The following is a 55372-nucleotide window of genomic DNA, read 5'->3' on the forward strand; positions in this document are numbered from 1 at the left end:
CCCCACCACCACCCGCTTCTCCGCGATGCTCCGCGACGCCGTGCACACCGTCGCCCTCGCGGTGCTGGCCGCGGGCGGCACCAGCGCGCGCGCCCCCCTGGAGACCGCCGTGGCCGCCGTCCGCGCGGCCGGCTTCGACGACTGCACCCAGGACCGGCTGGCGGCCCTCGTCGAGGCGCTGGCCGCCGACACCGGCCGCTTCACCGGCGAGCCCTGCGCGGCGGGCCTCGCCATCGAACTGCACGAGGCCCTGGACCCGCTGGCCCCGCACCTCGCCGCCGCGGGCCGCGAATCGATCTTCCTCCAGGGGGCCCGCATCGCCCTCGCCGACGGCCCCTACACCCCCGCCGAACGCGACACGCTGTCCACCATCGGCGCCGCCCTCACCATCTGCGCGACCGACGTGACCCGCCTGCTGACGGCGGCACGGACACCGTCCTGACTCCCCGGGAGTCCTGACCCCGGGAGTGCTTGCCCTCCCGGGGAGTCCTTGCCCTCCCGGGGGCCGGCCCGGCTCCCGGCTCAGTGGAATCCGGTGAGTCCGAGGTGCATGATCAGGCGGTCCTGACCGGGGCCGAAGTAGTCCCGGCGCAGCCCCGCCTCGGGCTGCTCCGGGCGAAAGCCCAGAGAACGGTAGAGCAGGATCGCCGCGCGGTTGGCGGGCTCCACCGTCAGGCGGACCTGTTCGATGCCGCTGTCACACAGCCGTGCCAGAACCTCCACCATCAGCTCCCGGCCCAGTCCGTGGCGGCGGCGCTCCTCGGCCACGCACAGGCCGAGGATCCAGCTCTCCCGGCTGAGCGCCGTGGTCGCGGCCAGGACGTAGCCGCGCAGGCGTCCCTCGCCGTCGTCGAGGACCAGGAGATGCTCGGCGTACATCTCGTAGAGCTGGCGCAACAGGAAGGCGGGGTACGCGACCTCCTGGAAGACCGCCTCGTCGAGCCGCCGAAGCTCGGGCAGGTCGGATTCCTGTGCCGTCCGCAGGACCAGGGACCGCGGGTCGGGGAACGGGTCCGGTTCCCTGAGATACCCACGGCGGTCCAGGGCGTGCTCCAGCGGCTCGGCGGTCATGCCACCCCCAGTCGGGACGTTCGGGATGCGCGGACGTCAACACGGCGGCCCAGGCGCGGTTCACCCTAAGGAAGTGGGATCCCGGTAGCGGCCGGCGGCTTCACCTCGCTACAGTGATCCTCCAACTCGCTGTGATCAAGGGCTAGTTCGGGTTTGTCGGCGAAGTGCTGACGTGCGCCTGTCGTGCGCCTGTTCGTTGGGGACTGGCTTGAATTCCATCTCTCTGCGTGTTTCGTGTCGGTATTACCGTGCGGATACCGGCAGATGTCGTTTCGCCTGCCGATGTCCGCGAGGACATGAGTACAGGGCACAGGGTCTTGTCCGACACTGATGGGAAACGACAGGGTGATGATGGATCGCAACGCCGACGCGCCGTGGGCGCAGTTCGATCCCGAGGTGTACGTCGACCTCAACTACCGCACCCCGCTCGAAGTCGACCTGCTGATCGTGCGATTGATGCGCGACTACTTCAGCAGGTGCTTCGCCGCGGGCGTCCCGGACCCGATGCGAGGTGTCGACGTCGGCGCGGGCGCGAACCTGTACCCGGGCCTGGCCATGCTCCCGTGGTGCGAGAAGATCGTCCTGCTCGAGTACGCGCAGCCGAACGTCGAGTACCTGGAGCGGCAGACGCTGCCCAAGGGCTACGACGCGGCCTGGGACGCGTTCTGGAACGAGCTGAGCGAAGCCCCCGCCTACGCCGCCGTCGAACCGAAGGCCCGGTTCGGCGAGATCGTCCGCGTGGAGCGGGCCAACCTGCTCGACCTCGACGGACAGCGGCGCTGGGACATCGGGACGATGTTCTTCGTCGCGGACTCGATGTCCGAGTGCCCCGACGAATTCCTGCGGGGCGTACGGTGCTTCATGGACGCGCTGACCGAAGGGGCTCCTTTCGCCGCCGCGTTCATGAAGGAGTCGGTCGGCTACCAGGTCGGCGAACACCGCTATCCGGCCTACCGGGTGAACGAGGGCCGGGTCCGCGAGAGCCTGGAGCCCTTCACCTCCGAGCTGGAGATCCACGATCTGCACCACATGGTGCGGCCGGGTCACGAGGGAATCATCCTTGCCCTGGGACGGCGCAATTCGGAGATTGCGGTCCCCTAGGAACGGGGACCATGTCTGAACACAGGGCAACCAGATCTGTACGAGGGGTGCGGGGATGCAGATCAAGCCACGGCAGCATCTGCTGGACATCTGGCAGGCCGCGGCCCGCCATTCGTTCGACGACGGAAAGCTCGTCTGGGGAGACACCGACGGGCTGAGCGCCGTCGCGGACGCGGAGCGGCTGCTCTGCCTGCTGTACCCCGCCACCGAGGTTCCCGCGTTCCGGCTCGACCAACCGGACACCACCGAGCGGGACGTCCTGCGCGCGCTGGAGCGGGTCGGCAGCCGGCTCGAGATCCCGCCCAATCTGATCACCGTCCTGTCCCAGTTCATGCGCACCCACACCGGGCCGGACGACAGCCCCACCTTCTCCGGCGGGCACTACTTCAGGCCGGCCGATCCGAAGCAGAAACTCACCCACGAACAAACCCAGTTGGGCGTCGTCGACGCCTACTCGATGTCCGTCACGCTGTGCCTGGCCACCCTGGGATTCCTCAAGGTCTACGAGGAGAACACCACCCGGCCCGAGGTGCGCAGGACGCTCGGTGAACTGAGAGACGCGACCAACGCCAGACTGACCGCCGCGATGGTCAGCCTGTTGCGCTCCTTCACCGTCAACGTCTTCGACGCCGAGTCCGAGCAGGGCCGGCGGCTGATCCAGGTCATCGGGCAGAACAAGCAGTCCGACCGGGCCGTGCTCCAGCAGTTCTCCCGCAGGTTCCGCCCGCTGCGCGCCACGATCATCGAAAGCCTCAGCCGCGGCATCGAGGTCGACGAGAGCATCCGGGACGAGAGCCAGCTCTTCGAGTGCGGCTGGGCCTGGGGCGTGGTGAAGGACGCGCCGACCGTCGTCGACCTGGACGTCCAGGTCAACGGCCAGCCCGACGGCATCGCCGACCGGCTGCCCTACGTGTACTTCACCGTCGTCGCCCTGGACGGCATCCAGGACCTGTTCTCCGAGCGCACCCTCACCCTGGGGCTGCTCGACGAGGACCAGCAGAAGCTCGCCGAGGCGTTACGCCTGCGCTGGGAACTCAGCCAGCAGTACTGGTCGGCCATCGCCCGCTTCGGCACCGAGCGCTGGCCCCTGGAGGACCTTCCCTGGCAGACCACCGGTCTGCGGCTGGAGTCGGAGTACTTCTCCCTCACCGTGGCGGCCATCCTCGTCCACGACCTGATCCGCCGGAAGGCGACCGACGACGACCTCACCCGCACCGTCGCCATCATGGAACGCCTCGCCGACAGAGGCCGCGTCACCAGCCGGATGACCAGGGACGACCCCACCGTCCGGCTGCACCACCCGGGGGTCACCATGCCGCTCGCCGGGTCCGAGCGGTCCGGCGCGCCGTTGGAGTGGCGGATGACCGACTTCTCCGCCCAGCTGCTCAAGCGGATCATCCAGCTCGCGGCACTCTCCCGGAACATCGAGGCGCAGGACCGCCTGATCCGCCTGGGCGAGCAGACCTTCGAGCACCTGTGGGACCGGCGGATCGAGGAGGGTGACGGAGCCGGCCTCTGGGACAACGCGGCAGCCGTCTTCCCGGACGCGGCCCTCGGCCTGCGCCTCTCCTGGAGCATCACCGAGCGCATCACCGAGTGCCTGGTCGCCGCCCGCGGCCTGTACGAGCAGCGGCCCATCCGCAGCCCCGAACTCGCCGAACTGGCCCGCGAACTGCTCAGCGAGGCCGCCCACCTGTTCGGCAAGGAACAGCTGGAGGCCTCCGTCACCGCCGACGGCAGCCGGGGACGGGCCATGCGGAGCATCGAGAACCGCCTGGACCACGCACGCGACCTGGTCGACGAGCAGCCCGCCACCGCGTTCGCACTCGCCCTGCCCGTGCTCCGGGAGCTCGACACCCTGGCCCAGGCCCGCGGTGCCGCCGCAGAGGAGATGTGAGCCGTGCTCGTCTTCGCCGCCTCCGACAAGGGAGGCACGGGCCGTTCGGTCACCAGCGCCAACCTGGCCTATCAACGCGCCCTCACCGGTGACCACGTGGCGTACGTGGACTTCGACTTCGGCTCGCCCACGGCCGCCGCCGTCTTCGACGTACCGGGCGCGATGCGCGGCATCGCGGAACGGGGCCTGCACTCCTACCTGGAGGGCGAGGTCCCCGAACCGGCCAGGATCGACGTCTGGCGCCAGACCGAGCACCCCCAGCTGCACACCCGGCCCAACCAGTCCGGCCGCCTGACCCTGTTACCCGGCGACGCCGGCGGCGGTGAGTTCGTCATCGGCGAGGAGACCCTCGACCGGTGCGTCGACCTCCTGCTCAGGCTGAACGGCGAGTTCGACCTGACCGTGGTGGACCTCAGCGCCGGACGCAGCTACGCCGTGGACATGGTCCTGGCGGCGACCGCCCACCCCCGGATGCGCTACGTCCCCTTCCGCTGGCTCGTCTTCCACCGCTGGACCCGGCAGCACGTGATCGCCGCCGCCGGACTGGTCCACAAGGAACACGGCATCATCAGGGGCGGCGTCGACCGCGGGCACGACGAGGAGGCCCTGCGCGGCGCCATCCGGTTCGTACGGGCCGCCGTGCCCGACCCCGACTCACCGCTGTGGGCGCAGGGTTCGCCCGCCCAGGCGGCCTGGATGCAGTCCTGCGACGACGCCCTGCGCCGGCTCGCCTCGGAGCACCGCATCGGCGACAGCGTGGTGCTCGGCGCCGTACCGCTGGAACCCGTCCTGCAGTGGCGCGAGCAGCTGATCACCGAAGAGGACGTGCTCTCCACCCAGATCGCCAACAAGGAGACGCTCGAGGCGCTGGAGGAGATCGCACGACGCCTGACCGACGACTCCTGCTGGGGGCGGCCATGACGGACGCAGTGTTCCGCGAGACCACCGCCGAACCGCGCACCCAGGCGGTGCCGCTGTCCCACCTCTCCCTGGAGCTGGGCCACCTCTACATGGAGGACTTCGAGGCCGGTCCGCAGCACCTGCGGCGGCACTTCGCGCAGGTACGGCCCTGGGCGGACGCGGCGCGGGCCGCGGCGGCCGCCCAGACGGGCGGCAAACGCCCCCGGATCAGCACCTGCTTCCTCATCGACGACTACTTCACCCAGTTCTCCAGCCCCGCCGAACTCGTCCCGCTGCTGCTGGCGGAGGCGAACCGGGCCGGGCTGGCCGTCGACTACCTGGCCCGCGAGTCCGGCTGCGCGGTCGCCGGCAAGGTGCCCGTCGCGGAGGCGGTGGCCGGCCGGCTCGTCGAGGAACCACCGCCCGGCAGCTACGGCCTGCGCCCGCCGGCCGCGCAGACCGGCTGGCTGGCCAACGGTGAGCGCAGCCCCGTCGCGCGTGCCCCGCAGGCGATGAAGAAGGCCGCCGTCTGGCAGCCGCCCAAGGAGACCGCGTCCCGCCGGCACTCCGTCTTCCTGGACGTCGAACTCTGGAGCGACGCGCCCGACGGACAGCGCACCTGGTCCTGCCCCTTCCTCGCCGCGGTGTGGCAGCTCGCCCGCCTCGGCCTGCTGCGCACCGAGGGCGAGGCCGTCCTGACGCCCCAGCCGCACACCGCCGACGGCTTCCCCGACGACTGGGACGAACTGCCCCCGCTGATCCGGCTCAACCCGCGGGCCGACCCGTTCGCTGCCTACCGCACCTGCTCGGTGGTGCCCAACCGGTTCCTGCCGGTCGAGCACGCCGTCCGCGTCATCCTCGACCAGACCGAGGTGGACCCCGAAGCGCTGGGCCAGGCCGCCCGCCGGTCCGCCGGCGAGAAGGTGACCGTCCCCGACTCGGTCGCCGACCGCGTCTCCTACGTCTTCTACGCGGGGCCGTGACATGGGGCCGGCGAAGACCGCACCGCGTGTCGTGCTCGCCTGCGGCGAGGTCCGCACCTCGCTGCTGCCGGCCCTGCAGGCCCTCGACAGCCGGGCCGCCGCCCAGCTCCTCGGACTGCGCGCCGACGAACGCGTCCTCCTCTCCGAGCGCCCCAACCTCTACGGACGCTCGCCCGACACCCTCACCGGCGTCGACTGCCCCCTGCCCAGCGCCAACGGCGCCCGGGTCCGCGCCGTCGGCACGGTCGCCGCACGGGCCGTGCTCACCGAGGGACGCCTGCTCCAGTCCTCCGCGTACTTCAAGGTGCCCGCCACCGGTCCCGACCACCGGCGGCCGTGGGGCCACTACCTGGTACGGCCCGGCGTGGTCGAGCCGTTCGGGAAGCTGCCCCACGAGGCGGTGGCCGAGGGCGTGCTGAACGGCGGGCGGCACGGCGATCTCGACGTCGGCCTGATCGCGGACGGACTGCACACCAGGCTGCTGCGCCACCCCCTGCTCGACCACCGGCCGCCCCTCAGGTCCCGCCCCACCCGGCTCCGCTGGGTGGCCCTGCCCGCGGACCCGGGCGACGGCCCGTCGATCGAGCGGTTCACCCTCGCCGAGGACGAGTTGCGCACGGTACGGCTCCGGGTGCCCGAGGGCACCCCCAGCGAGGGGGTCGCCGGACTCTGCGACGACCTCGCCCTGCACGACTGGCTGCTCACCACCGTGGTCCGCATCCTCGACGGCATCCGGCTGGGGGCCGGAGCCGGGGCGGCCGGGACACCGCCGGCCCGGCAGCGGCCGAGGCAGCGCCCGGGAACGGGCGAGGAGCTTCCCGCCGTGGTCAGGGCGCTGCGGCCCGCCGTCGACCATCTGCTGCACCTGTGGATGCCGCGGGCCCGGGTGGCGCAGGACCTGGCGCCGCTCTGGGACGCGCTGGAGGAACGGCCCGGCTTCACCCGGCAGTGGCAGACCCTCGTGCAGCGCATCCGCGACCAGCTCACCCTGCACGCGATCCCGTTTCCCCACCGGGAGGCGGACATGGGTCCCTGACCGGACACCGGGCAACCGCCGGACCCGGCCCCAAGCACATTTCCGCACCCCGATCCGATGCGTATCCCAACGGGGGGAAGAGCGAGATGAGCACGGCACCATCATCTGAGTCCGAGGGCACCCAGCCCGAACCCGGCACGGCGATTCCCACGCAGGCGGGACCGCCGGGCGACCCGGGCGCCCCACTGTTACCCCCTTCGGCGGACGCGCCCGACGCGCCCGACGCGCCCGACGCGCCCGACGCGCCCGACGCACGCGATGCGCCCGACGAGCCGGGCAAGTGGCCGGGTCCGGCCGCGTTCGCGGGGAAGCGCCGGCTGCTGGTCGGCCCGGTCCTCGGCCTCCTCGCCTGGGGCGTCGCCGCGCTGCTGGCCCCGGACGCCGGTACGGGGCGGCAGCTCGCCGCCGCCGCGCTCTGCGCCGGTGCCGTCGTGGCCGTCCAGTACATCCTCGGCCCGGACCGCGAGGCGCGGGAGTGGCAGACGAGGGAGAGGCAGGACAGGTACAGGCGGGAACGGGAGAAGTGGGCCGAGCGCACCCTGACCGGGACCGCCGCCGAGGTGGAGAACACCGTGCGGGAGGGTCTCCAGCGGTACGACGACGCCCTGAGGACCGGTCTGAGCCGGCACACCGAGGAGATGCGGACCGGTCTGAGCCGGCACACCGAGGACATGAAGCAGCTGGTCGAGAACCGCTTCGCCCAGCTGGACCGGCCCCCGCAGCCCTACCCGCCGCTGGACCGGGTCCGCATGGAGGGCATCCCCGAACTGGCCCAGCGTTTCGCCGACGTCCTGGCGCCCGGATCCCCGCTCCTCTACTCCTTCATCCGGTCGGAGATGCAGCGGGTGATCGGGCACATGTCGGCGCTCACCCGGCTGAGCGTGGAGAGCCACGGGGAGAACCACGACTGGATGCTCAGCCTCACCCACGTCGCGGAGCAGTCGATCTGCGCCATCAGTACGTCCGTCGACCGGGAGTTCTGGAACAGCGAGCCCGCCGGCCGCTACCTCGACGCGCAGAAGCAGGCGATCGAGGAGCACGGGGTGCCCGTACGGCGGCTGTTCCTGCTGGAGAGCGCCCATGAACTCGACGACCGGCTGCTGCGGCTGTGCGACGAGCAGGAGGCGCTGCGCATCGAGGTGCGCGTGGCCGTGCTGCCCGAACTGCCGCCGCACATCCAGCGCGGCACCGCCAACGACTTCATCGTCTACGACGAGGAAGTGTCCTTCGAGATCGAGCAGGACCTGCGCGACGTCAACGTCAGAACCCGGCTCATCGCGGATCAGGACCACGTCCAGATGCAGATGAAGCGCTTCCGGAAGCTCTGGGAGGCGGGTATGAGCATCCGCGAACTGGAGGTGCGGGTCGACGACGAGGAGGACGGCACCTGGATGGTCGACCGCACCTGAGCCGCCGCCCCGCCCACGCCCCTGTTACTCCCTGAGGAGTAACAGGGGCGGGAGGCGTTCGCGCTGGTCGCGGGCGGGCTCAACAACACCGAGATCGCCGAGGCGTTGGGGCTGGGCCCGCTCACGGCGAAGACCCACGTCAGCCGGATCAAGGGCAAACTCGCGGCCCGCGACCGGGCCCAACTGGTGATGGTGGCCTACGAGTCGGGGCTGGTAGCACCGGGAACGCAGTGACGGAGGGAACGGATGCCACGCCCTCCCGTACGCCTCGTTTCGCCTGGCCTCGCCTCGCGTCAGAGGGCGTGCTGCAGCCAGCGCTGGATCGTGTCGTTGATGTTGCCGGGCAGGGCGCTGAGCCGGTCGATGGCCTCGCGGTCCTCGGGGAGCGGCGGGATACCGGCGGCGGTCAGGGCCGCGTGGAGTTCCAGCCTGCGCCGGTCCTGCGGATCGATCGCGATGCCCAGCCGCTCCGGCGGATGCGGCGGCGCGATCGGGAAGTCGCCGTAGGCGCTCCCGTCGAAGGCGTACGGGTCGACGTAGGTGTGGTGGGGGCCGTACTCGTACGAGGTGGCGGTCACGTCGGTCTCCAAAGAATCGCGGTTCTACCTCACAGGAGACCGCCTCGGAGCCTGCCACGGGAGTCGCCTCGCCGAAACGTCACGCCAACGGCGTCATAGCCAGGTCATCCTCCGGTCGGACCAACTGTCCAGCGGAAAAGCGGAAGTTGGGAGGAACGGAGCGGATGCGGGAGCGCCTCACGGCATGAATGGATGTGACATATGCGCACGCTTCCCTCGGTATACCCGCTAAGGCGTGAATCACTCTGTAACCGTATAACTGCGCAGCATCCTCACAGGTCGTACACGCGCACCACCCGCACCACGCGCACGACCCCGCCCCAGGGGTTTACTCCTGGGCGGAACGCCCTTCGGCGACGGCACCTACGAACTCCGTCCAGGCCGCCGCGTCGATCACCAGCACGGGGCCGGCGGTCACTTTGCTGTCCCGGACGGGGACGATGCCGGGGACTCCGTCCGCGACCGTGACGCAGGCCTCTCCGCCGTCGCCGCCGCTGTACGTGCTCTTGCGCCAGCAGGCGGCGCCGGGGAAGTCGTAGGCGACCTCGACGCAGCTGCCGCCCTCGCCGTTGCTGTGACTGCTCTTACGCCACTGCGCGTTGCTCAGGTCGTACTCGCGCATAGCCTGAAGTCCTCCGCCGCCGATTCGACCAGGGTCAGGGACGCCTCCGTCGACAGCGCGGCGACCCTGAGTAGATCGTATGCGCGCTGTGCCCGCTTCACCACGGCTGGGTCATCGACCAACGTTCCTGAAAACGAGGTCTCTGTATAGGCGATGGGCGGTGCGTCGTCGAAGTCCATGAGCGTCAGCATCCCGCCCATGGATGGGTGGGCCCCCTCCGTGCACGGCAGCACTGCCATCACCACGTGACGCTCACGCATCAGCCGCGCGATGTGTTTCAGCTGTTCGGCCATGGCTTCCCGGCCACCCACTGGCACGCGCAGGGCATTCTCGTGCAGAACGACCCAATACTCGGGGCGTGTTGCGTCATTGAGAATGCGTGCCCGTTCCAAGCGAGCCGTGACTGTTTCCGCGAGATACTCGTCGGTGACAAACGGGTTGGCCGCCACGGTTACGGCTTGGGCGTAAGCCGCTGTCTGGAGGAGCCCAGGCACCAGTGTGGGCGCGAACTCGCAGACCTTCGTCGCCAGCCTCTCCAGCTCCACGACCTCCGCGAAGTAATCCGCATACCGGCGGTCGTCGATCAGCTTCCTGCACAGCCGCTCGAAAATACCGTCGGTTTGCAGGGTCTCGTCGATCCGCTGGGCCACGTCCAATTGGGGCTTGCGGATAGCCTGTTCGAATTGGCCGATGTAGCCCCCCGACACGAACACCCGCGCCCCCAGCTCCACCTGTGTGAACCCCGACTCCTCCCGGCGTCGCTTCAGTTCCGTGCCGAAGAACTCCCATGCCGCTTGGCGTGAACCGTTGGCCATTGCTGATCCCTTTCTCAACCCCTTTGCGCAGCCCGTTACTTGTAGGGCGCAAACCTCTTCCGAGTGTAGGTTCCGAAGGGCACCTTAAGGACAAGAAGCATGAAAGCCGAAGAGAAGGGGACCAGGGTGAAGGAACGGCACTCGGCGCTCTGCGTCGAAGAAGCGGAGGACGTGGTGAAAGAATTGCGGGTATTACTCGCGAAGACCGGAATTGCTCTGCCGTCACTGGGGCTGGACCCGGTGAGTCTTGCGCGGGAGGCGCCCTGTCCGCTGGTCGACCTGGGGCGGTGTTCCGTGGAGACCGCACGGCGGCTCGCGGCCGCGATGGCCGTGGCAGCGCGATGAAGCCGCCGGTCGGTGTGTACGTCGTGGACACCCGGACCGAGAGAGTCGGCATCGTGATGGGACATGAGGGGCCCTACATTCAGCTGAGACCGTACGGCGGCGGCCGGGAGTGGGACGCCGAGCCGGTCGAGGTGCGGCAGGCGACGCCCGCCGAGCGGCTGCGCGCGGCGACCGCGTACGCCAACGCGCGCAGCCGGGGGGAGCTGCCGTGACGTAGGGCCTGCCGGCGTATGTCCGCCTGTGGGGTCCCGGGGTGCGTCGGGCCCCACGGGTTTGCGCCGGGCCGTGAAACGGATGAAACGCGATGAAAAGGTTTGCAGCTCTTCGGGGTTGGCCGGGCGGCGCCTATGAGACCTCGCTGACCTGGGGGAACTCCAGGAGCTTCAAAGCTGTATGAAATTTCTGCGGCACACATGTTGACCCGGCGCTACAAAGGATTTCAGGCTCCTCCCGCGCAGATCGGAGGGTCGAGTGCCAACAACGATCCGGGACGTGGCGAAGGCCGCAGGGGTCTCGCCGGCCACCGTGTCCCGTGCGCTGGGCGTGTCGGAGCTGGTCACCCTGTGCGCACCCCGGGCGGACGACGAGCAGGTGTCGCAACTGGCCGGTGAGACCGAATACGAGAACGCGGCGGGCGACGCCTACGCCTACGCCTACGCCTACGCCTACGCCTACGGCTTCGGCCTGAGCTACGAGTGATCGCCCGACGGGTTGCCGGAGTGCCACCGCTGCGGCAGCCCGTCTCCCCTGGCGTCCGGTCGGTGGCTCCCTCCTCCGCCGGCCGGCGGAGGAGGGAGCCAGGGCGCTACCCGGTGGTGGTCCGGTACTGCTCGACATCCGTCCAGGCGGTCGCCACGGAGGCGAGGCACCGGTCGAAGAGCTCGGCCTGGCGGAGGTAGACCGCGCGGTCGGGCCCGGGGCTGACGCAGAGGTCGTCGGTATCGTCCACCGACCACGGTGCGATGTCGTGGCCCACGGCGGCGGGCAGCAGGGAGGCGACGCCGCGGGCGCCCAGCTCGCTGGTCAGTTGGCGGCGGACCGGGTGGCCCAGCACATCGGCAAAGACCTGCGCCCAGAGTTCGGAGCGCGCGCCGCCTCCGGCGATACGCCACGGGCGGTGGCCGATCTCGGCGCCGCTCACCAGGACTCGTTCGACCTGGACGCGATGGTACTGGGCGATGCCCTCGATGACAGCGCGGCCGAGGTGGCCGCGGCGGTGCATGCCGGAGATGCCGAGGAAGGTGCCCGAGGCCGCGGGGTGCTCAGGCGCGCCGTTGACGAACGGCAGGAAGACCAGGCCGTCCGCGCCCGGCGGGACCGCGGCGGCTTCCCGCAGCAGCTCCGCCGGCGGTACTCCGCCAGACGCACCGTGGGGGACCGCGGCGGAGGCGAGCCAGTCCAGATTGGCGGCCGATGTCGGGGCGACCTCCATGGCGAGCATCCTGGTGGGATCCGGCATCAGGGCGCTGAGGGTCACCTTGGGTGCAGGGGTGCCCGCGGGGACGATGACGCCGTTGATCGCCCAGGTGCCCACGATGACGGTGACGTCGCCGAGGTCGCAGCCGCCGGCGCCCAGCGTCCCGGCCACGCAGTCCATGGCTCCCGCGATGACCGGCAGCCCCTCGGGCAGGCCGGTGCGGGCGGCGGCCTGCGGCGTCAGCCCGGCGACCACCTCGCCGGAGGGCCGCAACGGGGGGAAGCGTCGCAGGTCGTCGGCGGGCAGGCCGACCAGCTCCAGCGCGGTGGTGGTGTAACGACGGCTGTCGAGAGCGACCATGCCGAAGGCGCTCGCGTCGCTGTAGTCGGCGCTGGCGATGCCGGTGAGCTGGGAGGTCACCCAGTCCTTGCAGGACAGCACCCACCGGGTGGCCCGGTATGCCTCCGGCTCGTGATCGTGCAGCCAGCGGAGCAGAACGGCGGGTTGGGCGGCCCAGGGGATGGACCCGGTCTCCGCGGCCAGCCGGGCGGAGTCCTCGGGAGCGAGGGTGTCCACGATCCGCTGGGCTCTGCTGTCGGAGGAGGCGATGGCGGGGCCGACGGGCCGCAGGCCGGCGTCGACGGGGTAGAGACCGTTGCCGTGCGCGGCCACGCCGATACCGGCGGGGGTCCGACCGTCGGCTGCGAGCTTCGCCGCGAGCTCGCCCAGAAGTGAGAGCACAGTGTCCGCGAGGGCTTCCATGTCCACGTCGTGGCGGTGGGGGGTGACGCAGGTGCGTGGTGTCCTGGCGGTGACGACGTGGAGTTCGCGGCCCTCCGTGTCGAACGCGGCGGCCTTCGAGGCGGTGAGTCCGACGTCGACGCCTATGTAGCAGGTACTCACAACATGCTCCTCTCCTGGGACTCGGGGGCTGCCGGGGTCCGCAGGGAGCGGGGGCGGAAGGGCCGCAGCTCCTCGTCGTAGGCGGCGATCTCCTCCTGGACGCGGTGCTCGTCCCAGCCCAGGTGGGGGGCGGCGATGCGGGCGCAGCGGGGGGCCGCGCCACGTCCCATGTCGCTTCCCAGTCCGATGAGGGTACGCCGGAGCAGGATGTCGCCCAGGGTGGCGGCCCCCTCCTCGTTGACGGCGAGAACCACCTCGGCGGCGACAGCGCCGGACTCCTCGTCGACGACGTCGAGGAGGGCGGGGTCCTCCTCGGCGAGGGCGAGCACGCGCCGGGCCCGCACGCCGTAGATGTCGAGCAGCCGGCCGCGCTGCGCGGCGGAGAGGGGAGAGCCGTGCATGAACTCCTCGCGGAATGCCGCGTAGTCGGAGGTGTCGGCGCCGGGCAGCGGGCGGGTGCGGGTGGTGCAGCGGCGAGGCGCGCGGCCGAGGGCCTTCAGAGCGGCATCGGTGACATCCTCGGCAAGTGCCCGGTGGGTGGTGAGCTTCCCGCCGATGATGGAGAACAGGCCGGGGTGGGCGGGACCGTGGTCGAGGACGGTGTGGCCCCGGCTGATCTTGGCGTTGTCCGTGACGTCGGCGGCGTAGGGCAGCGGACGGACGCCGGCCACGGTGTAGACCACGTCGTCAGGGGTGAGGCCGGCGCCGGGGAAGATCCGGTTGGTCTCGGCGAGCAGGTAGTCGATCTCCGACTGATCGGTGACGACCTCGTCGAGGTCACCCTCGTAGGTCAGGTCCGTGCTGCCCAGCATGTAGCGGCCTTCCCAGGGGAGGACGAAGATCGGGCGCCGGTCGGCGGCGGCCTCGAAGAAGATGCAGGTGCTGGGGGCTCCGGGGAACGGGTCGACGATGAGATGGCTGCCCTTGGTGCCACCGTTGAGCCGCTTGGAGACGATCTGGCCGTCGAGGACGCGGTCGATCCACGGGCCGGCGGCGTTCACGGTGAGGTGGGCGCGGATCTCCCGCTCGTGGCCGGAGCGGTTCTCGCGGGTCCTGATGCCGGTGACGCGGTCCCCGGAGCGGAGGAGCCCGGTGACGGTGGTGTGGGTGAGGAGCCGGGCGCCGAGGTGGCGGGCATCGAGGAGTAGTTCGATACAGAGCCGCTCGGCCCAGGGAACCTGGGCGTCGTTGAAGAGTACGCCGCCGCGCAGGCCCTTCTGCTCCAGATGCGGCCAGCGCATGGCCATCCGGCGGTTGGAGACGCCGCGACCGCGACCACGGCCTCGGCCGGCGGCCAGGGCGTCGAAGACGGCGACACCGAGCCGGAGGAGGGGGCCCGGCCTGCTGTTCCCGGCGTAGAACGGGATGAGCATGGGGTAGTCACGGACGAGGTGCGGGGCGTTGCGGAAGAGCAGATGCCGTTCCCGGACGGATTCGTGGACCAGTGTGAAGTCGTAGCGTTCGAGGTACTTGAGGCCGCCGTGGATAAGCCTGCTGGAGGTGGCCGAGGTGCCGGATCCGGCGTCGGCACGGTCCACGACGACGACGCGCAGGCCGCGGGCGGCGGCGTCGCGGGCGATGGCCAGCCCGTTGATTCCGGCTCCGACGATGGCGAGGTCGACGACATCCTCGCCGGACTGGTGGTGCGACATGGGGGCTCCCGGAGGTGGGGGCGCCGGTCCCGGTAGGCGGAGCCGGGACCGGCGCTCGTGCAGGGTCAGGCGGACGCGGCGGCGCGGTCCCGGAACAGCTCGTAGGCCTCCTCGGGCTTGGCATCGTCGTGCACGACGGCCCGGACGGCGGCGAGCATGGCAGCAGGGTGCTCGCTCTGGAAGATGTTCCGGCCCATGTCGACGCCGGCGGCACCCTCCTGGATGGAGCGGTAGGCCATGGTGAGGGCGTCCAGTTCGGGCAGCTTCTTGCCGCCGGCCACGATGATCGGCACCGGGCAGCTGGCCGTGACGGTCTCGAAACCCTCCTCGACGTAGTAGGTCTTGACGACGTGCGCGCCCATCTCGGCGCTGATGCGAGTGGCGAGGCGGAAGTACCTGGCGTCCCGGACCATGTCCTTGCCGACCGCGGTGACACCGAGGACGGCGACGCCGTGACGCTGGCCGGCGTCCACCAGGGCGGCGAGGTTGCGCACCGAGCGGGACTCGTTCTCGGAGCCGATGAAGACCTGGATGGCGAGGGCGGCCGCGTTGAGCCGGACCGCGTCCTCGATGTCCAGGGCGATGTGCTCGTCGGAGAGGTCGCGCAGGACGCTGGGTCCGCCGCTGGCGCGCAGGACGATGCCCGCGTCGGTGTGCGGGGGGATGCTGGTGCGCAGCGCGCCGCGGGTCATCATGATCGCGTCCGCGTCGGGGACGAGCGGGGCGATGCCGGTGTCGAGGCGTTCCAGGCCGGCCATCGGGCCGAGGAAGTAGCCGTGGTCGAAGGCCAGCATCACGGTGCGGCCGGTGTCGCGGCGGAAGATGCGGGAGAGCCGGTTCTGCAAGCCCCAGTCCTGGGCCTGCGCGCCCTTGACGTGGAAGGCGCCGGCGGTGGCGGCGGGCCCGGTGAAGTCGCGGGCCTCGAGCAGGCCGTCGGTGTCAGCCATGGGTGGTTCCTCCTGTATTGGCGGGAGTGGGGAGTGCGGCCGTGGTGGACGGCCGACGTGTGGGGCGGGCGGGTGCGGCGCCGGGTCGGCGGCTTCCGCCGCCCGCGAGGAAAAGGACGAAGAGGACGAGGCAGCCCTTGAGGAGGTTCTGTGCGGCGGTGCTCCAGCCGACGAGGTTGACCAGGCCGTCCAGCAGGATGAAGAAGAGCGCTCCGCCCCAGACGCCGGCGGGTACCGCGCGGCCGCCGGAGATGAGCGTGCCGCCGATGACGACCACCGCGATCGAGTCGAGCAGGTAGCGGGTGCCGAGGTCGGGCGTGGGGGCGATGTAGGTGGCGAGCAGGGAGCCGGCCAGTCCGGCCAGGACGCCGCTCGCCAGGTAGGTGAGGGCGGTGATCCGGACGACGGGAAGGCCGGCACGCTCGGCGGCGCGCGTGTTCTGGCCGATCGCGGTGAGGGACCGACCGTAGGTGGTGCCGCGCAGAAGCAGGACCGCCAGGACGGTCAGGGCTGCGACAACGATGGCCAGCAGCGGGACACCCAGGGGGCGCAGGTTGAGCAGGTGGCGCAGGCCGGGGTCGGGCAGGGCGGTGAAGCCGTCGGCGATGACCAGGGTGGCGGAGGAGGCCACCAGCCCGGACGCCAGGGTGGCGATGATCGGGGGGACGGAGAGTCCGAGAATCGCGACCGAGCTGACGGCCGCGACGACGAGGCCGGTGGCGAGGCCGGCGAGAATGCCGAGGACGACCGAGCCGGTGGCGGAGGAGGTGCCGACGGAGACGAATCCGGCGAGCGAGATGACCGGTCCGACGGATACGTCTATGTTGCCGGGGCCGGCGGTGACGACGAGCATCTGGCCGAGGCCGACGAGGACGAGGTAGGGGGCGAGGGAGAGTGCCAGGGAGACCGTTTGGCCGCCGCCCTGGCCGGAGACCGCCATGATGACGGCCCAGACGAGCAGGGCTGCCACGAACCCCCAGATCCAGGGGCGCGAGAGCAGGTTACGGGGAGTGTTCATCGCAGCACCCTTCCGATCAGGGCCCGGCCGGCGAGGACGGCCAGGACGATGCCGCCCTGGACAGCCGACTGGAGGTTCGTCGCCACGTCGAGGAGGCTGAGGGTCACGCTGACCAGGCCGAGGGCCATCCCGCCGATGGCGACGCCCCACGGCACGACGCTGCCGCCGCGGAACGAACCGCCACCGAGGATCACCGCCGCGACGGTGATCAGGGTGTAGCTGGAGGCCGAGGAGACGTCTCCGCCGCCTGTCTGGGAAGAGAGGAGAAGGCCGGACAGCACGCCGAGGGCGCCGGCGGCCGTGTAGGCGGCGACCCGGGAGGACAGCGGGCTCAGCCCGGCGCGTTCGAGAGCCGTGGGGTTGCTGCCCAGGGCGCGGATGCGGACGCCCAGGGTGCTGCGGGCGCTCATGAGGTACACGAGCAGGGCGACGGCGAGGATCGGCAGCAGGGGGGCGGGGAAGCCCGTGGGCTGCCAGGCGCCGAAGGAGGCCAGCCACTCCGGGGTGGTGCCGCCGGGGGTGGGCAGGACGAACAGTCCGAGGCCCAGCCAGACGAAGGAAGCACCCAGTGTCGCGATGAGTGCGGGGACCCGGCGCAGGTGGATGAGCGCGCCCAGGACGGCGTAGCCGGCGATGAGGGCGAGCAGGATCAGCGTGCCGAGCAGCGGGGAGGAAACCAGTTCGGTCGCGGCGATGACGGTGACCAGGCCGACGAAGGAGCCTATGCCGAGGTCGATGTCCCCGATGGACATGAGGATCATCTGGGCCTGGGCCGCGAAGATCAGGGGGACGGCCACGGACAGGACGAGGGAGAAGCCGGGGACGGTCAGGACGTCCGGCTGGAGGGACGCGCAGAGGACGACCATGGCGGCCAGGGCGATGGTGCTGACCGCTGCCGGTGCGGTCCTGCGCACTCCGGCTCTGGTCGGCAGCGCCGACGTGAGGGCATCAGTCATGACGGTGTTCTCCAGCGGAGTTCCCGGCCGCTGCGGGGGCGGCCGCAGAGCGGGTGGAGGTCGGCTCGGTGGTCACGGACGCGAGGGCGGCGGCCGGGGGCGGCTGGTCTCCTTCGGCGAAGGAGACGCTGATGATCCGCTCCTCGGAAATCTCCGGGCCGACCAGTTCGGCGACGACCTTTCCGGCCCGGAAGACGTAGACCCGGTCGCAGTGCGCCATCTCCGCGTTCTCACTGGAGTACCAGACGACGCTGCGGCCCTGGGCCGCCTCGGCGCGGATGAGTCCGTACAGGTCGGTCTTGGTGTGGATGTCCACGCCCCTGAAGGGATCGTCGAGCAGCACCATGTCCGCCGCGGAGGCAAAGGCCCGGGCCACGATCACCTTCTGCTGGTTGCCGCCGCTGAGGTCGGTCATCGCGGCGTCGGCGCCGCCGCGGATCGACAGCCGCCGGACCCAGTCCCCGACCAAGGTGGTTTCGTGCACGGGGCGGCGGATTCCGTGACGGGCGATGGTGCGCATGGCCGAGATCGTGAGGTTCTCCGCCACCGTCCACAGGGGCAGGACCCCGGAACGCTGCCGGTCGCCCGGGACATAGGCCCGGGTTCCGTGGACCACGGTGTCCCGGCGTACCGGGCGCCACAGGCGTTCGAGTACCTGCTGCTGGCCCTGGCCCGCCAGGCCGGCCAGGCCGACGACCTCGCCCTTCCCGATCCGCAGGCCGACGCCGTTCAGTCCGGCGCCGGTGGCCCCGCGCAGTTCGGCCACTACGGGGGCGTCGGCGCGGGAAGCGTTCCGCGGCGCGGCCGGCGGGTTCGCCCCGGCCGCGCCGCGCACCGCGGTCTCGGCGCCCATGAGGAGCAGCACGTCGTCCTCGCCGAGGCCGTGCGCCGGGAGGTCCTCGACGACGGAGCCATCGCGCATCACGGCCACCCGGTCGGCTACGGAGAGGACCTCACGAATGCGGTGCGAGATGAGCAGGACCGAGCCACCCCGGGCGGTGACCGTGCGGACGTAGGCGTAGAGGGACTGGGCCGCGTCCGGGCCGAGGGACTCGGTGGGCTCGTCGAGGATGAGCAGGTTCAGCGGCGAGGCCAGGCTGGCGCGGGCGATCTCTGCCATCTGCCGCTGGGCGATCGAGAGATCCTCGACGCGGTCGCGGGGCGAGATGCCGTGGCCGGGGAAGATCTCGTCGAGCCGCAGCCGCACCGCCTCGGTGGCGGCCCGCCGCCACCGCAGCCGGGGGAGGCCGCGGCGCGAGGAGAGCCAGATGTTCTCCGCGACCGTGAGGTCGGGGCAGAGCGAGGTCTCCTGGTACGCCATGCGGACGCCGCGGAAGTCCTGCTCCCGGGGGCGTGTTCCGGCGGGGACCTCGCGGCCCAGCACGGTGACCGCGCCCTCGTCGCAGCCCTCGAGACCGGCGAGGACCCGCATGAGGGTGCTCTTGCCCGCGCCGTTGTGGCCGACCAGGCCGAGCACTTCGCCGGCGTGGACCGTGAGGTTCGTGCCGGCGAGGGCGTGGGTGCGGCCGTACGTCTTGCTCACGTTCGTGGCGACGATCACGGGCACTGCGGTGGAGGGGGATCGGCCCTCCCCCGGCGGGACCGCGTGCGGTCCCGCCGGCAACTTGTCGACGTCCATGCCTGCCTCGCTCCTGATGTGTCGTCCGGTCAGTCAGCAGCCGTCGGGACGGGCGGCTGGACCGGCTTGCCGCCGTTCTCGGCCGCTTCCACCTGCTGACGGAAGAGGTCGCGCGTCCACGGCCAGGCCGCGTACTGGTCGGGCTTGAGCACGGAGGCCCAGGCGTCGCGGTCCTTCTGCTCCACCAGGACGATGGGCAGGGTCATGTGCTCGGGGACCTTCTTGCCGTCGAGCAGGTCGAGTGCCGCCCACATGGCGGCCACCGACTGACCGGGGTCGGACATGACGGCGACCGACCCGTTGTCGATCTTCTTGTCCTTCCAGTAATTCAGCGCGCGGCCGTTGGTCTCGAAGGTGACGGCCGGGACGTCCTTGCCCGCAGAGGTGAAGGCCTGGGCGACGCCGTAACCGTCGCCGCAGCCGATGACGCCGTCGACCTTCGGCACGCTGGAGAGCACTCCGAGGACGGCCTTCTGCGCGGTGGCGCCGTCGCACATACCGGTGACCGTTGCGGCGGTCTTCACCGACGGGTAGTCGGAGAGGATCTTCTGTGTGGTCTTGTGCATCTCGGCCTCGGGCTGGGAACCCACCACGCCGCGGCTGACGATGACGTTGCCCTTGCCGCCGATGCCTTCGAGGAGAGGCTTGGCCGCGTGGGTGGCCCAGTCGGTGAAGCTGTTCTGGATGACGTGGGCGCAGGGCGCGTCGATCGCGGAATCGAAGACGACCACCTTGATGCCGGCGTTGCACGCCTGCTGGATGACCGGTTTGAGGGCAGTGGGCGAGGAGGGGTCGATGAGCAGCGCGTCGGGCTTCTGCAGCAGCAGGCTCTTGATCTGGGCGATCTGCTCCGTCGCCGAATTGTCGCCGGGGGCGTTGATGGCCTTGTACTTGCCGATCAGGCCGTCTGCCTGGGCCTGCTTCGCGGCGTCTTCGAACGCGGCGACCATGGTCTGGCGCCATCCGTTGCCGATGAAGCCGTTGCTCAGGGCGATGAACGGCTTGTCGCCGCTCTTGGCGGCGGACCCGGCAGCATCGCCGTTCGATCCGGTGCCTGTGCCGCACGCCGAGGTCAGGAAGGTCACCGTAGCGAGTGAGGCAGCGGCCGCGATGCGGCGCCACGAGGTCGAGGGGATGCGCATGATGCCTCCTGGGAGCGAGCCTGACGGTGAAGGTGAGGATGCGGCGGTTCGAGGGTCCGTCCCCGACCGCGGCTCGATGAGTGATGTCATTACAGGCCTGTGATGACAGGTTGGCCAGAGTGGAGTAGGTAATGTGATCTAGATCACTTATGAAGCGAGTGTCAGCAGGAGAGATGTGCGGCGAGGCATCATGTCGATTGCCCATCTGTCATGACAGGTTGATTTGTTGGCACGCTTGGAAAGACATGCCCTCACCACTGCCGAGGAGGCAGATCTGACGATGACGCACGAGACCTTGAGCCGCGACGCCGGCGAACCGCTGTGGATGCAACTGATGACGGTGCTGCGGGCCCAGATCGAGAGTGGGCAGCTCGGGCCGGACCAGCCGCTGCCCTCCGAGGCTGAGCTCACCGACCTCTACGGCGTCTCACGGACCGTGGTCAGGGAAGCGCTGCGTGAACTGGTGCAGCAGCGGCTGATCTACAAGGTCAAAGGACGCGGAGCCTTCGTGTCCCCCCGCAAGACCGAGCTGCGGTTCGTCGGGTCGGTCTCCGGATCCGCCGACGATCTGCGCGAGTCCGGGCGCCGTGTCACCACACAGACGCTCTGCCAGGAGCTGGGCGAGGCGGACGAGCGGGAGGCCTCGCTCCTGCGCATCCCCCTCGGGGAGCAGGTCGTGCGGGTGCGCAGGCTGAGGCGGGTCGACGGTCAGCCCTGGCTGCTCGTGGACGCTGCCATCCCCGCGCGCCTGGCACTCGGCCTGGAGAAGGCTGTCCTGGAGAACCAGTCGCTCTACGACGTACTGCGTCGGCGCTACGGTCTCGAACCCTCCGGCGCGGACCGGTGGATCGAGGCGGTCTTCCCCGACGAGCAGGACGCCGCTCTGTTGGAGGTCTCCACCTCCACCCCGCTCCTTGGTATCGAGTCCGTGGCATGGCTGTCCGACCGGACCCGCTTCGAGGCCTATCGTGCGCTGCACCGCAGCGACCAAACCCGTTTCTACGTCGGCATTCGCTGACCGCCCCAGGGTCGGTCGCGGAGGAGACAGCGTGCCTCCTCACGGTCGTGCGCGACCAGTACGGCATCGAGTCCACCGGTTCACGTCTCATGACGGACAGCCGACTTCCGAGGAAGGCGGACGGCTGGGTGGAGGAGGTGGCGGTGTATGCCGTGACGACGTACCAGGGCTGGAGCACGTCCCTGATGTCGGACACCGTTGCGATCGGGACGCGCAGCACATGCCCGGCAAGATCGAGGCGCACGGCGGCCATGACCTGCAGATCCTGGTCCACTCCGCCGCGAACGACGCAGGCCGACAGGCGGCCCGGGACAGGCGTCCGGCCGGGGGGCGGCCGCGGATCTAGACAAACTCACCGCGGTGGCCGGCGGACGTCGCTGCGTGATCCGCGAGAAGACCGTCACGCGGATCGGCGTGACCGCCACCAAGCGCCGCATCATGTCTGCCTGCGCTGGACCACCACCGGGAACGAACAGGGCACCCCCACCCTGGCCTGGCATCTCGGCCGGGACATGCTGGACGCCGAGGCCGCTGTCGGCAGCTGGTACACGCTGCTGACCGGCGTCCCCGCCCTGACCGCGACACCGGCATCGGGCAAACCCGTCGGCCACAGAACCGAAACGGCGACCCGCGAAGTCCAGGTCCCGACCGCGTGGCAGGGGAGCCCCGCGGGTACGTGAGAATGGAGGCATGAGTCTGTTCCGCGACGACGGCATCGTGCTGCGCACCCAGAAGCTGGGTGAAGCGGACCGGATCATCACTCTGCTCACCCGCGGTCACGGACGCGTACGTGCCGTGGCGAGGGGCGTGCGCCGGACGAAGTCCAAGTTCGGTGCGCGCCTCGAACCGTTCTCCCATGTGGACGTGCAGTTCTTCTCCAAGGGGAGCGAACTGATCGGGCGCGGCCTCCCGCTGTGCACGCAGAGCGAGACCATCGCGCCGTACGGCGGCGGGATCGTCACCGACTACGCCCGCTACACCGCCGGAACGGCCATGCTGGAGACCGCCGAGCGGTTCACCGACCAGGAGGGCGAGCCGGCCGTCCAGCAGTATCTGCTGCTCGTCGGCGCCCTGCGGACCCTCGCCCGCGGCGAGCACACACCGCATCTCGTCCTCGACGCGTTCCTGCTGCGCTCCCTCGCCGTCAACGGCTACGCCCCCAGCTTCGGCGACTGCGCGAAGTGCGGGATGCCCGGACCGAACCGGTTCTTCTCGGTCGCGTCCGGCGGCTCCGTCTGCGCCGACTGCCGGGTGCCCGGCAGCGTCGTACCCTCGCCGCAGGCGCTGGAACTGCTCGGCGCGCTGCTCACGGGAGACTGGGAGACGGCGGACGCGTCCGAGGCGCGGTACGTCCGGGAGGGGAGCGGGCTGGTGTCCGCGTACCTCCACTGGCACCTGGAGCGCGGGCTGCGCTCCCTGCGGTACGTCGAGAAGTAAGCACGACACGTCAGTACGAGGAGACGAGAAGCACATGGCCGTACGCGGGTTCCTGGGGCGTCAGCGCCGGGAGTACAAGACGCCGGTACCGCACCCCTCCGGCGCACGGCCCCCGAGGTTCCCCAGCGAGCTGGTGCCCAAGCACGTGGCGATCGTGATGGACGGCAACGGTCGCTGGGCCAAGGAGCGGGGTCTGCCGCGCACCGAGGGGCACAAGGTCGGCGCCGAGCGCGTGCTGGACGTGCTCCAGGGCGGGATCGAGATGGGCGTCGGCGCCATCTCGCTTTACGCCTTCTCCACCGAGAACTGGAAGCGCTCGCCGGACGAGGTGCGCTTCCTGATGAACTTCAACCGCGACTTCATCCGCAAGTCCCGGGACGAGCTCGACGAGCTGGGTGTGCGGGTGCGCTGGGTGGGCCGGATGCCCAAGCTGTGGAAGTCGGTCGCCAAGGAGCTCCAGATCGCGCAGGAGCAGACCAAGGACAACGACCGGCTCACCCTGTACTTCTGCATGAACTACGGCGGCCGCGCCGAGATCGCCGACGCGGCACAGGCCATGGCCGAGGACGTGAAGGCGGGGCGACTCGAGCCGGGCAGGATCACCGAGAAGACCCTGCAGAACTACCTGTACTACCCGGACATGCCGGACGTGGACCTGTTCCTGCGGCCGAGCGGCGAGCAGCGTATGTCCAACTACCTGCTGTGGCAGAGCGCCTACGCCGAGATGGTCTTCCAGGACGTCCTGTGGCCGGACTTCGACCGCCGGGACCTGTGGCGCGCGTGTCTGGAGTTCGCCTCCCGCGACCGTCGCTTCGGCGGCGCGATCCCGAACGAGGAACTGCTCGCCATGGAGGGCAAGCAGGAGCAGTAGGGGCAGGCGTGGACACGGTGAAGGGCGCGGAGATCATCTCCGCGCCCTTCGCCCTGTACGTACGGGTCCTCAGCCGTCGCAGGCCGCCGCGCACTCCGCGCAGGTACCGAAGATCTCCACGGTGTGGGCCACGTTGACGTAGCCGTGCTCGGCGGCGATGGCCTCCGCCCAGGTCTCCACGGCCGGGCCCTCGACCTCGACCGCCTTGCCGCAGCTGCGGCAGACCAGGTGGTGGTGATGGTCCCCGGTGGAGCAGCGGCGGTAGACGGACTCGCCCTCGGCGGTGCGCAGTACATCGACCTCGCCGGCGTCGGCGAGGGACTGCAGGGTGCGGTAGACCGTGGTGAGCCCGACCGAGTCGCCCTTGTGCTTGAGCATGTCGTGCAGCTCCTGCGCACTGCGGAACTCGTCGACGTTCTGGAGCGCAGCCGCCACAGCGGCCCGCTGCCTGGTGGCGCGGCCCTTCACGGGCGGTCCAGCGGTGGTCACCGGTTTCCTCCTCAGGTCTGCCTCTGCCCTGCCGCGGCCATTGTGCCAGGCCGGGCGGAGGGGAGTCAGAAGCCGACCTGACCGGGCGGTTTCCGCCCGGTCGGGACGGCGCACTCGGCCGGATCCGGCGCGGGCCGCGCGGCGGCCGGCGCACGGGCGCGGCGGCGGGCCAGCGGGGTGGCCAGTACGGTCAGCGCGATGAACGCGGCGATCGTCAGCAGCACGATCGTCGCCCCGGGCGGCACGTCCTGGTAGTAGGAGGTGACCGTGCCGCCGATGGTCACGCTCACGCCGATCGCGACGGCGATGGCGAAGGTGGCGGCGAAGCTGCGGCTGAGTGCCTGGGCGGCGGCGACGGGCACGACCATGAGCGCGCTCACCAGCAGCAGGCCGACCACGCGCATCGCGACGGTGACGGTGACCGCCGCGGTGACCGCGGTGAGCAGGTTCAGGAACCGCACCGGCAGGCCCGTGACCCGCGCGAATTCCTCGTCCTGGCTGACCGCGAACAGCTGGCGGCGCAGACCGATGGTGACCAGCACCACGAACGCGGCCAGCAGACAGATGGCCGTCACGTCGGACTCGGAGACCGTCGACAGGGAGCCGAACAGGTACGAGGTGAGGTTCGCGTTGGAGCCGGTCGGGGCGAGGTTGATGAACATCACGCCGCCCGCCATACCGCCGTAGAACAGCATCGCGAGGGCGATGTCACCGCGGGCCTTGCCGTACCAGCGGATCAGTTCCATCAGGACGGCGCCGACGACGGAGACCAGGGTCGCCATCCACACCGGCGACCAGGAGAGCAGGAAGCCGAGGCCGACGCCGGTCATCGCGACGTGCCCGATGCCGTCGCCCATGAGGGCCTGGCGGCGCTGGACGAGGTAGATGCCGACCGCGGGGGCGGTGATGCCGACCAGGACGGCCGCCAGCAGTGCCCGCTGCATGAAGGCGTAGTTCAGGAGGTCCATCAGCAATCAGCTCAGCAGTCCCGTGCGGATCGGTTCGGCGCCCGCCGGTGCGTGCGGGTGCACGTGGTCGTGGCCGGGATGGGGGCACCCCCTGCACGAACGAAGTTGAGCGCTTGGGGGAGCGTGCTGGCCGACCGCCTTCGGGGGCGGGCCGTCGTGCATCACGCAGCCGTCGCGCAGGACGACCGCCCGGTCGATCAGGGGCTCCAGCGGGCCCAGCTCGTGCAGGACGAGCAGGACGGTGGTGCCCCGGTCGACCTGGTGGCGCAGTATCTCCGCGAGCACCTCCTGGCTGGCCAGGTCGACGCCCGCCATCGGCTCGTCCAGGATCAGCAGCTCGGGTTCGGCGGCGAGCGCGCGGGCGATCAGCACCCGCTGGTGCTGGCCGCCGGAGAGCGCGTCCACGGAGTCCTTCGCCCGGTCCGCCATGCCGACGAGGTCCAGCGCGTGCCGTACGGCCTCGCGGTCGGCCTTGCGGAACACGCCGAAGCGGGTGCGGGAGAGCCGGCCGGAGGAGACCACCTCGGTCAGCGTGGCGGGCACGCCGCCCGCGGCCGTGGTGCGCTGCGGGACGTACCCCACGCGCGCCCAGTCGCGGAACCGCCGCCGCGGGGTGCCGAACAGTTCGATCTCGCCGGCGCCGGCCGGTACCTGGCCGATGACGCTGCGCACGGTCGTCGACTTGCCGGAGCCGTTGGCGCCGAGCAGGGCGACGACCTCGCCGCGGTGCACGGTGAGGTCGATGCCGCGCAGGACGGGGCGCGAGCCCAGCTCGGCGTGGACGCCGCGCAGGGATATGACGGGCTCGGTCTTCGGCGTCGATATGACGGGTTCGGTCTTCGTCGTCATGCTGTCGCCCTCCGGTGGGTCGGTCGGTCGTCCGGGCCGGTCATGCGGCTCCCAGAGCCGTCTGCAGGGCCTTCAGGTTGGACTCCATGACCTCGAAGTAGTCGTCGCCGCGGGAGGTGTCGGTGATGCCCTCGAGCGGGTCGAGGACGTCCGTCTTCAGTCCGGCGTCGCCCGCGACCGTCTTCGCGGTGTCGTCGCTCACCAGTGTCTCGTAGAAGATGGTGGTCACGCCGTCGGCCTTGGCCGTCTCGGCGAGCTTCTTCACGCGGGCCGCGCTGGGCTCGGACTCGGGGTCGAGGCCGTTGATGGCCTCCTCGGTCAGGCCGTAGCGCTCGGCGAAGTAGCCGAAGGAGGCGTGGGTGGTGATGAAGACGTCGGTCTTCCGGTCCTTCAGGCCCGTCTCGAACGTGGTGTCCAGCGCGTTCAGCTTGCCGACCAGGGTCTCGGTGTTCTTCCGGTAGTCGACGGCGTGGTCGGGGTCGGCCTTCTCGAAGGCCTTGCCGACGCCCTCGGCGACCTCGGCGTACTTGACCGGGTCGAGCCAGACGTGGGGGTCCTTGCCGCCCTGGGTCTCGTGGCTGTGGCCCGCGTGCCCGCCCTTGTCCCCGTGCCCGCCCTTGTCCCCGTGACCGTGCTCGTCCTCGGCGCCGTGCGTCTCCAGGGTGGTCAGGGTGGCCGCGTCGATCTTCGTCCTCACCCCGGACTGACCGATGGCCTCGTCGACGCTGGGCTGCAGGCCCTTGAGGTAGAGCGCCGCGTCGGTCTTCTCGAGCTGCACGGTCTGCTTGGCGCTGATCTCCAGGTCGTGCGGCTCCTGGCCGGGCTGGGTCAGGCTGGTGACGTTCACATGGTCGCCGCCGATCTGCTCGGCCAGGAACGCCATCGGGTAGAAGGAGGCGACGACGTCGAACTTCCCGGTGTTGCCCGCGGCGGTGCTGTCGGAGGAGCAGGCGGACAGGGTGCCCATGGCGATCGCGGTGACCGCGGTCACCGCTGCCGTGGGTATGAGACGTCGCCGTATGTTCATGACTCCCATTTTCAACAAATATGGAAACCGTTGTCAACAAGGTGGGTGAGGGGCCCGGGGGCCCCTGACGCGGGCCCCGAATTGGTCGGGGGGCAGGGCCCGCCGGTAGCCTGAGTGCTTCGCTGGAAGCAATCTCGCTTCGTCGCCCGTCGTCGTAATGAAGAGAGCACCGTGGCCGCCGACAAGATCGACACCATCGTCAGCCTGAGCAAGCGCCGAGGCTTCGTATTCCCCTGCAGTGAGATCTACGGCGGCCAGCGTGCCGCCTGGGACTACGGGCCGTTGGGTGTCGAGCTCAAGGAGAACCTCAAGCGCCAGTGGTGGCGCTACATGGTGACGTCGCGTGAGGACGTCGTGGGTATCGACTCGTCGGTGATCCTGGCCCCCGAGGTGTGGGTCGCCTCCGGTCACGTCGCCACCTTCTCGGACCCGCTCACCGAATGCACCGCCTGTCACAAGCGGTTCCGCGCGGACCACCTGGAAGAGGCGTACGAGGAGAAGAAGGGCCGCGCCCCGGAGAACGGCCTCGCCGACATCAACTGCCCCAACTGCGGCAACAAGGGCCAGTTCACCGAGCCCAAGCAGTTCTCGGGCCTGCTCTCCACCCACCTCGGCCCGACGCAGGACTCCGGCTCCGTCGCCTACCTGCGCCCCGAGACCGCCCAGGGCATCTTCACCAACTTCGCCCAGGTGCAGACCACTTCGCGCCGCAAGCCGCCGTTCGGCATCGCCCAGATCGGCAAGTCCTTCCGCAACGAGATCACGCCCGGCAACTTCATCTTCCGCACCCGCGAGTTCGAGCAGATGGAGATGGAGTTCTTCGTCAAGCCGGGCGAGGACGAGACGTGGCAGGAATACTGGATGGAGCAGCGCTGGAACTGGTACACCGGCCTCGGCATGCGCGAGGAGAACATGCGGTGGTACGACCACCCGAAGGAGAAGCTCTCCCACTACTCCAAGCGCACCGCCGACATCGAGTACCGCTTCCAGTTCGGCGGCAGTGAGTGGGGCGAGCTCGAGGGCGTCGCCAACCGCACCGACTACGACCTCGGCGCCCACTCCAAGGCCTCCGGCCAGGACCTCTCCTACTTCGACCAGGAGGCCGGCGAGCGCTGGACGCCGTACGTCATCGAGCCGGCGGCCGGTCTCGGCCGGGCGATGCTCGCCTTCCTGATCGACGCCTACGTCGAGGACGAGGCGCCCAACGCCAAGGGCAAGCTGGAGAAGCGCACGGTGCTGCGCCTCGACCCGCGCCTGGCCCCGGTGAAGGTCGCGGTGCTCCCGCTCTCCCGCAACCCGGAGCTGTCGCCGAAGGCCAAGGGCCTCGCCCAGGCGCTGCGGCAGAACTGGAACATCGAGTTCGACGACGCCGGTGCGATCGGCCGCCGCTACCGCCGCCAGGACGAGATCGGTACGCCGTTCTGCGTCACGGTCGACTTCGACACGCTCGAGGACAACGCGGTGACGGTGCGCGAGCGCGACACCATGAAGCAGGAGCGGGTCTCCCTCGACCAGATCGAGGGCTACCTGGCGAGCCGACTGGTCGGCTGCTGACGCCGTAGCACCGCCGACTGTGTCGAGCCCGCCCCGGACAGCGCCTCCCGCGCCGTCCGGGGCGGGCTCATCTCTCCGTGGGGTCCACCGTCGCCTGGTGGGCCTCCACCAGATGTTCCTGCGCCTTCAGCCAGGGCAGGAACTGGGCGCGTTGACGCCAGTCGCAGGTCTCGCAGCTGATCGTGCGCTGCACACCGGTGCGCCGGACCCGTACGACGTGCTCCCGGCCGTGCTGGTCCCAGCGGCTGACTTTGCTCGTGTCGATCTGCGGCATGAAGCCTCCGGCATCTGTGGTCGGTTGTCGCCGTACCCGTTGCCCCCGATCAGGGACGACAAGGAGTGTGTCGCAGGACGAACATCAACAGGGCTCCTTCGCAGACGAATTCGGCGGAGACCCGGTCTGCCCGGGAGATCGCGCCGGGTGACGTGTGAGGGCGCGCGATCCGGGGGGAGGCACGTGGTCCGGGTGGAGGCGGGCGATCCATGTGAAGCGGGCGATCAAGACGTGGAGGCGCGTGACCAGAGGTGGAGACGCGTGCTCAGGCGTCCACTCCGGCCGCCTCGCGGATCTCCTGCGACTCCAGCCGCTCGGCCGTCCGCCGCGCGGTCGCGCGGGCCCAGCGGCCCGAGGTCGCCGCACCCACCACCAGCACCGCGAGCCCGCACGCGGCGATGATCCACCAGCCGGGCCGCGAGGCCGCCACGAAGCCGTCCGCGTACGAGGAGGAGCCCACCCCGGCCGCCAGCACCGCGCCGATCACCGCGACGCCGAGCGCCTGGCCCAGCTGCCGGCTGGTGGAGGCCACCGCCGAGGCCACCCCGGCCTGGGCGCGGGGCATGCCGGAGACGGCGGTGTTGGTGATGGGCGCGTTCACGAAGCCGAAGCCGACACCGAACAGGACGTACCCGACGACCAGCGTGGCGTTGGACGTCTCGGCCTCGAAGAGGGCGAAGAGGAGCCCGGCCGCCGTCATCGCGCAGCCCGCGATCAGCAGCGGCAGCCGGGGCCCCCGGCTGCCGACCAGCCGGCCGGAGAGCGGCGCGCACAGGAACGTCGGGAGGGCCATGGGAAGCATCCACAGCCCGGCCTCCAGGGCGCTCAGGCCCCGTACGTTCTGCAGATAGAGCGTCGACAGGAACAGGAAGCCGCCGAGCGCGGCGAACGCGCTCACCGCGATCACCGTGGCTCCACTGAATGGTGCCGAGCGGAAGAAACGCAGGTCGATGAGGGGTTCGTGGCGCCGGGACTCGTAGCGGATCAGGGCGATCAGGGAGGCGAGCGCGAGGGCGCCGAAGGGAACCGTGGTGGAGAGCGGCGCGTGCGGTGCCTCGATGATCGCGTACGTCAGTGAGCCGAACAGGGCGATGACCAGCAGCTGGCCCACCGGGTCGGTGCGGCGGGCCTGGGGAGCCCGGGACTCCGGGACGAAGCGCAGGGTGAGGACGAGGGCGGCGAGGCCCACCGGCAGGTTGATCCAGAAGATGGAGCGCCAGCCGACGGAGTCCACCAGCAGACCCCCGACGAGGGGCCCCGCCGCCATCGACAGGCCGACGACCGCGCCCCACGCGCCGATCGCGCGGGCGCGTTCGCGCGGGTCGGTGAAGGTGTTGGTGATGATCGACATGGCGACCGGGTTGAGCATCGAACCGCCCACCGCCTGCACCATGCGGAAGGCGACCAGCGCGTCCAGGTTCGGCGCGAGCGAGCACAGCAGTGAGCCGAGGGTGAAGACGACCAGGCCCGCCGTGAAGACCCGTCTGCGGCCGATCCGGTCGGCCGTGGAGCCGGCGAGCATCAGCAGCGACGCCAGGACGAGGGTGTACGCGTCGATGGTCCACTGCAGGCCCGAGGTGCTTGCGTCCAGGTCCTTCTGGAGCGACGGCAGGGCGACGTTCAGGACCGTGTTGTCCAGGCTCACGAGGAGCAGGCTCATGCAGCAGATCGCGAGTACGAGGAGACGGCGGCGCGGGCTGAGCTCGGACATGGGTGCCATCGTACGCGCGGTTCAATAGTGCGGCTAACTAATGACCGATGCACCCTTGGCATGCGGGACAATGGGGGAATGTCCACGCCCCCCTCCACCCCGCACCCGGCCCCGGACTCGCGCGACCTGACGATCGGCCCGTACGCGGTGCGGCCGCCCGTCGTGCTGGCCCCCATGGCCGGGATCACCAACGCGCCCTTCCGCACGCTCTGCAGAGAGTTCAGCGGCGGCAAGGGGCTGTTCGTCAGCGAGATGATCACCACCCGGGCGCTGGTCGAACGCAACGAGAAGACCATGCAGCTGATCAGGTTCGACGCGAGCGAGACGCCGCGCTCGATCCAGCTGTACGGCGTGGACCCGGCGACCGTCGGCAAGGCGGTCCGCATGATCGTCGAGGAGGACCTCGCCGACCACATCGACCTCAACTTCGGCTGCCCGGTGCCGAAGGTGACCCGCAAGGGCGGCGGCTCGGCCCTGCCCTACAAGCGGAACCTGCTGCGCTCCATCCTGCGCGAGGCGGTCGCCGGTGCCGGGGACCTGCCGGTCACGATCAAGATGCGCAAGGGCATCGACGACGACCACCTGACCTATCTGGACGCCGGCCGCATCGCCGTGGAAGAGGGCGTGAGCGCCGTCGCCCTGCACGGCCGCACCACCGCCCAGCACTACGGCGGCACCGCCGACTGGGACGCCATCGCCCGGCTGAAGGAGCATGTGCCGGAGATCCCCGTACTCGGCAACGGCGACATCTGGTCCGCCGACGACGCGCTGCGGATGGTGCGCGAGACGGGCTGCGACGGGGTCGTGGTGGGGCGCGGCTGCCTGGGGCGGCCGTGGCTGTTCGCCGACCTGGTCGCGTCCTTCGAGGGCCGGGACGACTTCCGCCGGCCCTCGCTGCGCGAGGTCGCCGACGTCATGGTCCGGCACGCCACCCTGCTCGGCGAGTGGATCGGTGACGAGGCCCGCGGGGTGATCGACTTCCGCAAGCACGTCGCCTGGTACCTGAAGGGCTTCGCGGTCGGCTCCGAGATGCGCAGGCGGCTCGCGATCACCTCGTCCCTCGAGGCACTGCGGGCCGGGCTGGACGAGCTGGACCTGGACCAGCCCTGGCCGGCCGGGGCGGACGGCCCCCGCGGCCGTACGTCCGGCAACAACCGGGTGGCGCTGCCGGACGGCTGGCTGAAGGACCCCTACGAGTGCGCGGGCGTCGGCGAGGACGCCGAACTCGACACGTCCGGCGGCTGAGCCGGGTCGATTCGGGACAGGGGCGGGACAGGGACAGGGGCAGGGGCGGCGCCGGTTCAGCCTCCGGCGGGGTGCGGGACGGAGCCGTAGGCCTTCAGGAAGCGGTTCCGGAAGGCGTCCATGCGCCACACGGGGGCGTCCCGGTCCGGCCTGAGTCCCTCCGTCCAGTTCCAGTCGGCGACCTTGTCCAGCACCTTCGGGTCCCTGGCGACGATCGTCACCGGCACGTCCCGGCTCGCCCGCAGGCCGCTGACCCGGGCGATGGGCTGGTGGTCGCCGAGGAAGACGAGGACGGTGTCGTCCGTGCCGTAGCGCTCCAGCCACTGGGTGAGGGCGGTCACCGAGTACTCGACCGACTTGCCGTACTCCCGACGGGACTTGGTGGTGTCCGCGATGATGTCGCCGGGCTGCTTGCCCGCCTTCTGGACGGGACCGAAGACGGAGCCGTCGCCGAGTTCGTCCCAGCCGACCATTTCGGGAAGGGGCGCCCAGGGCTGGTGGCTGGAGGTCAGGATGATCTCCGCCATCAGGTTCTTGTTCCCGTCGCGCTTCTTGCTGTGCTCCAGGCGTTGGAAAGCCTCGAGCGTGTACTGGTCGGGCATCGTCGACCAGCTGAACTTCGGGCCCTGGTAGCCCAGCCGGAAGGCGTTGTAGACCTTGTCGAGGCCGAACCACTTCGCCTCGGGCCAGCCCTTCTGGACGCCCGGCACGACGCCGACGGTGTCCCAGCCGCCCGACTTCCCGAACGCCTTGGTGAGCGTGAGGCGGTCGCTCGCGGTGGCGGTGCGGTAGCGCTGCTGGTTGTCGATCCACAGGCCGGACAGCGCCGTCGAGTGGCCGAGCCAGCTACTGCCGCCGAACGTCGCCGACGTCAGCCAGCCGCTGCGCGCCGCGAACCCCGCCTTCGCGAGCGACTCGGTGCCGGTGTCCAGGGTGCCGGTGACGCCGGGGGCGATCACCGGGTCCTCCAGGGCGGTCCGGCCGTAGCTCTCGATGAACGTGATGAGGACGTCCTTGCCGCGCAGGTCGGGCAGGAGCTGGTCGGACGGAGTGCCCGCGAACGGGTCCGTGCGCGCCACCTTCTCGAACGCCGCCTCGTCGCGCAGCGTGTCCCGCACCCGCTTGCCCTGCACCTTCAGCGCGGCCGCCGCCCGGTCGGAGGCGACCGGCACGCCGGATATCTGCAGGCCGAGGGCGCTACAGGTGATCCACACGGTGCCCGCGATCAACGCGCCCCGGGTGGCCCGCGTGCGGTGCCGGGCCAGCAGGTCGCTCAGCCGGACCGCGGCGAGCGCCATCACGACCACCAGGAGCAGGGCGAGGACGACCGCGCCGACGGCGGCGGCGGTGGCGGTGGCGCCGCCCATCGAGTCCTCGACGTAGTGCTGGGCGTCGTCGAGCAGCCCCCAGTCGAGCACCACGTTGAAGCCCCGGCCCAGATATTCGTTGAAGCCGATGTCCAGCACGTTCAGCACGGTCAGTACGGCGATACCGGCCCCGTACAGCGCGGCCACGACGATCCGCGGGCGGCGCGGCAGGGCGAGCAGCAGCACCGCGCCGATGATCGCCTCGGCCGGAATCCGGGTGAACCGGTCGGGGCGCAGGGCGCCGGCGGTGTTCGGCAGCAGGAGCGCGCCGACGATCAGCGCGGCGGCGAGGCCGTGCAGCGTCCAGCGGGCGGCGCGCGTGGCACGGGGGTGCTCGGTCCGCAGGCGGGCGTGGCGGGCGCGGAGGGCGCGGAAGACAAGGGGGAGGGCGCCGGGGGAGCCCGGGGTGGAGTCGCGGGGGGAGTCGCCGGGCGCGGGATCCGGCGCCGCTGGTGCCTCCGAGGTCCCGTCCCGCTGCTTCTCTTCCTCCGAGTGGCCTTCCCCCTCTCGGCCCTCCTCGGCCGTCCGTGTCGGTTCGGTGGTCCGTGTCGGTTCGGTCGTGCGTGTCGGTCGGCGCAGGCGTGTGAAGACAGGCACCCGGAGGTCCTTCCGTGCAAAACCCGGTGAGGTGGCGGACCCGGCGTGGGGGTCCGGATCCGCCGTAGTTCCGTACGGGTGCGCCGACCGGCGCGTTCAGCGCGGCGGAGGTACGTTCGGCAAACAGGGGGCAAAGGCCGGGCATGCCGTCCGTGGAGCGCCGGTGAGGTGCCTGCACAACCGCCCGCGCGGCCGTCGGGGGAGTCGTACGGGGTACGTCCGCATGGTGAAATCCCGGCGACTGTGGCAGCGTGATTCTCGCCACCCCTGATAAGCGTCATGCTCAGATGAGCGGATCGCGAGCGGCTGCACTTCTCAAAGGGCGGCACTCGGTGCCACCCTTTGATCGTTCATCGAGCGAAATCAAACGTGCTGATTGTCGCTCAAATGAGCGGTCGGAGTGCTCAATCCGGAGCTGGTGCCTTCAAGAAGTGAACACATGCGGCTGTGAGAGCTTGCCAAGCTTTGACTTTCGATCCCGTGGCGGCGGAGTGGTCACAGGCGCATGACGCACGTGTGGACGTACCCAGATGCCTTTGATCTGGGTATGTTCCTGCCCGTCAGGGCAGCCACCGCGTCCTCGAGGAGTCGAGACCCGTGTCGGAAAACAAAGATCCCCACGTAGGCCAGCAGGGTCACAGCGTTGAGAGCGTGAAGTTCGTCTACGACTTCACCGAGGGCAACAAGGACCTCAAGGACCTCCTCGGTGGCAAAGGTGCGAACCTCGCCGAGATGACCAATCTGGGTCTTCCCGTCCCTCCCGGCTTCACCATCACCACAGAGGCCTGCAAGGTCTACCTGGAGAGCGGCGCGGAGCCTGCGGCACTGCGTGACGAGGTGAGTGCGCACCTCGACGCCCTCGAAGCGACGATGGGCAAGAAGCTCGGCCAGCCCGATGACCCGCTCCTGGTGTCGGTCCGCTCCGGAGCCAAGTTCTCCATGCCGGGCATGATGGACACCGTCCTCAACATCGGCCTCTCCGACAAGTCCGTGCAGGGACTGGCGAAGCAGGCCGGCGACGACCGCTTCGCCTGGGACTCCTACCGGCGTCTCATCCAGATGTTCGGCAAGACCGTCCTCGGCGTCGACGGCGAACTGTTCGAGGACGCGCTGGACGCGGCGAAGGCGGCCAAGAAGGTCACGGTCGACACCGAGCTGGAGGCCGCCGACCTCAAGAAGCTGGTCACCAAGTTCAAGAAGATCGTCAAGACCGAGGCCGGCCGGGACTTCCCGCAGGACCCGCGCGAGCAGATGGACCTCGCCATCCACGCGGTCTTCGACTCCTGGAACACCGACCGGGCCAAGCTCTACCGCCGCCAGGAGCGCATCCCGCACGACCTGGGCACGGCCGTCAACGTCTGCTCCATGGTCTTCGGCAACCTCGGTCCGACTGCGACCTCCAGGGGCGGCGGCACCGGCGTCGCCTTCACCCGCGACCCCGCCTCCGGCCACCAGGGCGTCTACGGCGACTACCTGGAGAACGCCCAGGGCGAGGACGTGGTGGCGGGCATCCGCAACACCGTGCCGCTCGCGGAGCTGGAGCGGATCGACAAGAAGTCGTACGACCAGCTGATGCAGATCATGGAGACGCTGGAGAACCACTACAGGGATCTCTGCGACATCGAGTTCACCATCGAGCGCGGCCAGCTGTGGATGCTCCAGACCCGCGTCGGCAAGCGCACCGCGGGCGCGGCCTTCCGTATCGCCACCCAGCTCGTCGACCAGGGGCTGATCGACGAGGCCGAGGCGCTCATCCGCGTCACCGGCGCGCAGCTCGCCCAGCTGATGTTCCCGCGCTTCGACGAGGACGCGAAGGTCGAGCGGGTCGGGCGCGGCATCGCGGCCTCGCCGGGCGCGGCGGTCGGCAAGGCGGTCTTCGACTCGTACACGGCCGTCAAGTGGTCCCGCTCCGGCGAGAAGGTCATCCTGGTCCGCCGTGAGACCAACCCCGACGACCTGGACGGCATGATCGCCGCCGAGGGCATCCTCACCTCCCGCGGCGGCAAGACCTCCCACGCGGCCGTCGTCGCGCGCGGCATGGGCAAGACCTGTGTGTGCGGCGCCGAGGAGCTCGAGGTCGACACCAAGCGCCGCCGGATGACCGTCCCCGGCGGGCACGTCGTCGAGGAAGGCGACCTGATCTCCATCGACGGCTCGACCGGCAAGGTCTACCTCGGCGAGGTCCCGGTCGTGCCCTCCCCGGTCGTGGAGTACTTCGAGGGCCGGATGCACCCCGGTGCCGACGACGCCGACGAGCTGGTCGAGGCCGTCCACCGGATGATGGCCTTCGCCGACCGCAAGCGCCGGCTGCGCGTGCGCGCCAACGCCGACAACGCCGAGGACGCGCTGCGCGCCCGCCGCTTCGGCGCCCAGGGCATCGGCCTGTGCCGCACCGAGCACATGTTCCTCGGCGACCGGCGCGAGCTGGTGGAGCGGCTGATCCTGGCCGACACCCAGGAAGAGCGCGAGGAGTCCCTCAAGGCGCTGCTGCCGCTGCAGAGGAAGGACTTCGTCGAGCTGTTCGAGGGGATGGACGGCCTCCCGGTCACCGTCCGGCTCCTCGACCCGCCGCTGCACGAGTTCCTGCCCGACATCACCGAACTGTCGGTCCGCGTGGCCCTCGCCGAGTCCCGTCAGGAGCCGCACGAGAACGAGCTGCGCCTCCTCCAGGCGGTGCACCGGCTGCACGAGCAGAACCCGATGCTGGGCCTGCGCGGCGTCCGGCTCGGTCTGGTCATCCCCGGCCTGTTCACCATGCAGGTACGGGCCATCGCGGAGGCGGCGGCCGAGCGCAAGAGCGCCAAGGGCGACCCGCGCGCCGAGATCATGATCCCGCTGGTCGGCACGGTCCAGGAGCTGGAGATCGTCCGCGAGGAGGCCGACAGGGTCATCGCGGAGGTCGAGGAGGCCACCGGCACGAAGCTGAAGCTCGCCATCGGCACGATGATCGAGCTGCCGCGAGCCGCGCTGACCGCCGGCCAGATCGCGGAGGCCGCGGAGTTCTTCTCCTTCGGCACGAACGACCTCACCCAGACGGTGTGGGGCTTCAGCCGGGACGACGTGGAGGCCAGCTTCTTCACCGCGTACCTGGAGAAGGGCATCTTCGGTGTCTCCCCGTTCGAGACCATCGACCGGGACGGTGTCGGCTCCCTGGTGAAGCTCGCCGCCAAGGCCGGCCGCGAGACCCGCCCCGACCTCAAGCTCGGCGTCTGCGGCGAGCACGGCGGCGACCCGGAGTCCGTCCACTTCTTCCACGAGGTGGGCCTGGACTACGTCTCCTGCTCACCGTTCCGCATCCCGGTCGCCCGCCTGGAGGCCGGCCGCGCGGCGGTCACCTCGAAGGGCAGCGACCACCGCTGAGCCCTGAGCCCCGGATCTCCGGGGCGTGTCAAGCCCCGGAGCCGTTGCCTGTCACCCGACCACCCTCACCGATCGGCAACGGCTCCGGACCACAAAGAGAACGGCGGCACCCGTGCGGGGGTGCCGCCGTTTCTCATGCCGTCCGATCCCATGCTGTCGAACGACTTGCAAAGAAAGCATTGCAATCACTTCTTTGCAACGCTACCTTTGTAGGCATGAGTGAGCCCCAGGACCCGCAGATCCGCAGTCTCGACGCCCGCTCCCTGCGCGGGCTCGCACACCCGCTGCGCATGCAGCTGCTGGACGCCCTGCGCTTCGGCGGCCCGGCCACCGCGTCCCAGCTCGCCGCGAAACTGGGCGAGTCGAGCGGTGCGACCAGCTACCACCTGCGGCAGCTCGCCGCGTACGGCTTCATCGAGGACGCCCCCGAGCGCGGCAAGGGCAGGGAGCGGTGGTGGAAGGCGGTCCACAAGGGTCTGAGATTCGACGACGCACTGCTCACCGACGCCAGCCCGGAGGTACGCGGGGCTGCCGACCTGTACCTCCACGAGGTCGCGACCACCCAGACCCGGGACCTCTCGACCTGGCTGGGCAACCGCCTGACCTGGCCGGAGGAGTGGAACCGCACCTGGGACATGAGCAGCGCGACGCTGCGGCTGACGCCCGAACTGACCCGGGAGCTCGTCGAGAAGATGCACGCGCTCGTCGACACCTACCGCGACCGGGCCGCCGGCGAGGACGACGCCGACGCCGCCCAGGTACGCATCCACACCCACGCGTTCCCCCTCACCACGGACTGAAAGGCCACGACCCGATGCACCCCGAGACCCACCTCGCCCTGCACCGCATCCGCGCCGCCGAACTCCGTACCGAAGCCGACGCATACCGTCTCGCCGCAGCGACCCGTTGCCCCTGGCGTCCCCAGCGCCTCCGCACCCGCCTCGGCTGGACCCTGGTGGAAGTCGGCCTGCGCCTGGCCGCCGCACCCAGGTCGGCAGTCGCTGTGCCGTAGCCCCTGTTCTCCGCCGCTGTTGAAGGGCTGCTAAAACGACGTCATGACCTATCGTTTCGTCGCATGCGATGTCGGCGCGGAGACAGATCCCGACGGCTACTTCATCGAGGCCGGCATCGCAGATCTGGACGGCTTCGTCATGTTGTTCCAGTGCGGCGGGGACGAGCCCGATGAGCAGGAGGTGTCCCTCGGCTTCGATACGCACTGCCTGGTCACGGCGGACCAGGGGACCGCGTACGGATGCGTGCGGGCGGCAGAGCTGATCGGCAACGTTCTCCGTGTATCTCTGGACCCGGCCGCGCTTTTGGACCTGGGTCTGGACGACCCGGAGATCGAAGCTGTCCTCGACGTACCGGCCGAGGCCATTGCCCGATTCCGCGAGATCCTGGCGAAGGTTCTCGCCTACGGCCGTGCGGACGCCCGTCCCCTGCGGGTCTCGGTCTGACGGGCTGAGGAGCAACAAATGACCTATTACCCCGACCTGACGTGATACTCCTACGACGAGTCGAACCAGGAGATGCTCAACGTCGGCTGGTTGGCGCCAGAGCACGGATACCGTTCCTGGTCTGAGGTTCCCCCGAGGTGCGGGGAAGTCTGACAGCAGGTCGGATGGGTCTCATGAGAGGAGCCCAGACGATGCCTGGCCCGAGGAAGTACCCGCTGTGCCTGTGCGGTTACCAGGCAAGGACGGTGACGAGAGCGGCGGTGGTTGTGCCGCCACGGGGTCAGGGCCGACGGGCGAGGACGTCGTTGATGCGGGAGGCGTCGACGACCCAGGCCGCGGCGGCCGGCGCTATGAAGCCGAGCACGGTCTGGATGTCGTCCCGGCGGGCTTCGAGCGGCAGGTGCCAGATGCCCTCATGGTGGGCGATGCGGTTGCGGAACTTGTGCAGCCGCTTGACCGGGTCTTCCACCGTGGGCAGGGCACGGTTGGGAGCGTGGGGGAAGGCGCCGGCCAGGTCGGGCCAGAGGTTGGCCCGGTACTGGCGGGCCAACAGGAAGCGCCAGAAGCCGAAGCTCAGCTCAGCGATGATCTTTCCGCGTGGGACGACCGGGGTGTTCCTGCCAGCGCGTTGCCGGGCCTGGGCGATGTCGCTGCGGGCGTTGCCGCTGAGCGGGACCGCCGTGTCGACATACCACTCTGCGGTGCGGCCCCGGCGCTGCTGGCGGGCGACGAGCCGGGCATCGAGCGCGTTGCGCAGCATGATCTCCAGGTGGCCCAGCGGTTCGAAGAACGCTGCGGCGAGGTCGCTGTTCCACCGATACAGCGCGAGAGCGGCGGCGGTGTCGCCGGTGCACGCGGTCAGGTAGGGGTTCAGCCGGTCGGGGCTGATCAGCTCGACGACGGCCTTGTCGTCGGGCGGCTTGATGCTGGTGGGCGGCGTGCTGTGCATGGTGGGGCAATCGTAGGTACACTGGGCGACGAAGACCCTGGAATCGTCCCTGGTAGCCCTCGAAAGTGGGCAGGCCATACCCCCAGGGTTCAGACCTCAAGTCGAAGGCCGTCCGGATCACCCGGGCGGCCTTCGCTCTGTCTTGGGCCTCAGTGCCGACGGTGCCGCCCTCGGCGGATGGTGGGTTTGGCCCTGATTCCTGGACGGCCAGTGGGGGCATGCCCATCTCCGGCCATGGCGGAACTTCTCACTTCTGAGGACGGACTGAGGAAGTCAGTCATGAGGGCATGACTTTCGCGCTCATCGAAGGAGAGAGCGTCCGGGTAGGCAGTAACTTCTACTTCGACTGCCAGTCGGTCGCCTACCTCCGCAGCGGGGACATTCGTGACATGTCCGTTGGTGCGGGCTACGTGTGCGTCGACGGAGAGACCGGGAGGTGCCGCATGCTGGGCGCCGTCGAGTCGGCTGAGCTCGACTTTTTCTGACATGGCCGCACCTGCGGCCTCGCGGCGTCATGAGGTCGCGTGTCGCCGGTCCGTGTCCGAAGTGGGCGACACCTTGTACGGGTGTCGCCCACTTCGTGGCTGTCGGAGATTCTCAGTCGGTGCTGCGGCGCCTGCGGGCTGCGAGCAGGACACCGCCGCCCGCCAGGACGACGGCCGCGCCGCCGGCCGCGATGTACGGGGTGGCGCTGTTGCCGCCGGTCTCGGCGAGGTCGGTGCCGCTGCCCTTTTCGGTGGCGGCCTTTTCGCCGGAGCCGGAGCCGGAGCCGGTTTCGGTGTCGGAGCCGGTGCCGGAGCCGGTGGCGCCGTCGTCCGAGCCGCTGTCCGTGGCGGTGTCCTTGTCGTCGGCGGAGACGAAGCCCGCGGGTGCGTTGTCGCAGCCGACGCCGTCGCCGTCGCGGTCCAGGTGCTTGCCGTAGTGCTCGTCGCCCGAGGAGATGTTCTTGTAACCCTTGCTGTACGCCTCGGTGCAGTTCTTGAACGGGTGGCTGCCTTCGTGGGCCATGGAGGCAGTGGCGGGCAGCGTGGCCAGGGCGAGTGCGGCGACGGTGACGGCGGCGGACTTGTAGGACAGGTTCACAGGGGTGCCCCCAGGTATGTGCGGATATCCGGCAGCGTGCCCCCGTCCGGGACGGTCTGCCGGGTGTGAGCTGCTGACGGTAGGGGAGGGGCTGGGGGAGGGTGTGGGGGTTTTGTGGACCTGTGATGCGAACGTGACGTGACCGGACGGTAGCTCTCCGCTCATGTCGGTGCGTTCTGTGTACCGGCATGAGCGGAGAGCGGAGGGCGGGGAGCCGTTATGTGCGGAAGGGGCCCTTCACCTCGTACGTGATGCCGCCCGACGAACTGCCGCTCGTGCCGCGCTGGCTGGAGAAGTACAGGCGGGTGCCGTCGGGGGAGAAGGCCGGGCCGGTGATCTCGGAGCCGGACTGGCCGCTCACCTGGAGGAAGGGGGCCACGATGTCGTCGGGGGTGATGACGCAGATCTCCATGTTTCCGCCGTCCTCGGCCACGAAGAGGTCGCCTGAGGCGGAGCCGGTGACGTTGTCGACGCCGGTCAGGGGAGCCGAGCCGCCCGTCACCAGGGAGTCGTCGTAGGCGAGTTCGATGGTCTGGGCGGAGGCGTTGTACTGCCAGACGCGGTTGTCGCCCTTGGTGGTGAACCAGCAGGTGTTGTTCGCGTAGTGGCAGCCCTCGCCGCCGTTGAAGCGCTTGGCGCCGGAGACCTGGTTGCGGGTCGCGGTGGCCCCGGACGGGTCCGGGACCGCCGCCCAGCTCACCGGGCCGCTCGTGCCGCTGCCCGCCACCAGCACCTCCAGGGTGCCGGAGGACAGGTCGCCCCACGTCGTGGGACGGAAGCGGTAGAAGCAGCCGTCCGAGACGTCCTCGGTCAGGTAGACGGCCTTGCGGACCGGGTCGGCGGCCGCCGCCTCGTGCTTGAAGCGGCCCATCGCGTCCCGGCGGACCGCCGCCTTCGTCCCCCACGGGTCGGTCTCGTAGACGTAGCCGCGGTCCACCTCCTCGCAGGACAGCCAGGTGTTCCACGGAGTGCTGCCGCCCGCGCAGTTCTGCCGGGTGCCGGACAGGATGCGGTACGCGCCCGTGACGGCGCCGGTGGCCGAGAAACGCACCGCGCCCGCGCCGCCGGAGGGGTTGATCTCCGAGTTGGAGACGTAGATCCAGCCGCTGCCGTCCGCGTAACAGGCGCCCCCGTCAGGGGCGTTGTGCCAGGTGTACGACGTGCCCGGGACCTGCTGGCCGGAACGGGCGATCACTCTGCTGGTGAACCCGGCCGGCAGCCGGATCCCGTTGGCGTCCGCCGCGCCGAGCGCGCCGTACGGGCCCGTGCCGGGCTGGGCGGGTGCCGCGTACGCGGCGCTGTGCCAGAGTGCGCCACCGAGGACCGCGCCGGCGCCGCCCATGGCGCTCGCACGAAGGAAGGTACGACGTTCCACTGTCGCTCCCAAAGGTGCCGTGAACCGTCCCGCCACCGGTCGGTGACGGGGGCGTGCGGTGGGGAACCTAGGCGTATGGAATGAACATGCCATAAATGTGGTCGTACGGGGGGATGACCGGCTGCCGCGCGGCGGGTACCCGGCTCTCGTAGGGTGACCACGGAGGGCCGTACAGGTGCGACGCCGGCGGAGGGAGTCCGGCCATGTCCGGATGGAACGCGAACGACATTCCCGATCAGGGCGGGCGCCTGGCCGTCGTCACCGGGGCCAACAGCGGGCTCGGTCATGTCGCGGCGCGGGAACTGGCCCGTGCGGGGGCGCGGGTGGTGCTCGCCTGCCGGAGTGAGGCGCGCGGCCGGGACGCCCTGAACCTGCTGCGCGGCGAGGTACCGGGCGCCGAGGCCGAGGTGCGGCGACTGGACCTCGGGGACCTGGCCTCCGTGCGGGAGTTCGCGACCGCCCTTTCGGGCGAGCGGGTCGATCTGCTGCTCAACAACGCCGGGGTGATGGCGCTGCCCTACGGGACGACCGCGGACGGGTTCGAGACCCAGTTCGGAGTCAATCACCTGGGGCACTTCGCCCTCACCGGACTGCTGCTGCCCGCGCTGCTCGCGGCGCCGGGCGCGCGGATCGTGACCGTGTCCAGCATGACCCACGCGATGGCCAACATCGATGCGCGCGACCTCAACAGCGAGCGCGGCTACCGGCGTTGGGTCGCCTATGCCCGCTCCAAGTCGGCCAACCTGCTCTTCACGCACGAACTGGCCCGCAGGCTGGCGGCGTACGGCAGCGACGTGGTGGCGGCAGCCGCTCATCCCGGGTACGCGGCCACCAACCTCCAGACCGCGGGGCCGAGGGCCGAGGGACGCCGGATCGCCGAGCGGGTGATGCGGCTCGGCAACCGGATCGTCGCCCAGTCCGCCGAGGCCGGCGCGTTGCCCCTGCTGTACGCCGCGACCAGGCCCGGCGTACGCCCCGACGCGTTCATCGGCCCGTCCTTCGCCCTGTGGCGCGGGGCGCCCGCACCGTCCTGGCGGGCACCCTGGACCCTCGACGACGCGATGGGGGAGCGGCTCTGGGCGGCCTCGGAGGAGCTGACGGGGGTGACGTACGACCTGCCCGGCGTCCGGTGAGCCCCCGGGCCCCGCCGGGCCCGTCCCGTCAGGTCAGGCTGCTTTTACCCGGCGGCATCCCCTCTGTTTCCCGCGCGGAACGCTGCCCTCAGCGGGGGCGGGGGGCGGATGTGAGGGTTCGGGGCGCGCGGCGGAGGGGTGCGAGGAGGCGCTGTGAGGAGCCTCAACCTCAGGAAACGCTCATCTTGATGGACGGCACAACTATCCGCTCCATAGGGTCGCGCTCATGCCCGACATCTCGCTGACCACGGTCGTTCTCCTCTGCCTCGCGGCGCTCGCCGCCGGCTGGATCGATGCCGTGGTCGGTGGTGGCGGACTCCTGCTCCTGCCCGCGCTGCTGCTCGGCCTGCCCGCCGGCACCCCCGCCGCCCACGCCCTGGGCACCAACAAGGCGGTCGCCATCGTCGGCACCACCGGCGCGGCGATCACCTACGCCCGCAAAGCACCCGTCGACGTACGGACCGCCGTACGCATCGGGCTGGCCGCCCTCGCCGGATCCTCGGGCGGAGCCTTCCTCGCCGCCGGGATGAGCACCGAGGTCCTCAAACCGGTGATCATGGTGGTACTGCTCGCCGTCGCCGCCTTCGTCATCCTGCGCCCAAGCTTCGGCACCGCGCCGAAACCCGGCCCGGTCTCCCGCCGCCGCGTCCTCGCCGCGATCGGGTTCGGCGGCCTGGGCATCGGCTTCTACGACGGACTCATCGGCCCCGGCACCGGAACGTTCCTCGTCCTGGCGCTCACCGCCCTGCTCCACCTCGACCTCGTCACCGCGTCCGCCACCGCGAAGATCGTCAACTGCTGCACCAACGCCGGCGCGCTGGCGATGTTCGCCTGGCAGGGCGCGGTGCTGTGGCAACTGGCGGGCCTGATGGCCGTGTTCAACCTGGCGGGCGGCACCCTCGGCGCCCGCACGGCCCTGAAGAAGGGCAGCGGCTTCGTCCGCGTCGTCCTGCTGACGGTCGTCTTCGCCCTGGTGGCGAACATGGCGTACGAACAGTGGCTGGCCTGAGGACCGGCACCTCGCCCGGCCAACAGGGCCAAAAACGCCGTGTCCGTCGGCCGCGACCGACCTCGATCCCCCGGAGGAAACCATGCACATCGCATACGACCGGGACAACGACACCGCGTACGTCTCCCTCGCCGCCCGCATCCCGGACGGCGCCGCCGTCCGCCAGGTCCCCGTCGAGGGGCTTGCGGCGGAGGCCGAAGTCGTCCTCGACGTGGACGGGGCCGGCCGGCTGCTGGGATTCGAGGTCATCGGGGCCAGGGCCGGCCTCCCGGCCGAGCTTCTCGACGGGGCTGCTCCCGCCGGCTGACCGAGGTTCGGACTGGGCCGGTGTCACGCTTGCCGGTGCCGGTGCCGGTGCCGGTGCCGGTGCCGGTGCCGGTTGCCGTCGGCGGGAGGCGGAGCAGGCCAACCCTGTGCGGCGGAACGTCGGGCTCAGCGGCTGCTCGTCAGGTGGGCGTAGACGACGACGTTGCCCCGGTAGCCGGTGGTGCGTGAGTAGCCTCCGCCGCAGGTGATGATCCGCAGCTCCGGGCGGTTCGCCGCGCCGTACACCTGCTCGTCGGGGAAGTCCCGGGCGTCGTACACCGCGACGGCGTGCACGGTGAACACGGCGGTGCTGCCGTCGCGCCGGTCCACCTCGACGGTGCCGCCCTTGCGCAGGGCGCCCAGGGAGTAGAAGACGGCGGGGCCGTCGGCGTTGTCGACATGGCCCGCGACGACCGCGGTGCCCGTCTCGCCGGGCGTGGTGCCGGCCTCGTACCAGCCGGCCAGGTTCGTCCGCTCGGGCGGCGGTACGTCGAGGCTGCCGGTGCTCGTCAGGCCGAGGCCCGTCAGGGGCGCGTCCACGCCGATCGCGGGGATGCGGATCCGGTCGGGCGGGGAGGGCGGCAGTGCGGCGGCCTGCCCGAAGGGGCGTCCCGAGTCGTATCCGGCGGGCGCGGAGTGCGCCTGGGCGGCGGACGGCTGGGGCGGGACGTTCGTCGCGGCCCCCTCGCCCAGCAGCCACAGGCCGCAGCACAGGGCGAACACGCTCACCGAAGCTATGACCGTGTTGCCCGGGCTCCCGACCCGGCTGGACCTGCGGCGTATGCGGCGCATCGCGGACTGACCTCTTCGGAGTCGGCCCCGCGCCCCCTCCGGGCCGCGAGGGGCGTCGGACCCGGAGGGGGAGGGGACATGCGGTACGGCGGACGGGCGGCGGAGGGCGCCCGTCAGATCCCGTCGCCTCTCGCCCGGCGATGCAGGAGCCAGGTACCGCCCGCGGCGGCGACGGCGAGAGCCGTCACGCCGGCCGCGGTCTGCACGGGATCGGGGCCCAAGGCGCTGCCGACCCCCGTCTTCACAGTGCCCCGGGGATACACCGGCTGCGCCGCGGGCGTCAGCCTGACCACCAGGTCGCCGGTCACCCGCTGCCCGCCGGCGTCGCACGTCGCGACGATCTCGTACGTGCCCGGCTGCGCGCCCGGCGGCACCCGGAACCGCCCGGTCGAGTCCGGCTCGTCCGAGCCCGGCGCCAGCGTGAAACGGCCGGCGCCCACGGCGGTGGCGTCGCCCGCGACCGTGTCGTCGTCGCCGCACGCCGCGGTGTTCACCGTCACCTGCGCGCCGGCCACGACCAGGGCCGGGTGCAGTTCCAGGTCCCCGGCCGAGCTCCCGGCCGACGCGCCGTAGGGGGGTCCTGCGGGGGCGGCGGACTCCTCGGGGGACGCGTCGGGCGCCACGAGCAGTCCCGCGGCGACCACGGCGAGCGCGGGGCCGGCCAGACCGGTCAGCCGCCGGGCGGTATCTCGCATCGGTGCTCCCTCGGGCTCACGAAGGGGCCACGCCCGCGGCAACCTCGTGTGCCGCCGTCAGTCGCGTCCCCACTCGTCCGAGGTAAATGCCGGCGGGCGCGGCCCGCTCTCTGAGAGAGCGTCAAAAATGAGGTGAACGGGGGTCCGGCCGGCCCCGGCCGGACCCCCGTCCGTACCCGTTCTGGCAGGTCACGGCCGTGCCGCGGGCCCGGCCGGGGGAAAGAACCCGATGGGTGCGCCGCACGGCGGTGAACGGGTGAGGCGAGAGCGACAGCCCGATCGGGACGGGGGCTCAGAACCGGACCGTCTCCACCCGCACCGCGCACACCTTGAACTCCGGCACCCGCGACGTCGGGTCAAGGGCCGGACGGGTGAGGGTGTTCGCGCGGCCCTCGCCCGCCCAGTGGAACGGCATGAACACGGTGTCGGGGCGGATCGCGGTGGCGATCCGGTCCAGCGCCTCGTCCCAGCCGGCGGGCACCGGCGCGCCCGTCTCGCGGGACCGCGTCAGCGGCGAGGTCAGCCGCACGGCGGGGTCGAGCACCGCCGGTGCCGTACGCCCCTTGCCGCACAGCGCGCCCCGGTTCACCGGGAAGTCCGCGCGCTCGCTCACCCGGACGGTCCCGCCCGGCGCGCGCGTCAGATTCATCCCGCACTGCAGGGCGCAGTACGGGCAGTGCGTGGGCTCACGGTGCTCTGCATGCCACCCAGCGTGCGACGCACGTGTTACGCACCGCACCGGTCCCTGTTGCATCCCGGGTACGGCCACCTCCCCCGGGGAGAGGGAGCGCGGTGATGCCCAGGACGCGGCGAGGGGGCATCCTGTGCTCAGCTCCGCCTCCGGTACGGTCGCGGACCTGGTGGGTGACGGCACGGTGCCTGCTGCGAGGGCGGGGGACAGCGGAACGATCGGAGCAGCCGTCGCCCCGTGAGGGGCTTCTCCCTGTGGACATCACGAAGGGTGTCCGGGGCGGCCTCCCCGGCCTCGATGTCACTCATCACGTCAGTCATCAACTGTCGCTTCCAATTCGGGAGTTACACCGTTGACCGGGCTCTGTCTCACATGTGGCGGTGACGGTAAGCAGTTGCCGTGGCTGGCAGTAACACTCCCAGACCAGCACGGGTGACGCGACCGTCGACACCGTGTCCGTCCCGTTCGACGGTGCGTCTGCGACTGCTCTCCTCGGAGCTCGGACCAGGCACATCAACGATGACGTTCTGTCACCACCGCATGTGAGACAGAGCCGTTGACCGTACAGACCCAAGACTGGTCGGGTGGGGTGCTTTCTCAAGGAAGGTTGAGCGGGCTGGTCGGAGCGCGGATCGACGAAGGGGCTGCCGTCCGTCTGGTGTGAGCGGACGGCAGCCCCGGTCGGCGCGTGACGGGGATCAGTCGGGGAGCCGGTCCATGAGCCAGGTGCACAGCTCTTCGGTGATGGTCGTGTGCGCGGTGGTCGTGGACGAACAGCGGAAGTCGTCCAGCTCGCTCTCGTCCGGGTCCAGTCCGTTGATGTCCGCGTACAGGTCGTCCTGCGTCTCGATGTCGCGGATCGCGACCGCGCTGACCGAGGGGACGAAGCACACGTCCTCGTGCCGCAGGTCCGCCTTGCCGCCGAGCTTCTTCATCGCCTCGGCGAGGATCTTGTAGGTGTGCAGGGTTCCGCCCGGCGCGCCGTCCAGTTCCGGGAAGCCGCTGGTCGTGATGGTCTTCTCGGCCTTGGGGAGCCTGCGGTTGAGGTAGGCGGCCGTCACGTCGTCGCCCTGGGCCTGGGTGTAGAAGGTGGTGCCCGGGTAGATCCGGTCGACCCGCAGTGCGACGTCGCCGGGCTTCACGTCCGGCAGGCCGGCCCCGTCGGCGCGACCGTTCGCCACGGCGATCTTGAGCGGGATCATCGGCCAGCGTCCGACCCGGTCCAGGGCGGCCAGGAACTCCGTGCGCTCCGGGGCGACGCCGATCTTGCCGGTGTCCTTGTCGTAGTGCTGCCACAGCATCTGGCGGGCGGCCGGGCTGTTCATCTGCTTCGCGAAGTTGTTCGGGAGCGGGATGAAGTGCGAGAACGCCTGCACGCCGACCGGGATGGAAGCGCCGCGGTGGGGGCTGTCGTAGGAGAAGTACAGTGCGGTCCGGTGGTCCATCCGCTGCGTCTCCAGATGGGCGAGTGCGTAGCGGGTGACGATGCCGCCCATGCTGAAGCCGCCGACGATCAGACGGGCGTCGCCCTGCTGCTCGGCGATGGCCCGCATGATGGCGGCCTCGGCCGCCTGCGCGTTGTCCAGGATCGACGCGCTGCGCTCCTCGAAGCCGAGCAGGATCACGTCCCTGCCGCGTCGGCGCAGCTCGGTGATGAACGGGTAGCCGCTCTCCAGACCTTGGTAGAGCGCGTCGAGCCTGCTCCGGCCGAGGTTGAAGCCGTCGGCCATGATCACGGGCCGGACGAGGCCGCCGCGGTTGCCCTCGCCGGGGAAGACCCAGGCGAAGCCGTTGGGCAGGGGCCACTCGTCGTGCTCCGGTACCTCGACCGGTCCGGCGGGTTCGGCGGTCAGCGGACCACCGAGGGTGAACATACCGACGTTGGGCTCGGTCGTTTCGGACATGGTCGTCCTCCTCGCGTGAGGGGTGAGTGAGACGACGTCATCATGGGGGTAAATCAGGATGTATTGCTCTTCTGACCTGCGGGGTTCACCACATCTGATGGAGCGGGCACGGGAAGTGTTTGGCATACCCGGCATGTGCTGCCGGCCGGTTCTCACCGCTCGTCAGTTCTCCACCGATCGCACGCCGAGAAGGCACGACACAGCCGAGGAGAACCGTTCGTGCGACCACGTCTCCACCGTGCGCGCCGCAGGGCCGGAGGCACCCGATCGTCACAAGGACACCAGTCGACCCGACACCCATCAGGTCTCGCGCGACGTGGCGCCCAGCCTTCGACGAGAACGCCCGGCCTTCGCTGCGACAGGAGAAGCGGCCGAGCGGGCTGGTGAAGACCGGCCGGGACGGCGGGCCCTCGTCGTGCAGGCCGGCCAAGCGGTCGGCTTCCGCCTTCAGGCCGCCGATGGGGAGCCGGCGGGCCTGCCCGGTCCGGCGGCCCGCTCGGCCGGAAGGGCGGCCGTGATCCGTGTCGGGTCCGCCACGACGCGAGCATGCTGCGACCTGCGCGACACGGTCACCGTGCGGCCGACGGGGCACGGGTGCCGTCGAGGGCCCGCCGCACCCCCGGCTCCCTCGGGCCGAGGAAGTGGGGGTCCGGGCGGAAGGCCGCGTCCAGGGCCGCCTTGCCCGCGGCGAAGATCTCCCGGACGCCCCCGTAGTACCAGGTGACGTCGTGGTGGTCGTCGACGCCGACGCCGTACGAGGAGACCCCGGCCGCCCGGCACAGGGTGACCGCGCGCCGGATGTGGAAGCCCTGGCTGATCAGTACGGCCCGGTCCACACCGAAGATCTCCCTCGCGCGGACGCACGAGTCCCAGGTGTCGAAGCCCGCGTAGTCGCTGACGATCCGTGCGTCGGGCACGCCGTGCCGCGCCAGATAGGCGCGCATCGCGTCCGGCTCGTCGTAGTCCGCACGGCTGTTGTCGCCGGTGACCAGGACCACCTTGATCCTGCCCGCCCGGTACAGCTCGGCCGCCGCGTCCAGCCGGTGCGCGAGATACGGCGACGGCTCCCCGTCCCACAGGCCCGCGCCGAAGACCACGGCGACCTCGGTGCGGGGCACGTCGGCGGTGGTGTGCAGTCGGCCGTCCGCCGCCAGGCGCAGCCAGGTCGCCGGCAGCAGCGCCAGGACGCACGCCGCCATCCCCGCCTGCACCAGCCGCCGCCGGCCGGCCCGGGTACGCGGCAGGCGTGGCCGGCGGAGCCATCGGGCCCCGCCCGCCCTCGCGCGGCGCAACAGATGAAGCATGGGACGAGCGCCCTCCCCGGTCGGTCCTCGACGTCGAAGACGCCTCCGCGCGTCCTCCGGTTCAGCCGCGCCCTGTGATCAGCGGCACGACACGACACGGCACGGCACGGCACGCGGCACGGCACGCGGCGGGGCGAAGCCGCGGCTCGAACGGGCTCGCACCGCGCGGGGGCCGTTCCGTGAACCGCCGGAAAACACCCGTCACGCCCGCACAACGGGGGCAACGTCCCCCGACGACGACCGGGGCATGACGGCGCACCTCACGACCTCGATCAGCAGTCGGCCGCCCGGCCACGGGTCGCTCAGCGGGAGCAGCCGGCGCCGCCCGCCCCGGCCCTCGCCCCGGCGCCCACGAGCCCGACCCCCGCCTGAAGGAACACCCGGCCCGGCTCTGCCGCGCGCCCCAGCGCCCGGCCCCGCCCGGGTGTCACCGCGTGGCCGTAGTGTCGAGGCATGGCAGGCACCGGCACTTCCGCCCCCACCGACCCCGCGCCCCAGCCCCAAGCGCAGCCCCCGGCACAGTCGCCGACGCAGGCACACCCGCAGCAGCATCCCACGTCGCCTCTCGGCTACGACCCGGCGTCGGCCGCCCGCTGGGACGCCGAGCCGGACAAGCGTCCCGGGCGTACCGCCTTCCAGCGCGACCGCGCGCGCGTGCTGCATTCCTCTGCCCTGCGCCGCCTGGCAGGCAAGACGCAGGTCGTCACCCCCGGAGAGGCCGGCGCGGTCTGGGACGCCAGCCCCCGCACCCGCCTCACCCACTCCCTCGAATGCGCGCAGGTGGGCCGGGAGCTCGGTGCCGCCCTCGGCTGCGACCCGGACCTCGTGGAGGCCGCCTGCCTCTCCCACGACCTGGGCCACCCGCCCTTCGGCCACAACGGCGAACAGGCGCTGAACGAGTTCGCCGAGGACTGCGGCGGCTTCGAGGGCAACGCCCAGTCGCTGCGCCTGCTCACCCGCATCGAACCCAAGCGGTTCGTCACCGATCCGGGGACCGGCGACCTCGTCAGCGTCGGCCTCAACCTCACCCGGGCCACCCTCGACGCCGCCACCAAGTACCCCTGGCCCCGGGGCGCCCACCCCACCGACCCGGCCTCCGCGAAGTTCGGCGTCTACGAGGACGACCGCCCCGTCTTCGACTGGGTCCGCGAGGGCGCCCCCGACGGCCGTACCTGCTTCGAGGCACAGGTCATGGACTGGGCGGACGACGTCGCCTACTCGGTGCACGACGTGGAGGACGGCCTGCACGCCGGCCACATCGACCCCGACGTCCTGCACGCCGAGCCCGAACGGCAGGAGATCTTCGCCGTCGCCGTCGGCCGTTACATCGAGGCGGACACCGACCCGGCGGAGCTCGCCGAGGCGCTCGACCGCCTCCTCGCCCAGGAGTGGTGGCCGCACGGCTACGACGGCACGGCGCTCGCCCAGGCCCGTCTGAAGGACGCCGCCAGCCAGCTCATCGGCCGCTTCTGCCTGGCCGCCGAGGGCGCCACCCGGCAGAAATCCGGCGGTGGCCGTCTCACCCGCTACGGAGCCGAACTCGTCGTCCCCCGGGACACCCGGACGGAGTGCGCCGTCCTCAAGGCGGTCGCCGACCGGTACGTCATGCAGCGCGCCGAGCAGGAGCAGCTCCGTGCCGACCAGCGGATCGTCGTCATCGAACTGGCCGAGGCGCTCACCGCCCGCGCCCCCGACGGCCTGGACCCGCAGTTCCGCACGCTGTTCGCGCAGGCCCCGGACGACCGCGCCCGCAAGCGGGTGATCGTCGACCGGATCGCGTCCCTCACCGACGCCTCGGCCCGCTCGCTTCACGCCCGCCTCACGGGGCAGTCATGAAGGAGAGGGGGACGACGAGGGGACCGGTGGGACACCGGAGACGTGTGTTCGCTCGAAGGTGACCCTCCGTGGCCTGATCGGGCCACCCCCTCTTCCCGCACCACCCTGTGTGCGGGAGGCTCGCAAGTGGCGGCACCCACAGTGTTTTCCGGGGGGCCACCCCCCGGACCCTCTCCAGGAGGCATCAAGTGGTCGACGCGGATCAGACATTCGTCATCGTCGGAGGCGGCCTGGCGGGCGCGAAGGCGGCCGAGACACTGCGAACGGAGGGATTCACCGGCCGGGTCCTGCTGATCTGCGACGAGCTGGACCGCCCGTACGAGCGGCCGCCGCTGTCCAAGGGCTTCCTGCTCGGCAAGGAGGAGCGCGACAGCGTCTTCGTGCACGAGCCCGCCTGGTACGCGCGCCACGACATCGAGCTGCACCTCGGCCAGACCGTCGACGCCGTCGACCGCGCCGCGAAGACCGTCCGCTTCGGCGAGGACGGCACCACCGTCCGCTACGACAAACTGCTGCTGGCGAACGGCGCCGAGCCCCGCCGCCTGGACATCCCGGGCACCGACCTCGTCGGCGTCCACCACCTGCGCCGCCTCGCGCACGCCGAGCGCCTCAAGGGCGTCCTGGCCTCCCTCGGCCGGGACAACGGCCACCTGGTGATCGCCGGCGCCGGCTGGATCGGCCTGGAGGTCGCCGCGGCGGCCCGCGAGTACGGCGCGGAGGTCACCGTCGTGCACCGCGGGCGGACCCCGCTGCACTCGGTCCTCGGCCCCGAGCTGGGCCAGCTCTTCGCCGACCTGCACAGCGAGCACGGCGTCCGCTTCCACTTCGGCGCCACCCTCACCGGGATCACCGGGCAGGACGGCGTCGTCCTCGCCGCCCGCACCGACGACGGCGAGGAGCACCCGGCGCACGCGGTCCTCGCGGCGATCGGCGCCGCCCCGCGCACCGGCCTCGCCCAGGCGGCGGGCCTGGACCTCGCCGACCCCGCGGACGGCGGCGGCATCCGGGTCGACGAGCGGCTGCGCACCTCCGACCCGTACATCCACGCCGCCGGTGACGTCGCCTCCTTCCCGCACGCCCTCTTCGGCACCCGGATGCGCGTCGAGCACTGGGCCAACGCCCTCAACGGCGGCCCGGCCGCGGCCCGCGCGATGCTCGGCCAGGAGGTCACCTACGACCGGATCCCGTACTTCTTCAGCGACCAGTACGACCTGGGCATGGAGTACTCCGGCTGGGCGCCGGCCGGCTCCTACGACCAGGTCGTGATCCGGGGCGACGCGGGCAAGCGGGAGTTCATCGCCTTCTGGATGAAGGAGGGCAGGGTACTGGCCGGGATGAACGTGAATGTGTGGGACGTCACCGACCCGATCCAGCGGCTGATCACCTCCCGGACCCCGGTGGACACCGACTCCCTGGCGGACCCGCGCGTCCCGCTCGACAGCCTCGCACCCTGACCAAGGGCGGGTGCCTCGCGCCCCCGATGGCGGGCGGGCGTCCTGCTTGCCGCCGTTCGGTGAGTGCCTCGCGCCCGACCGCGGGCGGGTGCCTCGCGCCCCGCGGTGGGTGGGGCGTCGCTCCCCGACGGCCGGCGGGGAGCGACGCTTTCCGACGGTGGCGGAGCCTCGCCCCCACCGTCGGAGGACGCCTCCGAGCGCCACGCCGTCCTGCTGCTCTGGCGCGGGCCTCGCCCCCACTGTCGGGGGACGCCCCGGATCCGACTGTGGGCGGACCGCCGTAGACTTCACGCGTGGCTGGACGGATCAACGACGAGGACGTGAAGGCGGTACGGGACGCGGTCCCGATCGACGCCGTGGTGTCCGAGTACCTCCAGCTGCGCAGCGCGGGCGGCGGCAACCTCAAGGGCCTGTGCCCGTTCCACGACGAGAAGTCGCCGTCCTTCCAGGTGAGTCCGAGCAAGGGGTTCTTCCACTGCTTCGGCTGCCAGGAGGGCGGCGACACCCTCACGTTCGTGATGAAGATCGACCACCTCTCCTTCTCCGAAGCGGTCGAGCGCCTCGCCGCCCAGGCCGGCATCACCCTGCGCTACGAGGAGGGCGGGTACAACCCCGCCCACCAGCGCGGCGAGCGCATCCGCCTGGTCGAGGCCCACCGGATCGCCGCCGACTGGTACATGGAGCAGCTCGCGACCTCCGCCGAGGCGGACACCGGCCGCGCCTTCCTCGCGGAGCGCGGCTTCGACCAGGCGGCCGCCCAGCACTTCTCCGTCGGCTACAGCCCCCAGGGCTGGGACCACCTCACCCGCTTCCTGCGCGGCAAGGGCTTCACCGACAAGGAACTGATCCTCTCCGGCCTCTCCCAGGAGGGCCGCCGCGGCCCCATCGACCGCTTCCGCGGCCGTCTGATGTGGCCCATCCGCGACATCGGCGGCGAGGTCGTCGGCTTCGGCGCCCGCAAGCTGTACGAGTCGGACAACGGGCCGAAGTACCTCAACACCCCCGAGACGGCGATCTACAAGAAGTCCCACGTCCTGTACGGCATCGACCTGGCGAAGAAGGACATCGCGAAGTCGTCCCGCGCGGTCGTCGTCGAGGGCTACACCGACGTCATGGCCTGCCACCTCGCCGGTGTCACCACCGCCATCGCGACCTGCGGCACCGCCTTCGGCGGCGACCACATCAAGATCCTGCGCCGGCTGCTGATGGACAACGGCTCGGCCCGCGTGATCTTCACCTTCGACGGTGACGCGGCCGGCCAGAAGGCGGCCCTGCGTGCCTTCGAGGACGACCAGAAGTTCGCCGCCGAGACCTACATCGCCATCGCACCCGACGGCATGGACCCCTGCGACCTGCGCCTCGCCAAGGGCGACGACGCGGTCGCGGACCTCACCGAGCCCCGCACCCCGCTCTTCGAGTTCGCGCTCCGCCACATCGTGGGCCGCTACGACCTGGACACCCCGGCCGGCCGCGCCGCCGCCCTCGACGAGGCCGCCCCCGTCGTCGCCCGCATCAAGAACAGCGGCGCCCAGCACGAGGTCGCCGTCCAGCTCGCCGGCATGCTCGGCATCCTCGACACCCAGTTCGTGGTCAAGCGGGTGGCGCAGCTCGCCCGCTGGGCCCGCGACCGCGGCGGCAGGGGCCCCGCCCCCGACCGGCAGCAGCACGGCGGTGGCGGCCCGCAGCAGTACGGCTCCGCCCCCGGGCCGGCCTTCCCTCGCGGCCCCGCCCTCAACCTGCGCAACCCCGTCTTCGCCACCGAACGCGAACTGCTCAAGCTCGCCCTCCAGCGTCCCGAGCTGGTCTCCCCGGCCTTCGACGCGTACGGCCTCGACGAGTTCACCGCCCCGGTGTACGCGGCGGTGCGCCAGGCCGTCCTGGACGCGGGCGGCGCCGAATCCGGCGTCCCCGACTCCCAGGACTATCTGATCCGCGTTCGCGAGACAGCCCCCGACGACGCCGTCCGCGCCATGGTCACCGAGCTCGCCGTCGAGGCGATCATGCTGCACCGGGGCGTCAAGGGGGTCGACGAGACGTACGCGGGCGCCCAGCTGGTCACCGTCCGCCGCCGCGCCGTCGAGCGCCGCATCCGCGAGATCACCGGGCGGCTGACCCGCGTCGCCTCCCAGGGCGACCCGGCCGAACTGGTCTCCGTGCAGAACGAGCTGTGGGTCCTCCAGCAGTAC

The 55372-nt window shown here is 70.9% G+C and carries 54 protein-coding genes and 2 pseudogenes (2 of these 56 only partly in view); 29 read left to right on the plus strand and 27 right to left on the minus strand.

What is annotated here, in order from left to right; all coding sequences use genetic code 11:
• A protein-coding gene (locus ACFPZI_RS35820) for a TerB family tellurite resistance protein (protein WP_381371333.1) crosses the window boundary here: on the plus strand, nt 1-442 show its 3' portion. Its footprint begins 260 nt before the window's first position; the window shows 442 of its 702 coding nt (coding positions 261-702); its start codon lies beyond the left edge, outside the window; it ends in the stop codon at nt 440-442.
• Between the two features lie 80 nt (nt 443-522).
• Here the strand turns inward: ACFPZI_RS35820 and ACFPZI_RS35825 are convergent, their stop codons facing one another.
• Entirely contained in the window at nt 523-1071 is a 549-nt protein-coding gene (locus ACFPZI_RS35825) for a GNAT family N-acetyltransferase (protein WP_381371334.1), read from the minus strand.
• A gap of 348 nt (nt 1072-1419) precedes the next feature.
• Between ACFPZI_RS35825 and ACFPZI_RS35830 the strand changes: the two genes are divergently transcribed.
• The 7 genes and pseudogenes from ACFPZI_RS35830 to ACFPZI_RS35860 form a co-directional block, all read left to right on the plus strand.
• Nucleotides 1420-2172 carry an SCO2525 family SAM-dependent methyltransferase gene (locus tag ACFPZI_RS35830; protein WP_381371335.1) on the plus strand — a complete coding sequence of 251 codons (753 nt, stop codon included), beginning with the start codon at nt 1420-1422 and terminating at the stop codon, nt 2170-2172.
• 55 nt (nt 2173-2227) lie between these two features.
• The gene (locus ACFPZI_RS35835; protein ID WP_381371336.1) at nt 2228-4069 is read left to right on the plus strand and encodes an SCO2524 family protein; all 1842 of its coding nucleotides are present in this window, start codon (nt 2228-2230) and stop codon (nt 4067-4069) included.
• A 3-nt stretch (nt 4070-4072) separates the two neighbouring features.
• Complete coding sequence (locus ACFPZI_RS35840) at nt 4073-4990, plus strand: SCO2523 family variant P-loop protein (RefSeq protein ID WP_381371337.1); 918 nt, start codon at nt 4073-4075, stop codon at nt 4988-4990.
• Nucleotides 4987-5952 (plus strand): SCO2522 family protein, encoded by a 966-nt coding sequence (locus tag ACFPZI_RS35845; protein ID WP_381371338.1) that lies wholly within the window; start codon nt 4987-4989, stop codon nt 5950-5952. Before ACFPZI_RS35840 ends, ACFPZI_RS35845 begins: the two co-directional genes overlap by 4 nt.
• 1 nt (nt 5953) lies before the next feature.
• Entirely contained in the window at nt 5954-6988 is a 1035-nt protein-coding gene (locus ACFPZI_RS35850; protein WP_381371339.1) for an SCO2521 family protein, read from the plus strand.
• 86 nt (nt 6989-7074) lie between these two features.
• A complete protein-coding gene (locus ACFPZI_RS35855) occupies nt 7075-8397 on the plus strand; it encodes a hypothetical protein (RefSeq protein ID WP_381371340.1) in 1323 nt (440 codons plus the stop codon).
• A gap of 48 nt (nt 8398-8445) precedes the next feature.
• A pseudogene (locus ACFPZI_RS35860) lies at nt 8446-8631 on the plus strand (response regulator transcription factor); the annotation flags it as partial.
• Between the two features lie 59 nt (nt 8632-8690).
• Here ACFPZI_RS35860 and ACFPZI_RS35865 read toward each other — a convergent pair.
• The 3 genes from ACFPZI_RS35865 to ACFPZI_RS35875 form a co-directional block, all read right to left on the minus strand.
• Nucleotides 8691-8975: a hypothetical protein gene (locus ACFPZI_RS35865; RefSeq protein WP_055627471.1), complete on the minus strand. Its 285-nt coding sequence runs from the start codon at nt 8973-8975 to the stop codon at nt 8691-8693.
• Nucleotides 8976-9303: 328 nt separating this feature from the next.
• Entirely contained in the window at nt 9304-9597 is a 294-nt protein-coding gene (locus tag ACFPZI_RS35870) for a DUF397 domain-containing protein (RefSeq protein ID WP_381371341.1), read from the minus strand.
• Complete coding sequence (locus ACFPZI_RS35875) at nt 9579-10412, minus strand: helix-turn-helix domain-containing protein (protein WP_381371342.1); 834 nt, start codon at nt 10410-10412, stop codon at nt 9579-9581. The genes ACFPZI_RS35870 and ACFPZI_RS35875 overlap by 19 nt, the downstream gene beginning before the upstream one ends.
• A 99-nt stretch (nt 10413-10511) precedes the next feature.
• On the opposite strand from ACFPZI_RS35875, the gene ACFPZI_RS35880 reads away from it, so the two are divergent.
• From ACFPZI_RS35880 to ACFPZI_RS35890, 3 genes are all read left to right on the plus strand, one after another.
• A complete protein-coding gene (locus ACFPZI_RS35880) occupies nt 10512-10757 on the plus strand; it encodes a hypothetical protein (protein ID WP_381371343.1) in 246 nt (81 codons plus the stop codon).
• Nucleotides 10754-10969, plus strand: coding sequence for a hypothetical protein (locus ACFPZI_RS35885; RefSeq protein ID WP_332427478.1), 216 nt, complete (start codon nt 10754-10756; stop codon nt 10967-10969). The genes ACFPZI_RS35880 and ACFPZI_RS35885 overlap by 4 nt, the downstream gene beginning before the upstream one ends.
• Before the next feature lie 280 nt (nt 10970-11249).
• Nucleotides 11250-11456 (plus strand): helix-turn-helix domain-containing protein, encoded by a 207-nt coding sequence (locus ACFPZI_RS35890; protein ID WP_465269198.1) that lies wholly within the window; start codon nt 11250-11252, stop codon nt 11454-11456.
• A gap of 106 nt (nt 11457-11562) precedes the next feature.
• Here the strand turns inward: ACFPZI_RS35890 and ACFPZI_RS35895 are convergent, their stop codons facing one another.
• The 7 genes from ACFPZI_RS35895 to ACFPZI_RS35925 form a co-directional block, all read right to left on the minus strand.
• Nucleotides 11563-13077 carry an FGGY-family carbohydrate kinase gene (locus tag ACFPZI_RS35895; protein WP_381371345.1) on the minus strand — a complete coding sequence of 505 codons (1515 nt, stop codon included), beginning with the start codon at nt 13075-13077 and terminating at the stop codon, nt 11563-11565.
• Nucleotides 13074-14729 carry a glycerol-3-phosphate dehydrogenase/oxidase gene (locus tag ACFPZI_RS35900; RefSeq protein ID WP_381371346.1) on the minus strand — a complete coding sequence of 552 codons (1656 nt, stop codon included), beginning with the start codon at nt 14727-14729 and terminating at the stop codon, nt 13074-13076. Before ACFPZI_RS35900 ends, ACFPZI_RS35895 begins: the two co-directional genes overlap by 4 nt.
• 65 nt (nt 14730-14794) lie before the next feature.
• Nucleotides 14795-15676, minus strand: coding sequence for a 3-hydroxy-5-phosphonooxypentane-2,4-dione thiolase (gene lsrF, locus ACFPZI_RS35905; protein WP_381371347.1), 882 nt, complete (start codon nt 15674-15676; stop codon nt 14795-14797).
• Complete coding sequence (locus ACFPZI_RS35910; RefSeq protein WP_381371348.1) at nt 15669-16694, minus strand: ABC transporter permease; 1026 nt, start codon at nt 16692-16694, stop codon at nt 15669-15671. Before ACFPZI_RS35910 ends, lsrF begins: the two co-directional genes overlap by 8 nt.
• Nucleotides 16691-17650 carry an ABC transporter permease gene (locus tag ACFPZI_RS35915; RefSeq protein WP_381371349.1) on the minus strand — a complete coding sequence of 320 codons (960 nt, stop codon included), beginning with the start codon at nt 17648-17650 and terminating at the stop codon, nt 16691-16693. Before ACFPZI_RS35915 ends, ACFPZI_RS35910 begins: the two co-directional genes overlap by 4 nt.
• Entirely contained in the window at nt 17643-19289 is a 1647-nt protein-coding gene (locus ACFPZI_RS35920; protein ID WP_381371350.1) for a sugar ABC transporter ATP-binding protein, read from the minus strand. The genes ACFPZI_RS35915 and ACFPZI_RS35920 overlap by 8 nt, the downstream gene beginning before the upstream one ends.
• Nucleotides 19290-19318: 29 nt before the next feature.
• Nucleotides 19319-20431, minus strand: coding sequence for an ABC transporter substrate-binding protein (locus tag ACFPZI_RS35925; RefSeq protein ID WP_381371351.1), 1113 nt, complete (start codon nt 20429-20431; stop codon nt 19319-19321).
• 280 nt (nt 20432-20711) lie between these two features.
• Here ACFPZI_RS35925 and ACFPZI_RS35930 point away from each other — a divergent pair, with 280 nt between their 5' ends.
• The 5 genes from ACFPZI_RS35930 (at nt 20712) to ACFPZI_RS35950 (ending at nt 23757) form a co-directional block, all read left to right on the plus strand.
• The gene (locus tag ACFPZI_RS35930) at nt 20712-21449 is read left to right on the plus strand and encodes a GntR family transcriptional regulator (RefSeq protein WP_381371352.1); all 738 of its coding nucleotides are present in this window, start codon (nt 20712-20714) and stop codon (nt 21447-21449) included.
• A gap of 220 nt (nt 21450-21669) precedes the next feature.
• Nucleotides 21670-21795, plus strand: coding sequence for a hypothetical protein (locus ACFPZI_RS35935; protein ID WP_381371353.1), 126 nt, complete (start codon nt 21670-21672; stop codon nt 21793-21795).
• 166 nt (nt 21796-21961) lie between these two features.
• Entirely contained in the window at nt 21962-22129 is a 168-nt protein-coding gene (locus ACFPZI_RS35940; protein WP_381371354.1) for a hypothetical protein, read from the plus strand.
• 10 nt (nt 22130-22139) lie between these two features.
• A complete protein-coding gene (gene recO, locus ACFPZI_RS35945; RefSeq protein WP_381214321.1) occupies nt 22140-22886 on the plus strand; it encodes a DNA repair protein RecO in 747 nt (248 codons plus the stop codon).
• A gap of 34 nt (nt 22887-22920) precedes the next feature.
• Entirely contained in the window at nt 22921-23757 is an 837-nt protein-coding gene (locus ACFPZI_RS35950; RefSeq protein ID WP_381371355.1) for an isoprenyl transferase, read from the plus strand.
• Nucleotides 23758-23826: 69 nt separating this feature from the next.
• On the opposite strand, the gene ACFPZI_RS35955 is transcribed toward ACFPZI_RS35950, so the two are convergent.
• The 4 genes from ACFPZI_RS35955 to ACFPZI_RS35970 all read right to left on the minus strand — a co-directional run bounded on the left by ACFPZI_RS35955 (nt 23827) and on the right by ACFPZI_RS35970 (nt 27090).
• Nucleotides 23827-24246 (minus strand): Fur family transcriptional regulator, encoded by a 420-nt coding sequence (locus ACFPZI_RS35955; protein ID WP_381371356.1) that lies wholly within the window; start codon nt 24244-24246, stop codon nt 23827-23829.
• A 65-nt stretch (nt 24247-24311) separates the two neighbouring features.
• Complete coding sequence (locus ACFPZI_RS35960) at nt 24312-25214, minus strand: metal ABC transporter permease (RefSeq protein WP_381371357.1); 903 nt, start codon at nt 25212-25214, stop codon at nt 24312-24314.
• A 6-nt stretch (nt 25215-25220) separates the two neighbouring features.
• Nucleotides 25221-26063, minus strand: coding sequence for a metal ABC transporter ATP-binding protein (locus ACFPZI_RS35965; RefSeq protein ID WP_381371358.1), 843 nt, complete (start codon nt 26061-26063; stop codon nt 25221-25223).
• 40 nt (nt 26064-26103) lie between these two features.
• The gene (locus tag ACFPZI_RS35970) at nt 26104-27090 is read right to left on the minus strand and encodes a metal ABC transporter substrate-binding protein (protein WP_381371359.1); all 987 of its coding nucleotides are present in this window, start codon (nt 27088-27090) and stop codon (nt 26104-26106) included.
• Nucleotides 27091-27261: 171 nt separating this feature from the next.
• Here ACFPZI_RS35970 and ACFPZI_RS35975 point away from each other — a divergent pair, with 171 nt between their 5' ends.
• On the plus strand, nt 27262-28644 hold the full coding sequence (locus tag ACFPZI_RS35975) for a glycine--tRNA ligase (protein ID WP_381371360.1): 1383 nt from the start codon (nt 27262-27264) through the stop codon (nt 28642-28644).
• A gap of 67 nt (nt 28645-28711) precedes the next feature.
• On the opposite strand, the gene ACFPZI_RS35980 is transcribed toward ACFPZI_RS35975, so the two are convergent.
• Nucleotides 28712-28918, minus strand: a complete 207-nt coding sequence (locus tag ACFPZI_RS35980) for a hypothetical protein (protein ID WP_381371361.1) — start codon at nt 28916-28918, stop codon at nt 28712-28714.
• 265 nt (nt 28919-29183) lie between these two features.
• The gene (locus ACFPZI_RS35985; protein ID WP_381371362.1) at nt 29184-30629 is read right to left on the minus strand and encodes an MFS transporter; all 1446 of its coding nucleotides are present in this window, start codon (nt 30627-30629) and stop codon (nt 29184-29186) included.
• Nucleotides 30630-30689: 60 nt separating this feature from the next.
• Between ACFPZI_RS35985 and dusB the strand changes: the two genes are divergently transcribed.
• Nucleotides 30690-31874, plus strand: coding sequence for a tRNA dihydrouridine synthase DusB (dusB, locus tag ACFPZI_RS35990; protein ID WP_381371363.1), 1185 nt, complete (start codon nt 30690-30692; stop codon nt 31872-31874).
• A gap of 56 nt (nt 31875-31930) precedes the next feature.
• Here the strand turns inward: dusB and ACFPZI_RS35995 are convergent, their stop codons facing one another.
• Entirely contained in the window at nt 31931-33838 is a 1908-nt protein-coding gene (locus ACFPZI_RS35995; RefSeq protein ID WP_381371364.1) for an alkaline phosphatase family protein, read from the minus strand.
• Between the two features lie 597 nt (nt 33839-34435).
• Between ACFPZI_RS35995 and ppdK the strand changes: the two genes are divergently transcribed.
• The 4 genes from ppdK (at nt 34436) to ACFPZI_RS36015 (ending at nt 38655) form a co-directional block, all read left to right on the plus strand.
• The gene (ppdK, locus tag ACFPZI_RS36000) at nt 34436-37198 is read left to right on the plus strand and encodes a pyruvate, phosphate dikinase (protein ID WP_381371365.1); all 2763 of its coding nucleotides are present in this window, start codon (nt 34436-34438) and stop codon (nt 37196-37198) included.
• Between the two features lie 215 nt (nt 37199-37413).
• Entirely contained in the window at nt 37414-37998 is a 585-nt protein-coding gene (locus ACFPZI_RS36005) for an ArsR/SmtB family transcription factor (RefSeq protein ID WP_381371366.1), read from the plus strand.
• 14 nt (nt 37999-38012) lie between these two features.
• Nucleotides 38013-38210: a hypothetical protein gene (locus ACFPZI_RS36010; protein ID WP_381371367.1), complete on the plus strand. Its 198-nt coding sequence runs from the start codon at nt 38013-38015 to the stop codon at nt 38208-38210.
• Nucleotides 38211-38253: 43 nt separating this feature from the next.
• The gene (locus tag ACFPZI_RS36015) at nt 38254-38655 is read left to right on the plus strand and encodes an Imm10 family immunity protein (protein WP_381371368.1); all 402 of its coding nucleotides are present in this window, start codon (nt 38254-38256) and stop codon (nt 38653-38655) included.
• Between the two features lie 280 nt (nt 38656-38935).
• Here the strand turns inward: ACFPZI_RS36015 and ACFPZI_RS36020 are convergent, their stop codons facing one another.
• Nucleotides 38936-39604, minus strand: coding sequence for a hypothetical protein (locus ACFPZI_RS36020; RefSeq protein WP_381371369.1), 669 nt, complete (start codon nt 39602-39604; stop codon nt 38936-38938).
• Nucleotides 39605-39891: 287 nt separating this feature from the next.
• On the opposite strand from ACFPZI_RS36020, the gene ACFPZI_RS36025 reads away from it, so the two are divergent.
• Nucleotides 39892-40089, plus strand: a complete 198-nt coding sequence (locus ACFPZI_RS36025) for a hypothetical protein (RefSeq protein ID WP_381371370.1) — start codon at nt 39892-39894, stop codon at nt 40087-40089.
• 112 nt (nt 40090-40201) lie between these two features.
• Here the strand turns inward: ACFPZI_RS36025 and ACFPZI_RS36030 are convergent, their stop codons facing one another.
• Nucleotides 40202-40687 (minus strand): excalibur calcium-binding domain-containing protein, encoded by a 486-nt coding sequence (locus tag ACFPZI_RS36030; RefSeq protein ID WP_381371371.1) that lies wholly within the window; start codon nt 40685-40687, stop codon nt 40202-40204.
• Between the two features lie 217 nt (nt 40688-40904).
• On the minus strand, nt 40905-42062 hold the full coding sequence (locus tag ACFPZI_RS36035; RefSeq protein ID WP_381371372.1) for an alkaline phosphatase PhoX: 1158 nt from the start codon (nt 42060-42062) through the stop codon (nt 40905-40907).
• Nucleotides 42063-42265: 203 nt separating this feature from the next.
• Here ACFPZI_RS36035 and ACFPZI_RS36040 point away from each other — a divergent pair, with 203 nt between their 5' ends.
• From ACFPZI_RS36040 to ACFPZI_RS36050, 3 genes are all read left to right on the plus strand, one after another.
• Nucleotides 42266-43195 carry an oxidoreductase gene (locus ACFPZI_RS36040; protein WP_381371373.1) on the plus strand — a complete coding sequence of 310 codons (930 nt, stop codon included), beginning with the start codon at nt 42266-42268 and terminating at the stop codon, nt 43193-43195.
• A gap of 226 nt (nt 43196-43421) precedes the next feature.
• The gene (locus tag ACFPZI_RS36045) at nt 43422-44204 is read left to right on the plus strand and encodes a sulfite exporter TauE/SafE family protein (protein ID WP_381371374.1); all 783 of its coding nucleotides are present in this window, start codon (nt 43422-43424) and stop codon (nt 44202-44204) included.
• Between the two features lie 82 nt (nt 44205-44286).
• On the plus strand, nt 44287-44511 hold the full coding sequence (locus tag ACFPZI_RS36050; protein ID WP_381371375.1) for a DUF2283 domain-containing protein: 225 nt from the start codon (nt 44287-44289) through the stop codon (nt 44509-44511).
• Between the two features lie 125 nt (nt 44512-44636).
• On the opposite strand, the gene ACFPZI_RS36055 is transcribed toward ACFPZI_RS36050, so the two are convergent.
• From ACFPZI_RS36055 to ACFPZI_RS36080, 6 genes and pseudogenes are all read right to left on the minus strand, one after another.
• Entirely contained in the window at nt 44637-45302 is a 666-nt protein-coding gene (locus ACFPZI_RS36055) for a class F sortase (RefSeq protein WP_381371376.1), read from the minus strand.
• A 113-nt stretch (nt 45303-45415) separates the two neighbouring features.
• On the minus strand, nt 45416-45997 hold the full coding sequence (locus ACFPZI_RS36060; protein ID WP_381371377.1) for a hypothetical protein: 582 nt from the start codon (nt 45995-45997) through the stop codon (nt 45416-45418).
• 292 nt (nt 45998-46289) lie between these two features.
• Complete coding sequence (locus tag ACFPZI_RS36065; protein ID WP_381371404.1) at nt 46290-46412, minus strand: molybdopterin dinucleotide binding domain-containing protein; 123 nt, start codon at nt 46410-46412, stop codon at nt 46290-46292.
• A gap of 27 nt (nt 46413-46439) precedes the next feature.
• Nucleotides 46440-46646: pseudogene (locus tag ACFPZI_RS36070) on the minus strand (hypothetical protein); the annotation flags it as partial.
• A gap of 740 nt (nt 46647-47386) precedes the next feature.
• Complete coding sequence (locus ACFPZI_RS36075) at nt 47387-48592, minus strand: esterase/lipase family protein (RefSeq protein WP_381371378.1); 1206 nt, start codon at nt 48590-48592, stop codon at nt 47387-47389.
• A 569-nt stretch (nt 48593-49161) separates the two neighbouring features.
• Entirely contained in the window at nt 49162-49896 is a 735-nt protein-coding gene (locus tag ACFPZI_RS36080; RefSeq protein WP_381371379.1) for a SanA/YdcF family protein, read from the minus strand.
• A 453-nt stretch (nt 49897-50349) separates the two neighbouring features.
• On the opposite strand from ACFPZI_RS36080, the gene ACFPZI_RS36085 reads away from it, so the two are divergent.
• From ACFPZI_RS36085 to dnaG, 3 genes are all read left to right on the plus strand, one after another.
• Nucleotides 50350-51732, plus strand: a complete 1383-nt coding sequence (locus ACFPZI_RS36085; RefSeq protein ID WP_381371380.1) for a deoxyguanosinetriphosphate triphosphohydrolase — start codon at nt 50350-50352, stop codon at nt 51730-51732.
• Between the two features lie 188 nt (nt 51733-51920).
• Complete coding sequence (locus tag ACFPZI_RS36090) at nt 51921-53186, plus strand: NAD(P)/FAD-dependent oxidoreductase (protein WP_381371381.1); 1266 nt, start codon at nt 51921-51923, stop codon at nt 53184-53186.
• A 293-nt stretch (nt 53187-53479) separates the two neighbouring features.
• A protein-coding gene (gene dnaG, locus ACFPZI_RS36095) for a DNA primase (RefSeq protein WP_381371382.1) crosses the window boundary here: on the plus strand, nt 53480-55372 show its 5' portion. 39 nt of this gene lie beyond the right edge of the window; the window shows 1893 of its 1932 coding nt (coding positions 1-1893); its start codon is at nt 53480-53482; its stop codon lies beyond the right edge, outside the window.

Origin of the sequence: Streptomyces chlorus, assembly GCF_042655885.1 — a bacterium.
Lineage (GTDB): Bacteria > Actinomycetota > Actinomycetes > Streptomycetales > Streptomycetaceae > Streptomyces > Streptomyces chlorus.

What these genes read in the sequence shown, in the direction of transcription:
- ACFPZI_RS35910 (WP_381371348.1), bottom strand. Translation starts at nt 16,694, where the DNA reads ATGAACACTCCCCGTAACCTGCTCTCGCGCCCCTGGATCTGGGGGTTC.
- ACFPZI_RS36050 (WP_381371375.1), top strand. Translation starts at nt 44,287, where the DNA reads ATGCACATCGCATACGACCGGGACAACGACACCGCGTACGTCTCCCTC.
- ACFPZI_RS35875 (WP_381371342.1), bottom strand. Translation starts at nt 10,412, where the DNA reads ATGGCCAACGGTTCACGCCAAGCGGCATGGGAGTTCTTCGGCACGGAA.
- ACFPZI_RS36075 (WP_381371378.1), bottom strand. Translation starts at nt 48,592, where the DNA reads ATGTCCGAAACGACCGAGCCCAACGTCGGTATGTTCACCCTCGGTGGT.
- ACFPZI_RS36060 (WP_381371377.1), bottom strand. Translation starts at nt 45,997, where the DNA reads ATGCGAGATACCGCCCGGCGGCTGACCGGTCTGGCCGGCCCCGCGCTC.
- ACFPZI_RS35920 (WP_381371350.1), bottom strand. Translation starts at nt 19,289, where the DNA reads ATGGACGTCGACAAGTTGCCGGCGGGACCGCACGCGGTCCCGCCGGGG.
- ACFPZI_RS35845 (WP_381371338.1), top strand. Translation starts at nt 4,987, where the DNA reads ATGACGGACGCAGTGTTCCGCGAGACCACCGCCGAACCGCGCACCCAG.
- ACFPZI_RS36045 (WP_381371374.1), top strand. Translation starts at nt 43,422, where the DNA reads ATGCCCGACATCTCGCTGACCACGGTCGTTCTCCTCTGCCTCGCGGCG.
- ACFPZI_RS35900 (WP_381371346.1), bottom strand. Translation starts at nt 14,729, where the DNA reads ATGTCGCACCACCAGTCCGGCGAGGATGTCGTCGACCTCGCCATCGTC.
- lsrF (WP_381371347.1), bottom strand. Translation starts at nt 15,676, where the DNA reads ATGGCTGACACCGACGGCCTGCTCGAGGCCCGCGACTTCACCGGGCCC.
- ACFPZI_RS36020 (WP_381371369.1), bottom strand. Translation starts at nt 39,604, where the DNA reads ATGCACAGCACGCCGCCCACCAGCATCAAGCCGCCCGACGACAAGGCC.
- ACFPZI_RS35980 (WP_381371361.1), bottom strand. Translation starts at nt 28,918, where the DNA reads ATGCCGCAGATCGACACGAGCAAAGTCAGCCGCTGGGACCAGCACGGC.
- ACFPZI_RS36005 (WP_381371366.1), top strand. Translation starts at nt 37,414, where the DNA reads ATGAGTGAGCCCCAGGACCCGCAGATCCGCAGTCTCGACGCCCGCTCC.
- ACFPZI_RS36085 (WP_381371380.1), top strand. Translation starts at nt 50,350, where the DNA reads ATGGCAGGCACCGGCACTTCCGCCCCCACCGACCCCGCGCCCCAGCCC.
- ACFPZI_RS36010 (WP_381371367.1), top strand. Translation starts at nt 38,013, where the DNA reads ATGCACCCCGAGACCCACCTCGCCCTGCACCGCATCCGCGCCGCCGAA.
- ACFPZI_RS35940 (WP_381371354.1), top strand. Translation starts at nt 21,962, where the DNA reads ATGCTGGACGCCGAGGCCGCTGTCGGCAGCTGGTACACGCTGCTGACC.
- ACFPZI_RS35965 (WP_381371358.1), bottom strand. Translation starts at nt 26,063, where the DNA reads ATGACGACGAAGACCGAACCCGTCATATCGACGCCGAAGACCGAGCCC.
- ACFPZI_RS36015 (WP_381371368.1), top strand. Translation starts at nt 38,254, where the DNA reads ATGACCTATCGTTTCGTCGCATGCGATGTCGGCGCGGAGACAGATCCC.
- ACFPZI_RS35880 (WP_381371343.1), top strand. Translation starts at nt 10,512, where the DNA reads ATGAAAGCCGAAGAGAAGGGGACCAGGGTGAAGGAACGGCACTCGGCG.
- ACFPZI_RS36065 (WP_381371404.1), bottom strand. Translation starts at nt 46,412, where the DNA reads ATGCCGTTCCACTGGGCGGGCGAGGGCCGCGCGAACACCCTCACCCGT.
- ACFPZI_RS35850 (WP_381371339.1), top strand. Translation starts at nt 5,954, where the DNA reads ATGGGGCCGGCGAAGACCGCACCGCGTGTCGTGCTCGCCTGCGGCGAG.
- dusB (WP_381371363.1), top strand. Translation starts at nt 30,690, where the DNA reads ATGCGGGACAATGGGGGAATGTCCACGCCCCCCTCCACCCCGCACCCG.
- ACFPZI_RS36080 (WP_381371379.1), bottom strand. Translation starts at nt 49,896, where the DNA reads ATGCTTCATCTGTTGCGCCGCGCGAGGGCGGGCGGGGCCCGATGGCTC.
- ACFPZI_RS36055 (WP_381371376.1), bottom strand. Translation starts at nt 45,302, where the DNA reads ATGCGCCGCATACGCCGCAGGTCCAGCCGGGTCGGGAGCCCGGGCAAC.
- ACFPZI_RS36040 (WP_381371373.1), top strand. Translation starts at nt 42,266, where the DNA reads ATGTCCGGATGGAACGCGAACGACATTCCCGATCAGGGCGGGCGCCTG.
- ACFPZI_RS35950 (WP_381371355.1), top strand. Translation starts at nt 22,921, where the DNA reads ATGGCCGTACGCGGGTTCCTGGGGCGTCAGCGCCGGGAGTACAAGACG.
- ACFPZI_RS35870 (WP_381371341.1), bottom strand. Translation starts at nt 9,597, where the DNA reads ATGCGCGAGTACGACCTGAGCAACGCGCAGTGGCGTAAGAGCAGTCAC.
- ACFPZI_RS35825 (WP_381371334.1), bottom strand. Translation starts at nt 1,071, where the DNA reads ATGACCGCCGAGCCGCTGGAGCACGCCCTGGACCGCCGTGGGTATCTC.
- recO (WP_381214321.1), top strand. Translation starts at nt 22,140, where the DNA reads ATGAGTCTGTTCCGCGACGACGGCATCGTGCTGCGCACCCAGAAGCTG.
- ACFPZI_RS35935 (WP_381371353.1), top strand. Translation starts at nt 21,670, where the DNA reads ATGCCCGGCAAGATCGAGGCGCACGGCGGCCATGACCTGCAGATCCTG.
- ACFPZI_RS35855 (WP_381371340.1), top strand. Translation starts at nt 7,075, where the DNA reads ATGAGCACGGCACCATCATCTGAGTCCGAGGGCACCCAGCCCGAACCC.
- ACFPZI_RS35925 (WP_381371351.1), bottom strand. Translation starts at nt 20,431, where the DNA reads ATGCGCATCCCCTCGACCTCGTGGCGCCGCATCGCGGCCGCTGCCTCA.
- ACFPZI_RS35930 (WP_381371352.1), top strand. Translation starts at nt 20,712, where the DNA reads ATGACGCACGAGACCTTGAGCCGCGACGCCGGCGAACCGCTGTGGATG.
- ACFPZI_RS35835 (WP_381371336.1), top strand. Translation starts at nt 2,228, where the DNA reads ATGCAGATCAAGCCACGGCAGCATCTGCTGGACATCTGGCAGGCCGCG.
- ACFPZI_RS35985 (WP_381371362.1), bottom strand. Translation starts at nt 30,629, where the DNA reads ATGTCCGAGCTCAGCCCGCGCCGCCGTCTCCTCGTACTCGCGATCTGC.
- ACFPZI_RS35915 (WP_381371349.1), bottom strand. Translation starts at nt 17,650, where the DNA reads ATGACTGATGCCCTCACGTCGGCGCTGCCGACCAGAGCCGGAGTGCGC.
- ACFPZI_RS36025 (WP_381371370.1), top strand. Translation starts at nt 39,892, where the DNA reads ATGACTTTCGCGCTCATCGAAGGAGAGAGCGTCCGGGTAGGCAGTAAC.
- ACFPZI_RS35885 (WP_332427478.1), top strand. Translation starts at nt 10,754, where the DNA reads ATGAAGCCGCCGGTCGGTGTGTACGTCGTGGACACCCGGACCGAGAGA.
- ACFPZI_RS35970 (WP_381371359.1), bottom strand. Translation starts at nt 27,090, where the DNA reads ATGAACATACGGCGACGTCTCATACCCACGGCAGCGGTGACCGCGGTC.
- ACFPZI_RS35960 (WP_381371357.1), bottom strand. Translation starts at nt 25,214, where the DNA reads ATGGACCTCCTGAACTACGCCTTCATGCAGCGGGCACTGCTGGCGGCC.
- ACFPZI_RS35830 (WP_381371335.1), top strand. Translation starts at nt 1,420, where the DNA reads ATGATGGATCGCAACGCCGACGCGCCGTGGGCGCAGTTCGATCCCGAG.